We start from the raw sequence: 57671 nt of genomic DNA, 5'->3' as shown, positions 1-57671 counted from the left end.
ATAACCCATGGCGATTTTGAAGCATATCCCACAGTAGAGCTCCTTACATGTATGCCAGAACAGCAATATTTACGCCACCTATAAGTGCAACCACCCATGCCGATTTCAGCATAAACTGCCACTTCACACGAGCGAAATTATTGTCAATTAATATTTCAATGAAATAAACCACTAAAGCAACTGCTATAGCAATTAGAACAGACCACCACGTACCCCAGATGAAAAATACACCAACCCATCCGAGGAAAAGCACATTTTCACACCAGTGAAGTATTTCAACTAAAGCCAACGTAGGACCGCTCATTTCGGTAGTAATGCCCCGAACAATTTCTTGATGAGCATGGTGCGACATTGATAAATCGAACGGAGATTTACGCAGTTTAATTGTCAATATAAATAACAATCCAATGAATACCGGCCATACATAAGTTATAACCGGAACATTCAGCATGAATGCTGAAGATACATTGAAAGACCCCAAACCATCTAGCGGCAAAATTAAAGCTGTAGCCATATAAAACGCAACGGCAAATATAAGCACCATCGGCTCATACGACATGACTTGTAAAGTTTCGCGCGATGCTCCAACCTCAGAATATGGCGACCTGCTAGACCATGCAGCCATTATTAAAAACAGACTAGAAAGCGTAATAACAAATACGCACATTAGTAGGTTGCCGCCTGAAAAGAAAATTCCACCCGCTAAACATGCAAATATAAAAGCGCACACAACATAGGCACCTTGCACAGTATTAACAGACACCTTTTCTTTACCCATTAGCTTGCGCACATCATAGTAAGGCTGCAGAAGCGGTGGTCCAACTCTACCCTGCATACGTGCAGAAATTACGCGATCAACACCGGCGAGTAAACACCCTACAACAGGAGCAATAATAGCAAACACCACGCTTGCTGCAATTGTTATGATAAGTCCTTCAAAGAATTCCATGAAAGCCTCCTAAATAAGCGTGATGCCAACAAGGGCAAGCACAATGGCGCAACACATTATCACGCTGTTGAATATGACTCCCACAGGCGCTATGCGCGCTTCTCCGAATATATCGTTCATATACCAATTCCGAGCTGTTGCTACTGTTTGCCCAGAAAGTGAATTCTGGAATTCGCGCTTTTCGTTATCTTTGCTAACGCCAGCCAAGTAAATATCTACCTGACGTGCCTTTGAGCGCCCAAGACCAGCAAACAGAGCAATCACAACTACAACAACACAGATACTTGCAATGAACAAATTATCAAATGAAATGTCTTGTCCTAAGAAGCCGTAAACCTCTACCACATAAGGTTCAACCATATATGCAGATATAACAGGCAAAGCTACGCATGCGAAAACTAATAAGATAGCCATAAGCATAATAGCTATCCATTCGCTTACATGCACATCTAGTTCAACATTTTTAGGTTGCCCAGCAACTCCAGCCAACTTTCCAAGCCATTTTGCCCAGAACATAAACGTTGCAGCTGAACCGAAAGCTAGAATCAAAATAAGCGCCACTTGGTCCATATTCACAAACGAAACCAATGCTGCCCACTTTGCTACCAGCATACCGAATGGAGCGATAAACATGCACATTATGCCAAGCATCATTAAACGAGCTAGACGCGGCATGCGCTCAAAGAGCAAATCCATGTCTTCAATATCGCGGCTACCGATGTGATGTTCTGCCGTGCCAACACAAAGAAATAGCAAACTTTTCGCTATTGCATGGAAAACAATTAAGAAAATAGCCGCCCATACAGCCTCTGGCGTGCCAACACCGGCGCACATTGTTATAAGACCTAAGTTGGCAATTGTTGAATACGCCAACACACGCTTGGCATTGCTTTGCGAAATAGCCATAAATGAACAGAGCAAAAACGTAACGCCACCCACAAGCATTACCATAACTGAAGCAATTGGGTTTAAAAGGAACAGCGGAGCTAACTTCACAAGCAAAAATACGCCGGCCTTAACCATTGTGGAAGAATGCAATAGTGCGCTTGTAGGCGTAGGTGCCACCATAGCGCCAAGCAGCCATGTTTGAAATGGCATTTGAGCCGCTTTTGTTATTCCCGCAAATGCTAAGAAAGTAATTGGTATAGCTACAATTTGCGGATTGTTTATACCAATCGATAGGAAATCGGCAAAAGAAAGCGTGCCTACCTGTGCGGCGCAAAACCAGAGAGCCACAATGAAACCTATGCCGCCAGCTAGGTTCATTATGATCTGGCGAAATGCATTGCGTATAGCTTCTTCTGTTTTGGTATAACCGATTAGCAAGAATGAGCAAAGTGTTGTTACTTCCCAAGCGGTGAACATCCAAGACATGTTGTTCGAAAGAACTATCGCAAACATCGCAGATAGGAATATGAACATTATTGCAAAGAAAGTCGGTCTGCGATCTTTGGCTGTTTCGGGCTCGTGCGCTTGGAAGTCTTCCATATAGCCTATCGCGTAAACGCAGATGCCTGAACCAATTATTCCAATTATGAGAGACATTATTACGGAAAGAGAATCTACATACAGCCCAAATTCCACTTCCATCTGGCTTGCAAATGAGAATTCAACATACAGTACAACGACCATTTGTATTAAAGCCAATATTGCAGCAAAGACATTCTTATACTTAACCGCAAATGCCACAATAATAACAACACATATACAGCTGACAGCAGTACATAAATAATCAACAATCTCAGATGCAAACTCGAAATAGACAGCTTGTGCGCCCATATATGTAGCTGCTAAAACTATTGATCCGCACGCTATGGCTGCTCCAGATATATAGACTATAACGTTGCGCGCTGTATTTTGCCTTATAAGCAAAAGCGCCAAAGCAGCTATCAACGGGAAGATTATCAGAAAACCGATGATTTGCATCCGCTATGTTCCCTTCTTGTTTTCCTAAACTAGGAATGACCGACAGTTATTCAGAGGTATAGAATAACGTTTTCCTTATACGACTTTACTATTTAAGACTTCGCTGAAAGTGTTCACGGGAAACATAGCAGTCATTTGTTCGGCGAGGGGTTTGTTGGATCAAAACTGTCAAATATGAGCGGCGTAATAACAAGCGCGAATGGCAGAACACCCTCTTCTTCAATACGTAATTTGCAAATAGCACTAAAAAACCTGAACCGGAAATTCGGTTCAGGTTTTTAAATTTAATGGTCGGGACGACAGGATTTGAACCTGCGACCCCTTGACCCCCAGTCAAGTGCGCTACCAAACTGCGCCACGTCCCGTAAATTACTGCGAAAAAGCAGCTTGTCTATTCTAGCGTAAAATCATATCGTTTCAAGAGGAATGTGATAACAAGTTGCATGCTTTATTGATTATATGGCGGGCAAGTTCTATCTTAGGCATCATCTCTAGTTCTTCAACACCAGCGCGCGTAACTAACATAGCTTTGTTATTATCGGTTCCAAATGCAATGCCTGCACCCACTTCATTTGCAACAATCATATCGGCATTTTTCAATTTAAGTTTACTAAGTGCATTTTCGCGAATATTGCTGGTTTCAGCAGCAAAACCTATTATTACTTGACTGTCTTTTTTAGATTCTGCCAGAGTTTTTAGTATATCTGGATTGCGCACCATGCGTAACTCACACAGCGCCGCATCATCTATACCCTTTTTCAACTTTCCTTCCATTTGTTCAGCCGGTCTAAAATCTGCCACAGCAGCTGCACAAATAACAATATCTGCATCATGCGATGCGTTTTCAGTCGTATAAAGCATTTGCTGTGCAGTTTCCACCGAAACAACTTTTGCCTCTCGCGGATAAACTGCAGAAACCGGTCCGCTAACAACCTCAACATTTGCGCCCGCCTCTAAAGCAGCCAATGCCAAAGCTGCACCCATTTTGCCACTGGAACGATTTGAAATAAAACGCACTGAATCTATCGGTTCAATAGTTGGACCAGATGTTATTAATACTTTTCGCCCATTCAATAGTTTGGTATTTTTAACAGACTTCTCCAGTATGGAAATAGTCGCATCGGCAATGTCTTGCGGATCGGGCAACTTTCCCAACCCTACATCTCCGCATGCAAGATAACCGCTACTAGGATCTAACACATAAAAGCCGCGTGCCTTTAACTTTTTAATATTTTCTTGCGTTGCCACGTTTTCATACATATGCACATTCATAGCTGGTGCCACAATAATAGGTGACACACATGCAAGCGCTGTCGATGTAAGTAAATCATCTGCAATACCACACGCAAGTTTTGCCAAAATATTGGCTGTACACGGAGCTATTAAAAAAGCATCACATTCTTTGGCTAGTCTAATATGCACAATAGCATCGTCCAAGTTGCCAAATGTATTCAGCGCAACTGAATGCCCCGAAAGTGCGGCAAATGTCTGCTCTCCTACAAACGAAGTAGCAGCTTTTGTCATAACAACCGACACATCTGCACCGGCTTTTTGAAGCGCACGCAATATTTCGCAAGATTTGTAAGCCGCTATACAACCTGTAACTCCCAGAAGAATCTTCATTGCGTACATCTCCTTTTACTGCTAGCCCTACTCAATTAAATTACATCAGCGAAACCGTGAAGGCAAAGTGAAGGCTGCACGACTTCTGAACGCAGCCTTCCCGGTCTTAAATAGCCTATTGCACAATATCGGCAAGCTCGCGCCCCGCATCGGTAACACCAAGCGATCTTTCTCGAATCGCTTCCAAAGCATCCATTAAATCGGTCGGAATATGATCGCGGAAAGACATGCTCTTAGCTGTAATGGGATGATTGAACGCTATGCAACAGGAATGCAAAAATTGCCTAGACAAACCAAGCTGGGCACGTCTATCTCGCGGCATACCTGTTGTATATGTCTGATCGCCCACTACAGGATGCCCGGCATATTGCATATGTACGCGTATTTGATGTGTTCTGCCCGTGAATAATTTACATTCCACCAATGTATAACCGTTATCATGCGCGTTGCCCGAAAAACGTTCTAACACTCTAATAGTAGTTATAGCATCACGCGCTTTTGGAGAATCTATTACTGCCATTTGCGTGCGTTCACTGGGATGACGCGCAATAGGAGCATCTATCATGGCTGTATCATGTGGAATTATTCCATGCACCAACGCAACATAGCGTCTATCAACTTCACGTGTTCGTATGGCTTCCATTAACACTTCGCCAGCAACGTTGCTTTTCGCTGCCAGCATAAGACCACTGGTGTCTCCATCAAGTCTGTGCACTATACCGGGTCTATCATTATCACCCTGAACATTACACAAATTTTGCGAACCACAGTGATTGATAAGAGCATTCACCAGTGTTGCTGTGTTGTGATCGGCAGAGGGATGCGTAAGCATTCCTGCTGGTTTGCTTAGCACAATCATGTCGTCATCTTCAAAACGAATATCTAAAGGAATAGGCTCACCAATAATTGAAAACTGAGAGACTTCTTCATCTAGCTCACATACTATAACGTCTCCAACACATACTACATGGCTTTTCAATGCAGGTTTTCCGGAAATTAATACGCATTTTTTCGATACTGCTTTAGCGGCTGACGAGCGGCTTTTATACAAACCAAGTTCAGCCAAAAGCAAATCTATCCTTTTGCCGCAATCCGCATCTGTTGCAACATGACATACTGAACGCGCCATATTAATTAGCACCATTCGTTCGACAATCGCTGCGCGATTCAATCATTAAAGCAACTAACACAACAACAATGCCACAAGTAACGCCCATGTCAGCCACATTGAATACTGGAAAATCTATGAACAATAGCTGTATAAAATCAATTACATAGCCGTTCACAATACGGTCTATCAAATTCCCCACCCCGCCCGCAAAAACAAGCGCTAAACCTACAGCCATCATCGCGGATGAAGAAGGAGCAATTACAAACAAATACAAAACAATAACCGCACACATAATAAATGAGAAAATAGCCAGCGCTTGCGTCATACCGCCAAATATTCCCCACGCGCCGCCTGTGTTATGGATAAGTTTTAGACCCAAAACACCGGGAATTGGCTCTGCGATAACCTGCCCCGGGGTATACACATTAAATATGGTCTTACTAAGCTGGTCGGTAATAAAAAGCAATGCGGCTACAACAATAAATATAACCGCATTGCGACCACGTTTAGCGGACACTTCTTTATCTGCTTCATTATTACTTAAGCTAAAAGAGCTCATACACATCTATTAGCTTTCCATTTTCTCTAACACATCTTCACAACGCTTACATACATCAGAGTGGTTAGCATTCTTGTCAAGCTCGCGATAATTCCAGCATCTCTCACACATTGGAAGGCTAGTATGGCTAACTTTTGCTACTAGTTCATCTGATTTCTGGAACTCAATAGTTGCCACAATTAACATCTCTTGGAACATTTGCTCTGTGTATTTCGAAGCAACATCAATCACTTCTTGTGGTGCGCTGACCACAACATCAGCTTCTTGACTCTTTTTTATTTCGCCATCGTTGCGTGCCGCTTCCAAAGCTTTTGTTACTGCATCGCGTATTTCTAAAAGCACATCGAAATCTGATTGTATTGCAGCTTTTGCGCCTTCTGGCATTTGCGGTACAAAGTCGCAAGATTGAGGCCACCCGGCAAGTTGCACGCTTTCAACGCGACCTTGCTTATTACGAATTGCCGGCGGATAGCACTCCCACACTTCATCTGCCGTAAACGAAAGAATAGGCGCTAATATTCGCACTAGTACCTCTAGCACGTTCATTAAAACGGTTTGGGCTGCCCTGCGGCGCAGCGAATTAATCGCTTCCGAATACAGCCTGTCTTTGACAGCATCCATATAAACCGCAGAAAGATCGTTTACAATAAAATCGTAGATGGCGCGATAAACATAGTGGAACTTATATTCTTCATAAGCGCTAGTAACGTCTTGCAGCAACTGTAATGTACGCACATGCATCCATTTATCTAAAGGTTCAAGTTCATCCCAAGTGCGCACAGCGTTGTTTTCATCGTCAAAATCATCCAAACTTCCCAAGAGGAAGCGGAATGTATTGCGAATGCGCCTGTATGCATCGGATGTGCGCTGCAAAATTTCATCGGAAATACTTACGTCCTGAGAATAGTCTACGCTGGCAACCCACAGGCGCAGTACATCGGCACCAGATTTTTTCATTATGTCAGCAGGGTCAATTCCATTTCCAAGCGACTTTGACATCTTCCTGCCCTCGGCATCTACTGTAAACCCACAGTGCATAACCGATTTATAAGGCGCAACTCCATATGCTCCCATACTAGTTAGAAGAGACGACTGGAACCAACCACGGTGCTGGTCAGAACCTTCAAGATACATGTCAGCCGGGAAACGCAGTCCTTCATCACAGCGATGCTTCAATACACTGGTATGAGACACTCCAGATTCCCACCAAACATCCAAAATGTCTTTTTCGGGAACTACATCAGCGCAACCGCACTTTTCGCATTTTGTCCCACGAGGTAAGTACTCTTTCGGATCTTTAGTAAACCACGCATCCGAACCCTCGGTACGGAAAAGCTCTATAACAGCATCAAATGTTGCTTCGTTAGCAATAGTAGAGCCGCATTTTCCACACTTAAATACAGGAATTGGCACACCCCAAGAACGCTGACGCGAAATGCACCAATCGGGGCGATCGGACACCATAGCACCTATGCGTCGCGAAGCCCATTCAGGAATCCAACGCACTTCATTGTTTATTACATTTAGCGCATTTTCCCGCAGCGAATTTTTATCCATAGAAACAAACCACTGATCTGTAGCGCGGAAAATAACAGGTTCGTGACAACGCCAACAATGTGGATAGGAGTGACTTATTGTCTGCTCGGCAACAAGGGTGCCCTGCTCGCGCAACCACTCAATAATTTTCGGGTTTGCATCGTTAACATTCAAACCAGAAAATGGTCCAGCCTCATCTGTTAACACTCCGTTATCATCAACGGGCATAAGCAGCGGTATATCAAATTCAAGCGCAACCAAATAGTCATCTTGACCATGCCCCGGAGCTGTATGAACAGCGCCTGTACCAGTATCTAAAGTAACATGATCGCCATAAATAACGCTACCTTTTAAGTCGTTTCGTACAGGGCACGTATACGAAACCCCACAAAGTTGTTTCCCCGGTATTCGCACAGGTTCACCCGATGCATCTGCCACAAGCGAATAATCTTGCCAATCGGCTGCTTGAGCAACTTGCTCTACAAGTTCTTCAGCCATTATCATATTTGAACCTGCAACCTGCACCATAACATACGCCGCATCGGGCGCTAAAGATACAGCTGTGTTAGCGGGAAGAGTCCATGGTGTAGTTGTCCATATAAGCATGTATGCATCGCCATCGGCACCTGCAGCTTCGAAGACACCGGGCATAGCATCTAGCTTAAATTTCACATATATAGAAGGTGAACTTTCATCACCGTACTCAATTTCAGCCTCAGCCAAAGCAGTATGACAGCGCATGCACCAATGTATTGGCTTACGTCCGCGATAAATAGACCCATCCAGATACATTTTCTTAAAAAGCTCTACGTTGCCAGCTTCGTAATCGGGAGTGTATGTTAAGTAAGGATTATCCCAATCGGCATTTACGCCCAAGCGCTTAAATCCTTCGCGCTGAATGCTTACATATTCAGTTGCCCAGTCGCGGCATTTTTGTCGAAGTTCTGGCTGAGAAGTTTCAGCCATTTTCTTCGCGCCAAGAGTCTTCTCCACCATATGTTCAATCGGCTGTCCATGACAATCCCACCCGGGAACATACGGCGTGAAATAGCCACGCTGCGCATGGCTTTTCACAACAAAATCTTTCAATATCTTATTGAAAGCATGACCAATATGAATAGGTCCGTTTGCATATGGTGGACCATCGTGCAGCACAAAAGGTTTTCCATCGCGATTTTTCTCAAGGATCTTCCTATAAAGATCCATCTCCTGCCACTTCTCCAAGCGCTTCGGCTCGTTCGTGGGAAGATTGCCCCTCATAGGGAAATCGGTCTTTGGCAAGATCATGGTGTCTTTATAATCAGCCATCTTGTAGAGCCTTTCTTTACAATTCATCAAACTAAAAGATTATATTAAAAGCCACACGCTTGTTCCACCAACCAAGGAGTAGAATTACATGAACTCAGGTACTACTAGATAGGAGCAAACATGAGCTTCGATATTATCACTGATTCTAGCTGTAACCTACCCGAAGATATGATAGAAGATTTCGGACTTCATATTTTACCTCTTACTTTTATGGTAGACGGCACACAGTATCAAAGTTATTTAAAGGGTGAAAAAACTGATTTGAAGCAGTTTTATACCATGATGCGCGAAGGCAAAATTATAACGACCAGCCTTCCAAATTTAACTGATGCTGAAGAAACAATGCGCCAAGTATTAGATGCAGGGCAAGATATTCTCTACATCGGCTTTTCAAGTGGGCTTTCAGGAACATACGAAGCGGTAGATCTTCTTAGCCGCGCCCTTGCTCCTGACTACCCTGATAGAAAGATATACACAGTAGATACGCTTGCAGCATCATGTGGTGAAGGTTTGCTAGTTTGGTATGCCGTACAGCTTAGACGACAAGGGAAATCTATCGATGAGGTGCGCGACTGGTTAGAGGAAAACAAACTTCATTTAGCACATTGGTTTACTGTGGATGATTTAATGTTTCTTTTCCGCGGCGGGCGCGTCTCGAGAACTAGCGCTTGGGCAGGAACGCTATTGAATATAAAACCTGTCATGCATATGGATAACGAAGGTCACTTAATTCCTCTCGAAAAAGTTCGCGGACGGCGCAAGTCTTTAAACGCCTTAGTAGATCATATGGAGCAAACAGCCAACCATCCGATAGAAGATCAGAAAGTATTTATTACGCATGGAGACTGCATAGAAGATGCAGAGTATGTAGCAAATCTTGTACGTGAGCGCTTCGGCGTTACCGACATAACAATAAATTACGTTGACCCAGTTATTGGCGCACACTCTGGTCCGGGAACTTTGGCTCTCTTTTTCTTAGCTTGTGAGCGCTAAAGAGCAGATAGATTCAGGCTTACTTCCCGAATGGAAAGCCCCAGCAATCCTGCTGGTAGACTTAGATGCCTTTTTTGCCAGCGTCGAGCAGTTAGATCACCCCGAATGGCGAGGCAAGCCTGTAATAGTTGGTGGCAAAGCATCATCACGCGGTGTGGTTTCCACGTGCTCTTACGAAGCCCGAGCGTATGGGGTACGCAGCGCAATGCCCGCCGCCATAGCAGAAAGATTATGCCCTGATGCCATATGGACACACGGTCATTTCGACAGATATAAAAAACTGTCCAGTCAAGTAATGGCCATCCTGCGCGATGAAACGCTTTTAGTTCAGCAAGTATCTATAGATGAAGCGTTTATGGATGTGTCGCCTACAAGAGTAAACAAGGAGCATCCAGTTAATATAGCCAAGCGAATAATAAAGCGAGTAGATGCACTCGGCATTACCTGTTCTATTGGTGTAGGCACTTCAAAATCGATAGCCAAGATTGCATCCGATATGGACAAACCGCACGGTTTAACTGTAGTTTATCCCGGAAGCGAACGTATATTTTTAGATCCGCTACCAATACGCACTATGAGCGGTATAGGACCATCTGCTGAAAAAAGACTAAAAGCTGCCGGGGTAAACACGCTGAAAGATTTTGCTGAAGCCAGCGAGGTGCTATTAACAAGTATATTTGGCAAAAATGCCGAAATGATGCGCATGCGCGCGCTTGGCTTAAACGATTCTGATATTGATACGCACGATGAAGTTAAATCGATTTCTAAAGAAATAACTTTTGCCGAAGATATAAGTACATACACCGAACTTAAATCGGCATTATCTACTCTTACAACGCAAGTCGCTCGCAGACTGCGCCTTAAAAACTTACGCGGACGCACTATCACATTGCGAATTCGCTTCAGCAACATGGAAACACATACGATACAAACTCAACTTACACACCCAACCGACAATGATGCGGTATTAATCCCGGTATTGCTAGATCTTTTGAAAAGCGTTTGGGAAGAGGGAATGCATGTACGCCTCGTTGGTGTTGGAATATCAAAATTCAACGAAAACGAAGTTGTGCAAGATTCTCTCTTTCCGGAAGAAAATGAATCCGACAAAAGCCTATACGAAAAACATCGCAGCCTTTCCAATGCTACAGATAATCTAAAAAACAGGTTCGGCGAAAAAGCTGTACGGTTCGGGCATGAAATACTCAACGAAGAGAAAACCACCGGTACGTCTTCAAAAAATCCCGCCGACTATAAGTAGCCTAGTCAAATCAATTAAAGTGGAATATACGCTGAGCTAAATGGTATCCACCAAGACCAACTTTTCTACCCAATTCCGTTGGAATGTTTGTACCAAGATTTAGCACATTGCTACGTATACGCCTGTACAGAGACTGGTCTTTCCGTTTTAGGTATTCCCAAATATCGGCTAGCTTCCTATCGTCTTCTTGTGTATTGCGCATTCGCAAAAAAACAGACGCAATACACATCATCATAGAGAGATAGCTTTCCATATACTTGCGAAGTCGCCTAGGTTCAAGCGACATTACATCTACATCGTCAATCATTTCACGTACAACACGCAAATGCTGATCTATGCGATTCATCATTACAGATTCATTGACCGACTGACCTTCTCGACCTATGAAATATCGATACATTGGCGTATCTATGTAATACATACTGCGAACATGCGGTAGTGGTACATACACGAAAATATTGTCAACATAAAAACAATGCTCGGGAAGTTGTAAATTTATATCAAGAAGAAGATCTGTTCTGTAGATTACAGAATGCATAAGTAAATACTGCGAGTGATTAAATGAGCCCACATCAGACCAAGTAAATACGCGATTCTCTGGAAATACATTGTTGTAGCGGATCTCTGTCCGAGTGTTCTCAAACACTTTCTCGTATACATAATTTGCTATAACCAAATCGGTTGGGGTGGCAACTTCGCTTTGTTTGCGAAGGTAGGTCATTATGTCGCCCATAGATTTAGCATCTAGCCAATCATCAGAATCTACGACCTTGTAATATAGCCCCTTAGCATTTGCAAGACCAGTATTAACCGCCGAGCCATGCCCACCGTTCTCTTTGTGTATAGCGCGAATAATATCGGGGTATTTCTGATGCCACGCATCAGCTTTTTCAGCTGTATTATCAGTTGAACCATCATTTACTATGATGATCTCTATATCTTCGCCACAATCTAAAAGAGACTCTATACACTTGTCCATATACTCCGCAGAGTTATAGCACGGTACCGCAAAGGTAATCGTCCTCATCAGACAGATTCCTTTGCATTAAAGTCGCCATTGTCCATTTTTGCAGCAATTTCTTCGGAAAGCTCTAATGCAAGTCCTATGATTTTATCCATGTTGTAGTACCGATATTCTGCCAAGCGCCCAAGCGGGAAAAAGTTCGAAAGACTTTCGGTCATTTTGCGATAGCGCTGATAGTGAGCATTATTCTCTTCATTAATAATTGCATAATAAGGAATTTGCGTTTCCGGATCGGTATATTCGCAAGAATACTCTTTCATTATTGTTGTATTCGGAGCCGTTTGACCCGTTAGATGCTTAAACTCGGTTATGCGGGTGTAGTCTTGCGAAACCGTATAGTTAACAGTTCCACAGGGAAACTTGTATTCCTCATCAAAAGTTTCATACACAAAATTGAGACTTCTGTATGGAAGACGACCAAAGCGCCCCAAGAAAAGTTCATCTAGAGGGCCAGAATATACTATTGGACCTGTAAATACCTCGTCTTTAACTTTGATAGCTGATAAGGCTGAATCCTCTTCTCCACCCTGAAACACTAATTCGAAAACACTGGTAGCGTCAGTATTTAAGCAAATGTCTATCCCCTCAAAATCCAGCATTTTTTCGAAAAGATCGGTGTATCCAGAAGCTGGCATTCCTTGGTAAGTATCTTGGAAGTATCTGTTATCTCTCGATATAAAAACCGGAACACGCGCAGTAACAGATGGGTCTACCTGATCGGGTGTTTGACCCCATTGTTTTTGCGTGTAATAAAGAAAAACGTTTTTGTATACAAAATCGGCTATCTCGACTAAATCCTGATCGCGCTGCTCACGAAGTTCGTTTATGGTTACTTTACGCTCGTCTCCAAATACATCGATAAGTTTTTGGATTAATTCCGCAGCACGCTCTTCTCCAAAAACTGTTTCCATTGAATTTTTATTAAATGGTACCGGAATATATGTGCCATACCAGTCGGCTAACACATGATGCTGGTATCCAATCCAACCCGTAAATTGACGCAAGTAGTTAAACACTTTCGAGTCGTTTGTGTGAAAAATATGCGGACCATAGCGATGAACAAGAATTCCCGCATCATCATATTCGTCATACATATTGCCGCCAATATGACTACGCTTTTCTAAAACCAATACTTTGCAATTACATTTTTCAGCCAACTGGCGCGCACTGACCGCGCCGGCAAAACCGCTACCAACAACTATTGCTTTATATTTCGAAATATCTACGTCTTTGAAATCGATGTACGAAACGCTCACGGGCTGTTTCCTTTCATGCAATTTATAGATAGTTATATTTTAGCGAAATGAACCATTAGGCGCATTACTTATTAAAATTCCCGCCCAAAGTAGATATAGGGCACATCACACAACCTCAAACAACCCGAACAGCAAACAGCAGTTAGAATTTCGTAAGAATCGAATTTAAGGAGTAGACATGAGCACATTTTTAGACGAAATGGTAAGTCGTGCCAAATCGCGCAAACAAACTATTGTTCTTGCAGAGGGAAACGACGAACGCACTCTTAAAGCAGCCGAGCAACTCCTTAATCAGAATGTTGCCGATCTTATAATACTTGGCAATGCAGATGAAATAGCCAATAGCAAATACAACCTTACAGGCGCAAATCTAATCGATCCGCAAACATCGCAATTGCGAGAAGAGTTAGCCAATGAACTGTTTGAACTTCGCAAACACAAGGGCATGACAATAGAAGAAGCGCAAACGCTGATATGCGATGTATTGTATTTCGGTGTAATGCTTGTAAAAACCAATCGCGCAAACGGTATGGTTGCCGGAGCCTGCCATTCTACAGGAGATGTACTGCGCCCTTCCCTACAGATTCTAAAGACTGCACCCGGGACAAAATTGGTTAGTTCGTTTTTTGTCATGGTTGTTCCCGATTGTAATTACGGCAATAACGGAACGTTTGTATTTGCCGATTGCGGCTTAGAGGTTCAGCCGGACTCTGAGCGTCTAGCTCATATTGCTGTGAATTCTGCTAAATCTTTCAGAACGCTTATTGGAGCAAAACCATATGTGGCAATGCTTTCACATTCAACATACGGATCGGCCAAAAACGACGATGCAACTAAAGTGGTAGAAGCTACTCGCATAGCGAAAGAACTTGCGCCAGATGAAGCTATCGATGGAGAACTGCAATTAGATGCTGCGCTTTGCCCTGATGTAGCGTCTGCAAAATGCCCTGCATCGCAGGTTGCAGGGAAAGCAAATGTACTTGTTTTCCCAGACCTAGACGCTGGCAATATTGGCTACAAACTGGTACAAAGATTAGCCAAAGCAGAAGCGTATGGTCCTATAACACAGGGAATTGCTGCACCCGTTAACGATTTATCCAGAGGATGCAGCGCAGAAGACATATTTGGCGTAGCTGCCATTACTTGCGTACAAGCACAAAATATTAACTAGCCGAAAAAGCCCGAAAAAGCCCGCGTTAAATACATTCGTGTACGATATCGAATGTATCGCGGGCAATCATATATTCTTCATCAGTGGGGATAACTAGAATATCTACCGCAGAATCATCAGAAGATATTCTGCGTTCTCCACCACGCAACTTGTTTTTCTCTAAATCGAGCACTATTCCCAAAGGTTGAAGACCTGCGAAAATGAGACGACGCATCTTGTCGCAATTTTCACCGACACCGGCACTAAGCACGATAATATCAACACCGCCCATTACAGCAATATATTGCCCAATATACTTCTTAACCGAATTAGAGTACATCTCATAAGCTAGTTGTGCGCGCTCATTGCCTTCTTCCGATGCTGTACGAACAGAACGAAGGTCGTTTGAGATACCAGATATACCTAAAAGACCTGATTTTTTATTCAACAGATCGTTCATTTCGGCAGCAGTTAGATTTTCGTGCTCCATGATGAAAGTAACAATTGCTGGGTCAATTGCACCTGAACGAGTGCCCATCATAAGACCATCTAAGGGAGTAAGACCCATAGAAGTATCTATAGCCACGCCGTGGTCAATAGCTGAAACAGAACACCCATTTCCAAGATGACATGTAATAAGCTTCAGATCGACCAACGGCTCGTCTACTAATGCTGCAGCTCGCTCGGCAAGATAACGATGCGATGTGCCATGAGCTCCATATTTTCTGATAGCGTATTTCTCATAAAGCTCGTATGGAATTGGATACATATAAGTTTTTGGCTGCAATGTTTGAAAATAAGATGTATCAAAAACAGCAACCATAGGTTTATCAGGCATATGATTGCGACACGCCTCTATTCCCATCAAAGCAGCTTTATTATGAAGTGGAGCCAGCTCGGCTAATTCGTCAATTTTCTCAATAACGTAATCGTCAATTAGAACTGATCTGTCAAAATATTTTCCACCCTGTACAACTCGATGCCCTATTGCATCAATCTCATCAAGCGAATTTACAGCCTTATTAGGACCGGTGGTCAAAGCTTCCAGAACAAGCGACATTGCCTGATCGTGGTCAGCCATTTCAGTATCTATAACAACTTCGTTATCGTCTATCCCATGTTTATGGAATGCCTCTTTAGAGCCAACCCGTTCACATATCCCTTTTGCAAGAACAGTTCTGGTTTCAAGATTCACTAACTGATATTTCAGTGAAGATGAACCTGCATTAAGAACGAGAACATTCAAAACAATGCCTCCGTATGTGCGGTTTACTTAGTCCAACAATAATATAGCGATACCAAGAATCATGCCCTCTAACTGGTATTTCTTTCGGCGAGTGGGCTCTTAAAGCGATGGATCTCCGTCATTCATCTTCCCTCCACCTAATACGTGCACATGTATATGATGAACGGATTGGCAAGCGTCGTCGTTCGTGTTAACAATTACCCGGAAACCGCTTTCGCGTATACCTTTTATATCTGCAATCTTGCCTACTGTTTGCATTATATGAGCCATAGTCTCGTCAGGAATATTATCGGCTATATTGTCATAATGATCTTTAGGAATTATCAGCGTATGTACAGGCATCATAGGATTCAAATCCTCAAATGCCACAATATGTTCGTCTTCGTACACCTTATTCGATTCAATTTCTCCAGATACAATTTTGCAAAAAATGCAATCGTCTTTAACCACAATCAGTCCTTTCTTTAGGCTTTTAGAAGTGTTGTGTCTTGAACATCGTCGGAGGGAGCCTCAGCCAATTCTCCCATAAGTACTTCAATTTTCTGTTCGGCATCGTTTAATCTATCTTGCAAATTCGCAAGAAGCGCCACACCTCGAGAATATTTTTCAAGACTTTGTTCAAGTTCCAATGTTCCTGTTTCTAAGACACCAACTATACCTTCCAATTCAGTCATCGCCTCATTGAAAGTAAGGTCATTTATAGATGAATCTGACATAAGTTTATCCTTTCAAATTCTCTAAAGATAATGCTACTTCCCTAGTTTTATCTATTGAACAATTTATATATCCATCACTTACCATTACTTCCAACTTATCGCCGGAATCTATCTGCTTGACAGATGTAACAAGCGCGCCGTTACAATTTATGGCTATGGAATATCCTCTAGCAACAACAGAAAGAGGTGAAAGATCGTTCAATCTAGCCGCAGATAAAGCCATATCTTCATAAAAGCCGTCCAAGATGTGATGCCCTACTCTTTGCAAATTTGCCGCAGATGTTGCCAGATCGCGGCGCGGTATTGCGGATACGCGCTTCAAATTGTTAAGAAGCGAGTAGCGCATTAATATCAACTTGGACTGCATACTGGCAATATAAGACGGTAAGGCTCCTTCCAATTTTGACGAAATCTCATCTAAAGATCTGGCGTAAGGCTCAAGTATTCTCATAGGATCAGCAATAGGCAACCTTAAACTACAAGAATCTAAAGCAGATTGAAGATATCCTATTTTTCTTTCCATGACATGATGCATGCGATACGACATTGAATCTAGGCTAGATCTTATTGCATCAGCAGACGCAGATACCGCCTCTGCAGCAGCTGTAGGAGTAGATGCTCGTAAATCTGCAGCCATGTCAGCAATTGAAGTATCGGGTTCGTGTCCTATACCAGTCACAATGGGAACATCTAAAGAAGCTATGGTTCGAACAAGCATTTCATCATTAAAAGGCATTAAATCTTCAAATGAACCACCGCCTCTAACCAGCAATATAACATCTACGTGCCTATCAGCGATTAGCTTCAATGCGCAAGCTATTTCACTTGGAGCAGTATTTCCCTCAACAGGAACACCGGCAAATAATACTTTTGAAAGCGGTAGGCGTCTTCTAAGGGTTCGCAACACATCGTGAACCGCCGCACCTCTAGGTGACGTAACAAGACCTATTCGCTCGGGAATTGCTGGAATAACCTTCTTGCGGCTAGAATCAAAAAGACCTTCTGCCTTTAGTCGTGCCGCTAAATTTGCAACTTGCATCCGAAGCATACCTTCACCAGCTAAAGATATGCTAAATACATCAAAGTTCATTCGACCTTTAGCTGCATACAGAGTAAATCTTCCCGATAGTTCAACCATGGCTCCAACATTAAGCTGAACACCTGATGCAGAATAGCGATTATTCCACATCATGCACGGAAGCGAAGATTTCTCATCTTTTATAGTGAAATAAACCGCTTTGTATCTGGCGTTAATTGAAACTTCGGATACTTCACCAAGGATATTTATTACAACGCCTTCTAAAGCGCTTTTAGCAAGCCCCATAGCAGCCGATACACTTAGCGCATTTGATTTACCTTCGTTTTGCTCCATAATTCTTGCGCCAATTGACTATTCGCGATTTTGACCCAACAGCCAAAGTAACTGCAAAATAGATGTTAATGCAGCAGCTAAATATGTTAGAGCACATGCACGCAAAACATCAAAAGCACCTTTTTGCTCTGCCGCAGGCAAACCGATAGTGCCCATATAAACCATGGCGCGTCTGGAAGCATTAAATTCTACTGGCAAAGTTACAAGCTGAAATAAAACTACCACGGCATACATTATGATTGCCACCCAAACAAGACCGACAATATTCAAAAAGATACCTAATATAAGTATAAATATCCAAGCATTAGACGCTAAGTTAACAGCTGGCACAATAGATGTTCTAACCTTCATGGGAGTGTAATCTGCGGCATATTGGCACGCATGCCCAACCTCATGACATGCAGTTGCGGTAGCTGTAACACTACTGCCAGAATATGCCTCTGGCGACAGAGTAACCGAATTGGTTCTGGGATCAAAAAAGTCTTGACCTGCTCCACCTTGGCGCACTTCGACTCCCTGTATTCCGTAATAACTAAGCATCTGACGTGCCGCCTGAGCCCCTGTTAAGCCGTTCTGAACACGAACTTTAGAATACTGGCGCAATTTGGAATTTACATAAGCCTGAGCCCCAAGCCCGATAGCCAAAGTAACCACTATCAGCATTAAATAACTATAGTCCATTACTACTTATCCCTTCTCTAGTTTTGAAAAGATATTAACATACAAAAGTTCGATATCAATATTGCAAACTTAGACTTTAAGAAACGGTTACTTAATCAACTTCCAATTCGCTTGATTTGTCTACAACAAGTTCTCCGTTGCAAAGACGCATAGACATCTTTCCATCTAATAGCGCTATAAGCTCATCCCCCACAAGTTCGCGCCTCCACCCTTTCATAACTTCAGAATGCTCTGTGTGCCCTCGGGCAACAAGCGACAAATCGCTATGTGAGGCAAGCGTCTGCATAGCTATTTCATTTTCCTTCGCACGAAGTCTTACCAGTGCCTGCATCAAGTCTAGCGCAGCATCTACATTTGGTTCGTTGTGCTGAGAAGCGTACAGTTGGGGCAGTTCGTCTTCTGGAATTTTCATCGCTTTATTTATGCACGCAACAACATCTCTCGCATCGCGCGTAGATACGTGTTGCTTAACGCCGCGCACCATGAAAAGTTCGTTAATATTAGTAGCTTCACGCTTGCAAGCTTCTACAATCTCTTCATCGCCCATAACCCATTTTCTTGGAATGTTACGTTTCCTAGCTGTTATCTCGCGCCAAGCAGCAACCTCTCTGGCAGCTGCAAGCTGCGTTCCTGAAAGTTGGTTTACTCTTTTTAATCGGATATAGCGCGCATACGGGTCTACTTTGTATTTTTCTGGGTCGGCAAGTTCTTGAAAATCGGCATCTAACCAATGTAGTCTACCCTTTTCTTCCAACAAAGCGCGCATGCTTTCATATAGGCGCGGAAGATACGCAACATCATCAGCTGCATAACGTATTTGAGAATCGGTTAATGGGCGCTTCGCCCAGTCGGTATAAGAATCTCGCTTTTTAAGCCTAACCCCACACATTGTATGCACAAGAGAACCAAAACCAACCTGATGCGACTGCCCCAACAGCGCAGCCGCAATTTGCGTATCGAATAAAGGCCACGGCGAGCATCCTACCTCGCGCAGTAGTATTTCAATATCTTGGCTGCCAGCATGAAAAAGCTTCATAATGTCTTCATTGCTTAATAGCGGTTTGAGTACGCTAAGTTCTCCGCATGTAAATGGGTCTACTATTGCTATTTCGCTATCTGTCGCCAATTGCATCAGGCAAAGTTTCGGATAATAAGATTTTTCGCGCATAAATTCTGTATCTATTGCAAGAACGCTAGATTTAGACGCTCTTTCCGCAAAATCAATTAGCTGTTTTTGGTTAGAAATATAGAGCAAAACAAACCTTTCGCTTAATGCATTAATGTACTATGTGTTAGTAACATCTTATCAAGAAGGGAAATTGAAGTGAAATTACTCGTTGTTAACAATACGGCATCGGGCTTAGGAGACTTATCAGTTTTCGATTTTTGCCGCGCATTTGCCGAAGATGGCGACGAGATTATCATTAGAACAACAAACGGAACGAGCGATTTGCGCACGTTTCTAGGAGATGCTGATAAGTTCGACTGCGTTGTAGCTGCAGGAGGCGACGGCACTGTTTCTTCAGTAGCTTACATGTTGGCTAATACAGGCATCCCAATTCTTCCTTATCCGGCAGGAACAGCCAACTTACTTGCCATGAATCTAGCATCGCCAAGCGATATTCACGAGTTTGTAAAAATGGCACGCCAAATGAATACTATGGAATTTGACTTTGGTGAAATTGAACTTAGCGACGGTCAGCGTTTCGGTTTCGCGCTAATAGCCGGTGCCGGATATGATGCCACCATAATGAAATCTGCTGAATTCGGCAAAAAACTCTTAGGTCCTGTGGCATATTTCACATCCGCTTTTGCAAACGCAACTCCCCAGTATTCGCAGTTTGAACTTACCATTGACAATGAAATTATTCACACAAGCGGCGTTGGTGTGCTTATCATCAACTTCTCAAAAATACAATTTGACATATCTTTAGTACATCAAAACGAACCGCGCGATGGCGCTTTTGACGTAGTGGTCTTTCATACAAAAGATGCGTTTGGCTTAATCCCGGCTTTATTTGCCGCAATCTTAGATCGCAATGGCGAATTTCCAGAGCGCACAGACGCTTTAGAAGTTTACAGAGGTACCACGATAGAGGTAAAAGCCGATCCGTCTTTACTCGTGCAGTATGATGGAGAAGTTACCAGCACAAATACGCCATTTAAAGTTCGAATGATGCCAGCTGCAGCTACGTTTGTAGTATCAGATGAATGCTTGAAGCTTTATTCCTGATTCGCAGCAGAATTGTCCTTGCACTGCTGTAGTCTGTAGGCGCGCACATTAGAGTTATAGCGCATTTGAATAAGTTCCAAAACAATTGCAAATACCATTGCAAAATAAACCATCAGTTTCTCTAAGTGCATGTCAAGCACTTCTATTCCCGTGGTAATTCCGCAGGAATCTAGCACCAGCAACACACCAATAGCCGCTATAAATACAAGTGCCAGTATCTTCATTTCCACATTCTTATTAATGAAATCAGATATTGGATCAATAAAGACCATCATTACTACAATCGCAATAATGACTGCCAAAATCATTACTATAAGATGCTCAGCTAAACCTACCGCAGTAATAACAGAGTCTATAGAAAAGACAATGTCCATAATCATTATCGTTCCTATTGCCTGCGGCAATGATATGAGATGAGCTTGCTTGTGTTCTTTAGATGTTTGCGCCTTTAACTCGGTCAATTGCAACATATCTAGAAGTTCCCGAATACCTTTATATATTAAGTAAGCGCCACCAGCCAACATAACAATATCGCGTATTGTAAATTCGTGCACAAACGCACCAATGTTAACTGTAAACAGCCCATATGTCATATGAACAAGCCAGCTAGCGAAGCATAAAAACAGCACGCGCATAATTAACGCACCGGCAAGCCCCAACTTCCTGCCAATGTGGCGCTTTTCAGGAGCTAGACGGTTCGTCGTTATAGAAATGAAGACAATATTATCTACACCTAGTACGATTTCTAGGAAAGTCAGCGTAAGAAGACTGATCCATGCTTCGGGGGTTGTAAATATGCTTAAATCCATGATGCTTAGGCTAACAGAGTGAGACTTTCTGCGCAATGGTATAATCTGCCTTCGATACCCAATTGTTTAGGAGCGTAGGAGCGCGTATGCCTAGCGGGCCAGAAACCGACATGCCAAATCATAAATCCAGCATAACGGAAGATACTACTCAACTACCAGATACGTTTATCCCCACAAATCGAGCGCCTAAGATTACGAACAGTTACAAAGCTCCAAATAAAAATATTTCTGATGATGGAAAAATTTACTATCTAAGTGGCGAGGCTCTTGAAAGACCAATTTTGCCGCCTAAAAAAATTGTAAGAGCATCGTTAATTTTGATTATTATCGCTGCTGTGATTGGCGGTATATTTCTCTTCATTTATCTGGATGGAGTATTTAACGCTCCTTTGCGCGAACAACAAAAGCTAGAAGAAAATATTCAAAAAGAAGTTGACTTAGGTTTGCCGAATCTACAAACGCTCGTTTCGCTAGATGATGCTTCAATTCTTGCAAAACTCCAAGAAAGCGGCGCAACACTATATGAAAAAGTACCCGTTGGTTCAGAAAAACCTTTTGAAGTTATCAAACTTCCAGCTGATGTAGCACTTGCCGATGCCGCAGCGTTATATCTTCAGGGAATATCATCGCTGTCGGCATCTGAAGCAGCACTTCTTTTAAACGGTTCATGGGATCTAACAGTGAACCGCGAAAAAGGTATAAACATGGGAATTCATTATGCCGATTTCAAGTCTGGAACCATTGAGCAGGCTATAAGTGAAGCTGCCCACAGTCAAGAGTTTGACACTAATGGAAATATTGATTCCGGCGAAGACTCGTCAGGAAACACATATATATCCGGTGCTACAGACATAGACGGCAAGTCTTACTCGTGGCGTGTATCAGCCGTGCCGCTTTCAGCAGTTTACAGTCAATCGGGGCTACCCGAAAATGCAATTTATGTAGGAATTAGGATTTACTCGTAATTGGAGGCGACGCCCGGATTCGAACCGGGGATGAAGGCTTTGCAGGCCTCTGCCTTACCACTTGGCCACGTCGCCAATTCAGTCTTTAGAAAAAGGGCCGGCCATTCTCTGACCGGCCTCGTGTTTCTAATGGAGCGGACAACGGGGTTCGAACCCGCGACCCCCACCTTGGCAAGGTGGTGCTCTACCAGCTGAGCCATGTCCGCATCGCAAGCGTAAATGATACTAAAACGCTTCATTGCATGCAAGAGGTAAATGGTGGGCGGTACAAGATTTGAACTTGTGACCCCTACCGTGTCAAGGTAGTGCTCTCCCCCTGAGCTAACCGCCCGTCTAAGTGCCTCTGACGTGCAACGGTTCGATATATTAACAGATGATTTGCCTATGCGAAAGAAAAAATTTGTATCGGCTTAGAAACTAGCGTCTATAACACGTCATCGTCATATCCATATGGTTCTACGTGTACAAGAACCTCAACTAAACTAGGAAAAGCATCTTTCAATTTGCTTTCTAGCTTGTCGCCTAATCTGTGCGCTTCTAATACAGTCATTTGCGGATCTACCAAAAGATGCAAATCGCAATAAACTTCCGCCTCTGTCCCTCGCGATCTGACAGCATGCACATCTACTACGCCGGGGATGCCTTTTGCCATTTCCAAAATGCGTTCCTTTGGAATTTGCGAATGATCGGAAAGCGGTCGAAGAGAACTGCGAAATACACTTATTGCTGAAATAACTATAAATACGGTGACAACAAGAGCCATTATAGGATCGGCTATAGGAAACCCAGCCTGTACCAAAACAAGCCCGACAATTACTCCAATAGACGTTAAAACATCCGATAAAGTATGCATAGCATCAGCTGCCAAAATTGAACTAGAGAAACGCTTTGCACACTTTCGCTCATATGTGGTGACACACAAATTTACAACTAGTGTTATTCCCATTACCGTATACGACATAGGAGTTATTGTTGCGACATACACACCTGAAAATATACGTTCTATGGCACCTGAACCTACTTCAAAAGCGGCAATAATCAAAAAACATCCTATAACAAGCGAAGCAAACAATTCGAATTTGGAATGCCCATATGGATGCGTGCTGTCAGCCGGACGCCCAGCAATAAAAATACCTATTAATCCAACAACGTTGCCTAAAGAATCTATAAGTGAGTGCATGCCGTCAGCGCTCATAGACATAGATTGAGACATAATGCCCCACAATAGTTTCGCTAACGCTACAACAACATTTAAAACAAAAACAACAGCAAGCACTCGAGCCACAGAACGTGCATGTGAATTTGTATGCAATAAGTTCGTCTGCAACATTCGTCCCAATCTTCAAAACCTGCATATATAAAAAAGCCACCCGAAGGCGGCTTGAAATTTCTTGGTGTCGGAGGCGGGATTTGAACCCGCACACCCGATATGTGGGCACCAGCACCTCAAGCTGGCGTGTCTGCCATTCCACCACTCCGACACGTATTCCGCGAATGCTTGACTATTCTAGCAGATGCACGGACGCGGACAACCGGCAACTGCGCGAAAAACTATCCTTGGCTTATAGTGCCGTGAGGAAAGATAATCATAAGCACCAGAAGAGACAGCATAAAAACTATTGCACATATAATAGTTATGCGGTCTAAGTTCTTTTCTATGATGCTGGTACCCGTCTGGGTTGAATACATAGAACTTGCAATAGCATCCGATATGCCAGTTCCCTTTCCTGAATGCATAAGAATAAATATGACTAAGCCTACTCCGGAGAGTACGAGCAAAATCAAAAATATGATTACCAATGGAGTCAAAACGTCACGTCCTTTTTGTTTACGTTTCTAGTACGCAAAACTGAAATTATAGCGATTGATATCCTATCAAGCAAGCAAATTCGATCCTGTCATCACAGACGGCACAGCAAGCCCTATAGCAGACAGCAAAGTAGGGGCTATATCTGCCAGCTTTCCTTCTTTTTTTTGAAGGTCTAAGTTAGAACCCGTCTCATCGACCAATATAAAAGGAACAGGAGCCGTAGTATGTGCCGTGTGAGGAGAGCCATCCTTAGCTATCATAACATCGGCATTGCCATGATCTGCAGTGACAAAGGCTATACCGCCTTTGCGCCCTATAGCATCAAGCACCTTTCCAACCCCGCCGTCAACCGCCTCAACTGCAGCTATCGCAGCAGGTATAACGCCTGTATGTCCGACCATATCGCAATTTGCAAAGTTTACAATGTAAACATCAGCTAAATCGGAGTTAATAGCGTCCACAAGTTTATTTGTAACCTCTGGTTCACTCATTTCTGGCTGCAAATCATATGTTGCCACTTTTGGACTGTTCACCAAAATGCGTTCCTCTGCGCACTTAGGCTCTTCTTTTCCCCCGTTAAGGAAGAAAGTAACATGCGCATATTTTTCAGTTTCTGCAATGTGTAGCTGCTTTAATCCTAAATCGGCTAGAACATCAGCGAGAACATTTTCTGGGAACGTCTTTGGGAAAGCGACAGGAGCCGCTATATCAGGATCGTATTCCGTAAGACAAACAAACTCTACATTTGGATTGCAAGCCCTATCAAATCCGGAAAAATCTTCATCTACAATGGCGCGAGTAATTTGGCGTGCCCTGTCGGGTCGGAAATTGAAGAAAATAACAGAATCTCCATCGCGCATGCCGCGATCGTTTAAAGCAACTGGCACTACAAATTCATCGGTAACAGAATTTGCATACGAGCGCTCTACCACTTCAACAGGATCAATACTTTCTGCATCTGCTGCACATACAATTGCATTGTAGGCTTTCTCTATGCGCTCCCAACGATTATCTCTGTCCATTGCATAGTATCGCCCCTCAATACTTGCTATGCGCATTTCACATGCACCGTCGTATTCAAGCGCTAGTTCGTCAATTTTGCTTTGCAATTTGCGAACATAGCCAGATCCGCTTTCCGGGGGCACATCTCTGCCATCAAGAAAACAGTGGATAAAAACACGCGGCACTCCGAATTCCGCAGCTGCTTTCAACAATGAGTAAAGATGCGAATTTGAAGAATGTACTCCCCCGTCGCTTAAAAGACCCATCATATGAACGACACCATTGTTGTTTTTTGCACCTGCAAAAGCATTTTGAATAACAGAATTAGATGCCAGCGAACCGTCTTCGCAAGCGTTATCAATGCGAGTAAGTTCTTGGTGAACTATGCGTCCCGCACCAATGTTTAGATGCCCTACTTCTGAATTACCCATCTGACCAGCAGGAAGCCCAACTGCATTTCCAGAGGCTTGAAGAGTAGTCCATGGACGGCTGGCAAAAAGGCTATCTAAAACCGGAGTATTGGCAAGCGAGATAGCGTTACCGTCTCCCTCAGCAGATAGCCCAAAGCCATCCATTATTATCAAACACGCCGGTAAGCGCAAATTTTCCCTACTAATAGAACATGTCATTTACAGCGCTTCTTTCACGATAGATATAAACGATTTCGCCTTCAAAGAAGCACCGCCTATAAGACCGCCGTCTATGTCGGGCTGCGCCAACAACAGATTTGCGTTGCCTTCATTCATAGAGCCACCGTAAAGAATTCGCATGCCTTGCGCACACTCGTCTGTAAACATGTCACTTAATGTTGATCTAATGGCTGCGCAAACTTCCTGAGCCTGCTCAGGCGTGGCTGTTCTGCCACTACCAATAGCCCAAACAGGCTCATAAGCAACTACAGCATTTTTAACATCGCTTTGGTTAAGCCCCGCAAAAGCAGCTTTCACCTGTGCGGTAATAAATTCAATATATGTGCCTTCATCGCGCACAGCTAGCGATTCGCCTACGCACACTATAGGGTTAATAGGGTCAACGTGCTCGCCTATCAAAGCCTTAACTTTTGCATTGACATCTTCATTTGTTTCGCCAAGTAAATTCCTACGCTCCGAATGACCAACGATGCAATATTTGCAGCCAATCTCACGCAACATATTTACCGATATTTCACCAGTATATGCGCCACTGGGCTCCCAATAAACATTTTGCGCACCAACTGCAACCTTAAGACGATCAAACTCAAAAACCGTAAGAACTGGTTTTAAGTCTATATAAGGAGGACAAACCGCAACATCTACATTGTCAAGCCAGTCTCTGTCGAATTCGTTTGAAATCTCCTGAGCAAGCACTACGGCTTCACTAATAGTATTATTCATCTTCCAATTTCCGGCAATGAGCGGTTTGCGTGTCATTTTGACTCCTATCGTCTAAGGGCTTCTACGCCCGGTAAAGCCTCTCCTTGTACTAATTCCATAGAAGCGCCGCCACCTGTAGATATAAACGTCATTTTATCTGCCAAGTTAAATTTGTTTACAGCAGCCACAGAATCGCCGCCGCCAATTATTGTATCTGCCAAAGCATTGTCAGCAACCGCTTGCGCTACAGCTTTTGTTCCCGCAGCAAAGGGTTCCATTTCAAAAACACCCATTGGACCATTCCAAAATACGCTACTTGCTTGTGCTATGGCTTCAGAATACACACGAGATGTAACAGGTCCTATATCTAGTCCCATCATATCGCTTGGAATATCATCCACTGAAACAACTTCACACTCAGCATTCTCATCAATTGCACCTGCAGCAACTACATCTTGCGGAAGAAGAAGCTTCACGCCATTGGTTTTGGCTTTTTCTATCATCTGAGCGGCTCGGTCTACCCAATCATCTTCTTTAAGAGAGGAACCAACATCTTTGCCCTGAGCAAGCAAGAACGTAAAGCACATCGCGCCGCCAATTATTAAAGTATCGGCTTTGTCTAAAAGCGAATCTATAACTTTTATCTTGTCGGATACTTTAGAGCCTCCAAGTATCGCCACAAAGGGACGTTTGGGAGCATCTAACATACCAGTTATGGTTTCCACTTCCTTCTGCATAAGATAACCAGCGTATGCAGGAAGCAATTTTGCAACACCTGCTGTGGAAGCATGTGCTCTGTGCGCAGTACCAAATGCATCATTTACATACACATCAGCCAAATTGGCAAGTTCTCTACAAAAATCGGCATCGTTGCTTTTTTCTCTAGAATCAAAGCGTAAGTTCTCAAGAACTAACACGTTGCCATCTTTTAGAGCAGCCGCTTTTTCTTTAGCATCGCCACCCACGGTGTCGCTAGCAAACACAACCGGCATAGCCAAAATTTCAGACAAGCGCTGCGCAGCTGGCTTCAAAGAAAAATCAGCCTCAAAGCCTTTACCCTTCGGTCTGCCCAGATGACTTACTAAAATAACACGAGCGCGACTATCAATAAGTTTTTGTATAGTGGGAAGCGCAGCACGAATTCTCGTGTCGTCAGTCACTTCGCCATTTTTTAGCGGAACGTTAAAGTCAACGCGCACAAGAACCTTTTTACCCGCCAAATCAGCATCATCAATGCTTTTAATATCAGCCATATTAACCTTTCATCTATTTTGCAAGACTGGCTTCACACCGCAAGTTATTACAGCATTATTTTGGCTAAGTCTTTTACGCGGTTGGAATAACCCCATTCATTATCGTACCAGCTGATGCACTTGACGAAATTGCCTTTCCCACCAAGCACCATCGTAAGCTTAGAATCGAATATAGATGAGGAAGAATTTCCAACTATATCAATAGAAACAATCGGATCTTCCATGTACTCCAAAATGCCCTTCATAGGACCTTCTGCTGCAGCTTTCATAGCGGCGTTTATTTCGTCGATAGTAACTTCACGCTCTAGCTCTACTGTTAAATCTACCATTGAGCCATCAGGCGTTGGAACGCGGGTAGCAAAACCATCCAACTTGCCTTTAAGCTGCGGAAGAACCAACGCTACCGCGCGTGCGGCTCCTGTAGTAGTAGGAATCATCGACATAGACGCTGCGCGGGCACGACGCAAATCTTTGTGAGGAAGATCCAAAATTTTCTGGTCGTTGGTATATGCGTGTATCGTGTTCATAAAACCGCGCTTAATTCCAAAATTATCAACTAGTACCTTTGCGAAAGGTGCTAAGCAATTTGTTGTGCATGAAGCATTTGAAACGATGTTGTGCGCAGCTTTATCGTAGGTATCATCGTTTACGCCCATAACTATTGTGGCATCCACATTTTTGCCGGGCGCTGAAATAATAACCTTCTTAGCACCGGCTTCAAGGTGAGCCTTGGCTTTTTCACCATCGGTAAAGAAACCAGTTGACTCAACTACGATTTCTACACCCAATTCACCCCATGGCAAGTCTGCTGGATTGCGCTCGGAAAGAACCTTAACTTTGTTGCCATCGGCAATAAAGCCATCTTCTACTACCTCAACATTGTCAAAAAAACGACGGTGCACCGAGTCGTATTTCAGCAAGTGTGCCATTGTAGGAATGTCACCAAGGTCGTTCACCGCCACAACCTCTAGATCGGGATCGTTTGCCATTGCGCGAAATACGAGACGCCCGATTCTACCGAAGCCATTGATGCCGACTTTCGTTGCCATGTTTGTTCTCCTTTACGACTTTTGCGGCTTAATGCCACATACGAACATGTAAAAGATATTACCACGCTGTTTTTGTTAACCATACCTTTATTGGCAAACAGTTGGGAATGCGGCTATCTTAATCTTCTAGTTCTTTAGCCATTTGCTCAATACGGCGCATCCTATGATTTATCGCCGATTTTGAAAGAGGTGGGTTTGCAAAAGCCCCAAGTTCTTTCATGGAAGAATCTGGATGACGAACGCGAAGTTTAATAAATTCCTGTAAAGCAGGTGGAAGCGATTTCATACCATAGTGCTCAACAACACGAGCTATACTCATCAGCTGCCCCACAGCCGCACTAGATGCTTTCTGCTGGTTCGCCAATTCGGCATTTATTTGCCTATTTACATCGTTGCGCACGGATTTAACCACCCGCTCTTGCTCAAGGCTTAGCGCCGCATGATGAGCGCCTGTAAATGCAAGAAATTCTAGAATTGCACTTCCGCTTTTCAAGTACACCATATACGAGCTGCGACGCTGCATTATGCGAGCTTTTATACCCTTTTCACCCATAATGCGCACAAGACCTTTTGCAAGATCTTCGCTTTCTACAATAATTTCAAAATGGAAATCACTTTTAGGGTTTGATATGAAGCCAGAACCCAAAAACGCACCTCGCAGATAAGCTGCTGCGCAGCATTGTTTTGCTATAAGAGAAGAGTTTATTCCTAACTGCAAACCGCCATCATCTGATATAACACCCATATCCTTAAGAGCTGCTGCCAATCCAGCCTGAGCGGGTATTTCTATCAAGTAATTTGGAGTTTTATGCAAAACAGAGCGCCGCACTGTCAATTCGGTACGCAGTTTGTATATGTTATGAATTAGGCGGATTACCAAACGTGCCACCGATGGAGCATCAGTGGCAATTTCCACACGATATCTACCGGGACCGCTTACAAAAAGAGTGCCCTCTATACGCACCAAGGCAGCTAATGTTGCTTTATCGCAATGAGAACATACGGGCTCTATGTGCGCTAATTCGTCGCGTACATCTGAAGTAAACGACATTTATAACGTCTTTCTCGCATGCATTAGGCGCAAAACTTGCAAGAATGCGTCCCTAAGTGCCGAAGGCGAATGCCATGTAGGGTGCTCAAAATCGGCTAAATCGCGCGCTATTACTATCGGACCAAGCGATTGTATTTCTTGCATATCGTGATACGTTATGTGTACCGGACGTACAAGACCATGGCGGGTTTTTGCTTTTAAGTTGCTTCGGTCTTCAAATTGCTCGCTGGATACAACGCCTAATGTATCCTGCGTCTTTGGTGGCTCTAGCGGACGCGGCGTATGGACTAACACATAGTCAAGCAAGCCACCCATTCCATGATCTAGCAACGATGCAACATGTTCATAAGCTGTTAATCCCCAAGTTTCTCCCTGCATATCAGCCAATGAACACACAAAAAGAGTGCTGCCTTTTGAACGACGTATAGCATCGGTTATTCCGGGAACAAGCAAATTTGGAATAATGGAGGTGAATAAAGAACCCGGCCCTAAAACTATTAAGTCAGCATTTTCTATTGCCTGAAGCGCCGGAGTATATGCGCAAATTTCACAGCCATTCTGACCGTGGATATTAACTTTTTCAAGAGCGGTACGTGAATGGCACGCAACCGCCTGCCCATCAAGACGGCGGCCATCGCGCGTTACGGCAGACAAAGTTACATGATCTAAAGTTGATGGATACACATGCCCTTGCGCACCCACCAAAGTTTCACATATAGATATAGCATCCGGAAACGACCCGCACGCATCTTCAAGCGCAGCTAAGATTAAGTTTCCCAAAGCGTGATCGTCGGCAATGCTTAACCTATATTTGAACGCTCGAACAAATGGATCTAGCGGATTACCGGCAAAAGCTGTAATACATTTCCGAATATCTCCGGGAGGCGTTACATCAGCCTTTTCCCGCAGCAAGCCGGTAGAGCCACCGTCATCCGCCATTGCAACTACAGCACTAGTGTCTATCCCCATAGAAAGAAGCGTGCGAATAGACATTGGCGCACCTGTACCACCGCCTATAACAACAGCCTTTACAGGTCTTTCTAGCATCTCGGTAACATCTAGCGTCTCAAAGTCGCCACGAAGATTAAATGCGGATGTAGCTGATGGATCTATGTTGAAAGGTTTTTTCAATATATCACCTTTAGTTTTGTCTACACAGCAGCGTGCACATCAGGAGTTTCAGTGGAATAATCAACTCTACCGCCACGCTCTGCCAGTTTCAAATCTCGGTGCGCAACAGATACCCTATATCCCTTCGACTTCAGATAATCGCCAGTAGATTCAGCAAGCGCAACAGAGCGATGCTGACCTCCAGTACAACCTACCCCAATAGCTAACTGTTGCTTTCCCTCAGCAACATATCCGGGCATCAATACGTCTAACAAACTGTGCCAGCGCTTCTTAAATTCTATTGTTTCATCGCGAAGCATAACAAAATCGCGCACAGGTTCATCTAGGCCAGTTAACCCTCGCAAATCTGGATCGTAATACGGATTCGGAAGGAAACGTACATCCATCACTACATCGGCATCGACTGGAGCTCCGTGCTTAAAGCCAAACGAATAAACAGTAACAGCTAAACCTCTACGTTCGTCGCCCTTCGCAAAAAGCTGTCTTATTGTATCGCGCAAAGCAGATGGCATCATATCCGTTGTATTAATAACAGTATCGGACATGCTGCGCAACCTCATAAGAAGGGTGCGCTCTAGCTGAATACCTTGAGCTATTGTTGTGCCATCGCTACACAGCGGATGACGACGGCGACTTGATTTATATCTAGCAACTAACTTTTCATCATCAGCATCTAAAAATATAACGTGTAAATTGATACCCTTGTTCTTCAGGGCAATCAGTTCATCTGTTAGCGATCCGAAATAATCTCCATTACGAGCGTCGCAAACAACTGCTAAGCGATTAGGTCCATCATCGGAATTACAGCGCATATCAACTAAATTTTCTATAAGACTAGACGGCAAGTTGTCAACGCAGAAAAAACCTAAGTCTTCAAAAACATGCATCGCTTCGGTGCGTCCAGCACCGCTCATCCCTGTTACAACAACAAGCTCTGGCATGAGTTCTAAGTCTAGGATCTCATTCTTGTCACTCATTTTTACTCCTAAGCTCACATACCTCAAGACTGAACATTATACTGCGTCAGCACCAAATAGAGTTCTTCTGCCACTTCACCGGGAAGCACTCCCGCCTCTTTAATATCTTCCAAAGAAGCGCTTCTAAGATTACGAAAAGACTTAAAATGCTTCAATAGCGCTTTCTTACGAACAGGACCTAATCCTGCCACATCATCTAATATCGATGCTGTCATTCCTTTACCGCGAAGTTCACGGTGAAATGTGATTGCAAATCTGTGAGCCTCATCACGTACCTGTTTCACAAGATAAAGAGAAGCTGAACCCCCCGGAAGAACTACAGGACCGCTATCTTGCCACGGCACAAAAAGCTCTTCGTCGCGCTTGGCAAGACCGACTAACGGTATATCGTCTATTCCCATTTCTTCAAACATTTGAATAGCAGCACTTAACTGCGGTTTGCCACCATCCAAAATTACCAGATCGGGCTTACTGCCAAATCGTTTGTCAGCCATACGACGCGCAGAATAACGGCGGCTCATAACTTCTTGCATGCTTAAAAAATCGTTCGCTTCATCTAGCGGAGTTTTTATTTTAAAGCGCCTGTACTGGTTTTTGTCAGGCTTACCACCAGTAAACACCACCATTGAAGCTACCGTATATGAACCATGAATTGTAGAAATGTCGAAGCATTCTATGCGCATAGGTGGCGCATCTAGGGCAAGCGCACTTTCCAGTTGCAAAAGTGCTGTATTTATGCGCTTATCATCATAGTTTGTACGAACTTTATATCGCATAAGCGTATGCTTGGCGTTAGTTTCCGCCATTTCAATTAGCGCTAATTTTTCGCCACGTTTAGGACTAAAAAAGTGAACCTTAGCACCATGCGCAGATGCAAGTTTTTCACTAAGCCAACCCTCCATGACATCTGAATCTTCTGGCATATCCCTAAGTATTACCTCATGCGGAATAGACTCCGTAGCATCGTAGTAGCGCAAAAGGAAATTGTGCTGAAGGTCTGAATCGAACACATCGCTGCCGCGGTTTAAGATGAACTCGTTTGAGTTAATTATGCGCCCTTCTCGAACAATTAAAGCGTGTACACCAGCTATTGTTTCCTCACGATAAAAGCCAAATACATCGGCATCTAAGTTATGCGAAGACACAGCATGCTGTTTGTCATTCAAAGAGCGTATTGTGTCAATTCTATCTTTTGTGCGTGCAGCACGCTCAAAGTCAAGATCGGCAGCCGCCTCGCGCATTTCGCTTTCTAAATTATCGATAAATTCAGTCCTCTGACCCGCCAAAAAGCGCTCAATTGCATGCACGTTTTCCCTGTATTTTTCAGGCGTTATATGCCCGCAGCAAGCGCCCGGTCCAAGCCCCACGTGCGCATCGAAACAAGGACGCGCATCTGCTGTTGATGCAAGAAACTCCTCGTATTGCGTTTCGCAGACATCTTCTGACACCTTAGTTTTTTTGTCTAAGAATTTATGCAGTCTTCTGTTCAAAGATCGCCATTCGGCACATGAAGCACTACATAAAGGAACCACGCGTCTGGAAATGTCTACCAACCTGCGCGCCGCCCGACTATCGGTATAGGGTCCAAAATATCGCGTGTCGTTTCTATGTTTTTCTCTGGTGTATTTGATAGCAGGAAATACATCACCTTTGGTTATGGCAATAAACGGATAGCTTTTATCGTCTTTGAAATCGGCGTTATAGAAAGGTTCATGCTCGTTTATTAAGTTCTTCTCCAGAACAAGAGATTCATGTTCATTTGAAACTACAATATATTCAAACGAATCTATCTGCTCTACCAAAAGTGGAATTTTTGCACGTTCATCTTGGAAATTAACATATTGACGCATACGAGCGCGAAGCTGCTTCGCCTTACCAACATATAAAACTTCGCCCTCTTTGTTCTTCCACAAATAAACACCCGGAAGCGCAGGAACATTACAAAGCTCTCGCTTAATGCGCGCAAGCTTTTCTTCTTGTGTTTCAAATGTGTTGTCACTCATAAAATGATGTTATCACAGGCTTATGCATAAGGGGTATATCGTTTAACCTAACCTAGACCGCAAACTTATTGAACATCTTTTTGTGCATGAATAAGAACATTTTCAATAGCCGGCAAGTCAGCTTTATTGAATCGATATGAGACAATCTGCGGCTGAGAAATGTCTGCTATATCGCTTTGCTCCACACGTATAAAATCGGCAGAAACTTCACTATAGCCAGAGCTAAGCAACGCAAAGGCATAACATTGCGCTTGCAAGAGATGCTTCTCATGCAAATGCGCAGATGATTCATCCGCCATACCGCCGGTTTTGTAATCTATCAAATGTGCATATTCATCCGAATGCGCTAGTCCATCTATTTCGCCTACTAAGTAAAACTTTTCTTCCCCGCTGCCTACAGCAACGCAAAACGGAACTTCGGCAGCAATGTTTTCATACGAGAAAAATTCACTGGCTTTTTTACTTTTAAGCCATCGAGAAATAGATGACTCCAATCTAGTTTTTTGAGCATCGGAGAGGTTGCATATTCTTTCTTGAGCGCAAATATCGCTAGCTTCTGGAAAAACTGGTGCCAAATTATGCGAAGCAGAAGCGCGCTCTATAGACTGCTGTGCCAACCTATGAAAAGCCGTCCCCAAATCTGTTGCTTTATCAGCATCAACTACGCAAGTGCGAGCATCCTTATCAGTCTCGCACAAATCCGATGAAGTGGTTTCTTTAAGCGCGTCGGCATGCAACGCGCTAGAAAGCGATGTATACGAATACATCCCAGATCGAGAATTACCAGAAGATAGCCGAGGTGCAGGATATTCCAAATTGCGTATAGGAATTTCAAATGCTGCTTCAGCGCATTTATCAAGCGCAGAATCTTCTTCAAAAGAATTGTTGTTTTCAGCATCTTCCTCAGAGGTAGACGCATTACTAGAAGGCAAATACGTAAATGAAACTTTTGCAGGTGTGCTGCCGCCAAAATCGACCATAGAAACGGAATCTGCACAATCTAGCTGCCACGAAAAAGCGCGATATAACCCTCTAGCTAAAACATTGTTATCGTAGCCATTCTTCGGATCTCCCTGCATCTTCAAAGATAAAAATATTGACTTGACAGCGCGCGTAAGCCCAACATAAAGCAACCGCTTCGATTCAGATTCAACCTGCTCAGTCATATATCCACTAAGGGCTGCAAATATGTCTTGTATGGTCATATTTTCAAACGAACGTCTACTATCTGGCGCTGGACGGAACTTTTTCAAAGCTTTTATTCTAGTTGCCGCATCTCCCCAAGATTTTGCTTTACCGCAGACATACGTATTGTCTTCTATGTTTTCCACCACAAAAGCTGCTTCAGAAATTCTGCGATTGTTAAGCTCTGCCACAGCGACATGTGGAAATTCAAGACCTTTCGAACCATGAATCGTCATTATGGTTACATAGTTGCCATCAATAGGTGCTAAAAGACCGGGTGTTTCTTTCTCTAACCTAAGATGTTCAATATAGCGCCGCGACACTTCCGCAATTCCGCACGATTCTTTTTGAAGTATCTCAATTAATCGACAAGCCTTTTCAAAATTACCCGCTGCGGCAAGACCTTCTACACCTTCGCGTTGCAATCTGTCTAACAACCCACAACTAAGCAACAATCTGCGCATAGCATATGACACATTTCCGCTTTGTGCCTCTTCCATGAATTCTTTCAGACAGCACCTAGCGCAATTCAGCGCTGTTAAATCGCTTTCAGAAAGCAAATTTGATAATTCTTTATCCGGCGCTATAAATCCAGACGCAATTGAGTTTTTCTTTATAGCGCCATCATCTAAGCGAGAAGCCAAAGCTAACAACACATCATCGGTAATGGCAAACATTGAAGACATTAATATATGCAGCAGCGCTTCTTCGTCATAAATATTGCGTGCTACTCTTAAAAGATCTGCCACCAACTGCGCCTCTTGTGCAAGTTGAAATATTGATCCGGCAACTATTTGCGCCTCTAAACCAACTTCGCGAAGCGCTTCAGCATAAGTCTGTGCATTAGACATGCCACCCAAAAGTAAAGCCATATCGCTTGCCGGTGCACCGTTTTCGTGCAGCTTCGCAAAATGAGCCGCAATATTTTTTGCAGCTATCTGAAGCGCATCAGCCGATGTAGCGCTTGGACCATTCTGCTTGCGCTGGTAGTGAACCACATCAATGTTCACTCTTGGAATATTGGCAAATACAGCATCTTCTACATTATTGATAGCGCCGCGGGCTTCCAAGTGCAAGAAATTACTACCAAACATATCCTCAGAAGCAAATATTGCATCAACCATCTTCAATATGTCGCCATGGCTTCTGAAGTTGTCAGGCAATTCCACCATTACAGCTTCGCTATTTGTACGCTTCAGATTTTTTTTGTAATCCAGAAACACATTTACATCAGCACCGCGAAATCTATAGATGCTCTGCTGCGCATCTCCCACAGTACAAACATTGCTTAAGTCGGGCTTTGCCAATGCAGAGACTATAGCGGTCTGCAGTTTATCGGTATCTTGAAACTCGTCAATCATTATTAATTTGAAGCGATCTCTGTACGACTCTGCAATATACGAGTCATTTATAAGCGCCTCGTGGCATTTACGTAGTAAATCGTCGTTATCTAATCTGGATTTCCCCTTCAAATTAGAAAACGTCTTATCCACCATCTTCGCTAAGTCTATTACAGCTTGCACACGATCTATTCCAAGCGTGCATTCAGCTTCTTCTGAAAGTTTTGCATAGCACGCTCTATATTCGTTGTAACACTCCATAAAAGCAGCGTTATTTTTGTTAGAGCGATATTTAGAAGAGTGCGGAAATGCGTACAGCATCTCTCTGAATAAATCAGCATCGTTGCTTTCAGCATACGAAGACGCATTCGATACAGCATCTGAAAGCATCTCTAGAAACTGTATGTCTTTTGAAGACTGCTCTGACCATTCCTGCGCTGAATGCAAGAAAGTACGCCCAACCTGAATCATGTCAGACAAAATAGAGCACAAACTACGCCCACCAGTTGGCATTTTTATACCATCAAACCCATCTGGCATTGTGCGAACACGAGATAAAAGATACGCAACATCATCCATAATGCCGCGACCAAAGCTACCCTGAGCGACTAGCGGTTCTTGTTTTACTATTCGATGCAGACGTTCGTCGTCCGATTCCAACACATTTGCAGCAACTTCATCTATTGCGCGAGCAAGTAAGATGTCGCGCTCGGTTGAATCTATAATTTCAAAGCCCGGATCTATTCCTATACGTATAGCATTTTCTCGAAGTATTCGCGCTGCCATAGAATGAATTGTAGATATCCATGCGTTATCAGTCATGCGAGCTTGCGCAGGCATTCCTTCTTGCAACAGCAGCGCCTTTATGCGCGAACGTAATTCTGCGGCAGCAGCATTGGTATAAGTTATGGCGCAAATTTCCTCTATTGACGATAAAGGACCATCTTCGCCAATTGCTTCCACAATTCGCTGAGTTAATGTAAAAGTTTTACCAGAACCAGCCCCGGCGCTTACCATAAGCGGACGATCTAGGGTCTTTATAACTTTTAATTGACCAGACGTGCAAAGTTGCGTATCCATTAATGCACACCTTCGCATCCGACAAAAGAGCAATGTTCGCATATATTTTTTGAATCTGGCGAAATGCTTATATCACCTGCCACTAGATTTTCAATTTGTGTCTTAATGGACGTTTCAACATTGTCCAAAACGTCAGCCATATTACAAACTCTAGAAGATTTCGAAGCGTACTTATCAGCATTATAGAGAGACGGATCATAAGCCCCCGCCATAAGATCTGAGACTTTTTGAGCCCTATATGAAAGATACAGCGCTGCGGCGCACTTCAAATCTGGATACGTTTTCTTATATGCTTGAGCATATATTAGCGCCTGTGTTTTTTGTGGAATAAGATAAGAGCTATCTAAGCCTTGTTCGCAATTCCCCAGCGCATGACCAGCAATTGAACCCTTATAGTCAAAAATGACAAAATTGCCGTTTTCATCAACATCTACCCGGTCAATTCTTCCATTTAGTATTGCGCCTGCATATACAAGCCTCTCGTCAGCATCAATAGACATCTCAAGTGCTTCGGGAATATATGCTTGCGGTAAGTCTTTGAGAAGGTTCACAAAAAAATGCAACTGCGATTGCAATCGTTTAACCTCTATAGTCTCTGCCACACCTAGCGGAACAAATCGTCTTCCTAGACATCTCTGAAACTGACGACTTAACACCTGTTCAAATACCTCATCAAGCAAACCGTCACAGTTGTCCATTAACTCTGCACGAGCATATCCCGCCTCTTTGCCTCGCGCATAAAATTCTGCCATTACTTCGTGCACAAAAGTGCCCATTTCCAATGCGCCAAAGCCCTCATCAATGCCGCTAGGCGCTATCCGACAATCTATAAACCAAGAATACGGACAGTGAACATATTTCTCTATCGCAGATGGCGAAAGAATTGGCATTTGAGTGATTGCAGAATTTTCAGTTTTAAGAAAATCAATTAGATTAAAAGTGCGCAAGTGCCCACGCTGTGGCTGTTCCATCTTTATTATGTTGTGCGGCTTCTGGAGGCATTTTCCAACAGACAAGACAAAATCATCTTCACCAAAAACTATGTTTGAAGGATCAATAGCTAGTATTGCATCATAAACTTGATTCACATCGACCGGTTTACCGGTTAACTGCGACAATAAATCTTCAACAACAAACGATGGATATGCTGCTTTGCCATCTGCGTTACGTTTAGGAATTATGCAAGCAAAATGCGATTTCGCAGCAAGTAGAGCCGTTACAAAAGAATACTTAGCTTCATCCGATGCAGATAAACGCGGTGGAAAACCCAGCTGCATCTCTAGTGCAGCCAAACAGTTATCCTTAGAAGATAAATCTATCGCATCTTCGCTGGCATCAGCCACAATAACCGCATCAAAGGAATTAGAGGCTGCAGCATTCATAGCCTGCATATCTCGTATCACTAATGATATGGGCGACCCATCATCTATCTGCACCACATTACGTATCGATACAGATGCATTTCCCAATAACGAAGCAGCGTCAGATATATTTCCTGTAAGTGAATGTAGTTGCTCAAGTATTTCGCAATATTGCCTTAAAGCTGCAATTTCAGCAGTTTTATCAACTTGCCTAATACCCGATGCTGCCTGAATAACCGACTGAAGTTTTTCAATCGCTTCATCATTTAATAACTTACCTTTTATCAGATCTGTAAAAATCTCATACGAACAAGATGTGCTACACAATACCTGTTCTATATACTCAATATCGGTCAGCCTGTTAGATCGAAAGTTAGTATCTAGCTTAGATGCCTGTATTGAAGCAATACCAGACCATTTTGAATAAGCGAAATCAACAGCATGCTCTAATGCCATTCCGTCATTTTCTTGTATGGCACGCACAGCCAAAAGCGCCCTTCCAAATTGGGTATCCGACAAAAGCGCAGATGTTTCAAGAGTTACAGACGCTTTTAAGTTTCTAACAAAAGGAGTTATTTGCTCAAAAAGCACTTTTGGATTTTTTGCAAAAATGAGGATATCTTCACACCCGTCCAAGATTACAGCGTCAATAAGTTCAACCAATGAACTAAATATTGCAGAAGAGCCCGTAGGGGTAGCAAACAAAAATTTGGTTTCTGAAACATAGGTATTACTTTGCAAAGTTTCCACCATTGCGCGTTCAATATGAAAGAAGCGCTCAACAGCAACAGGAAGATCGAATTGACTTTCAATCTCTACGGATACAGGAATCGACATAGCAGACATGATAGATGCAGCCTCTGCGGGCTCAATTAAATTAAAGTTATGCAGAGCTTTAAGGTAGTCTTGAATCAAACGTAATACGGCGCAATTCGATGCGTCAAATTCCTCTATACAATTTAGCGCATTCGCTAATTCCACAGTTCCGCTAATTCGCTGCACAAATGAAGATATAACATCGACAGAACCCGCAGTTGCAGGAATATCTGATTGCAATGACAATAATTGGGCAATAAGAATTCTGCGTTGTATGCTGGATACGACATTTCGCCCGTCGCCCCATAATTCCCACTTCGAGGTAACAAACGATAGCGGTGTTGTGGCATCCACACCAAAACCTATACGCAAATCTGCCATATGCTTCAGAGCAAAATCAGCCTGTTCCCTGCTTCGGAATATGTATGTCTTAGAGCTTAGCGTCAAATTTGTTCCTTTTGCAATTACCGCGCTGCATCAATAAAGTTGAAAAAGCAAAGTGAAAGCTGCGAATATTTTAAACACAGCTTCTCCGGCTTTCACATCATATGCATGTCTTTATACATATTATATGTATAAAACTACAAATATCATAAGCGCCCTAAAGCAATTTGAGCCTTGGCAAGCTCTTCTGCATAATACCAAGAACCACCAGCTACACACGAATCTAGCAAATAAACTGCAGCCGTATACCACGCTTTTGCCAACTGTATATTTTTCGCGCATCCACTACCCAACTCCATACACAGCGCGATGCGTCTAGCTGCACAACCAGCATGAATTAGATTAACAGCAGACCCTTCAACAAGCGCCAAAATTGTGTTGCTATCGTGCGCAGCCTTGATGTCTGTCAATGAGCAGCATGCGGCTCTAGAAAATGACCCGATATATAAATTGTACGCCAATGCCTCATTTGCTTGACATCCTATAGCTCCGTGAACCATATCCCCCAATTGCCACTTTGCCTCCGATGAACCTCTTGCAGCAGCCCGTCGAAACGCACGTACTGCTTTTTCAATTACAGAATCGGCAGCATGTTTTGCATGCGTACTAAGCGTATCTTTCCAATAGTTTCCCTTGCACATATCAAATTTGTAGAGCACCCCTAAGCGCGTATAGGCTTCAACATTTCCTTTATTACATGCATGCATATACAAAAGTTCTGCCGCCTGAAAACAGGCTATAGAACAATCCTGTCCAAAGTGCGCTAGCCCTTCCGAGAAATACTTTTCTGCCAACTCTAAAGCGCGCATACCGCCCGCATCTCGCCCAATTGGATAGCTACATACAAATTTCCTCTTAGTGTTATTCTCGTTTTCTGCATGCAAATCAGGCTCTGAAAGCCACAACTTTGGCAAGGTTTCACCTTTTAGGGACCCTCGTCTATCTATCTGGAATACCGGAACTGAACATTTCCGGCGCTTCTGAAATTTGCTTGCTGCCTTAGCAATAGTTCCGGTTTCGCAAATGCCATTTGCACGCATAAAACTAGGTGAACCAAACAAAGTGCAGATAGATCGCGACAACATACCTACCATACTAGCCCTATTTTCCGGGAAAAACCTAAGTGGTACAACGCTTTGCAATGCAGACATATCAATCCCTCCTAATTTCGATATAGGGATAATATGCTTATAAATAGTGTTATGTGTCCCACTATTAGGACACTTGTAAATATATAAACACTATAGAGACAACCAAGTACGCCACTTATCAATTTCAGATGCGGCTTGGTCTATGCCAGCATTAAGGGAAGCTGTCAATTTCGAAATATCAGTTGTTTTATTTTCGACTTCCATAGATGACGGATAAAACACATATGCGGCACCCGTCTTTTCAAGTTCTTCTATTTCATCACAAACGCGATTATATTCGCGCCAACGTTCAATAGTTCGTTGCGCTACTAAAGGATATCGCCTAAAAACTAGCCGAAACAGCGTTCTGGAAACTGCATCGAGAGGCTTTTTTCTATATTCACGAGGCTGGGTTCTCACGATGAAAAATTTATCGAACCCATCACGTTTGGCGGCATCAATGCATATTCCCCAACTACTGCCTAATCCCCCATCCATATAGGTATTGCCATTAAATTCAGTAGGCGGCATAAACAAAGGCATTGTCGAACTGGCGCGCACAGCAAGCATCATTTCTAGCATAGTGGGCATATCTTCTTTTTCAAAGCTGACAGTTTCGCCTGTTTCGCGATTGAAAGCCTCAATGTGTATCTGCGCTGGATTTTTTGTAAACATCTCAAAATCGAACGCCATAGGCTTATCGGTACCGTCTAGCTCTTCAGCCACTCCCTCGTAAAGGTATTTCGAATTGAAGTAGCCTCGTCCGTTCACAACGCCCATCTTATCTACAGCGCGAGGATCAACCACATGGCGGGTAAAAGAATGGTACGCACGCGGCACGTCACGTGATAGGTAATTTGCGCAATGGCTAGAGCCAGCAGATATCCCATATACTTTCGAAAAATTAATATCTGATTCTATAAGCGCACCAACTACACCTGCTGTATAACTAGCGCGCATACCGCCACCTTCAAATATAAGGGCTGTATCTCTAACATTGATTGCCGGTATATCTTTATCTGTTCTTGCGTACTTCATATCAACAGTCTAACTCACATTTCACCGCACGACGAGCAATGTTTTTAATCCGTTGCATACCAGACAGCGTTTACGAACATAACCTTTCTGATTGTACGCATCTAATAGATTTCCTGATAATATAAATAGATACTTCGTAATCAATCACAAAACGAAAGAGCGGTGCTGCTTGTGGGGGCTGTTATTATCGGAAGCGGAAAAGCGCTTCCACGGCTAGAGGTTGCAAATGATGAACTGAAAGCACTTGTTGATACAAACGATGAATGGATAAGTTCTAGAACCGGAATATCAACAAGACACATAGCGGTAGATGAATCTGCTCAAGAGCTTGCCTACGCAGCATCTTGCGCAGCAATGGGAATTGAAAATACAGTTTTCCCACAGACACACGGCAGCGGATGGTGCGAAAATTCAATAGACCCCAGTAGTATCGATTTGGTTTTATACGCAACCGTTAGTCCAGATGCTATTGTTCCGTCGTGCGCTGCGTTGTTGAAACGCAATTTAGGTCTAACAAATGCGGTTGCTATGGATGTTAATGCTGCATGCACAGGCTTTATTTACAACATGACTGTTGCAGAAGCCATGCTAGCAGCGTCAAATGCCTGCGATAATGTAGTTCGCGTAAATTCTTTTAAGCGTGCACTAGTTGTAGGCGTGGACAGGCTATCTCGCTTAACCGACTGGCAAGATCGCAACACATGCGTGTTGTTTGGCGATGGCGCCGGAGCAGCCGTGCTAGATTGGCAACCGGAAAAAACAGGAATAATGGCAAGCTATATACGCAACGATGACGATATTAAAAATTCTTTAACCTGTGCAAATGCTATTGAGGCTTTACAACCATTCTGTACAGATGGCGTAAATGTTGCTATGGCGGATAAACCAGATGAGTCCATCTTCAGTATCGATCAAATGCTGGGCATATCCGAAGATGTTGCAAACGGAAAAATGCGACAAGTAATAAGAATGGATGGTCGCACTATATTTAAGTTTGCAAGCAATGCAATGACAAATGCTGTTACAACGGTACTTGATAATACAGGGCTTTCTTTAGACGATATTGATTGCATAGTGCCCCATCAAGCAAATGAGCGCATTATTCGCTTCGCAGCCAAAAAACTCGGAATAGAGGAAGATAAATTCCAACTTTCAATCGATCATACCGGAAACACCAGCTCGGCAAGTGTACCTATGGCTTTAGCGGATGCATACACGAACGGACGCATTAAACGAGGAGACAAAGTAATAATAGTTGCATTTGGAGGCGGTCTTACCTCTGGTGCAGTATTGTTCGAAGCCTAAACTCTTAAATGCCCAAAAACAATTATTAGGATGCTTATGCCTTCATTCAATGATATCGGCTTGTCCAAAAATGCACTTATAGCAGTAGATAAACTTGGCTTTGAAAAGCCAACGCCTGTACAATCGAGTGCCATACCGGCAATATTGAACGGCGAAGACATCATTGCCGCCGCAAGTACAGGCACCGGCAAGACCGCCGCATTTCTACTTCCCACAATGAGTTCGCTTCCCAATAAGAAAGATAGTGGACGCGCCCCTAGAATGCTAGTTGTCACCCCTACGCGAGAACTTGCGCAACAAATTTCGAATACAGCCATGGTGATAGGACGCGCAACTGACCAGTTTGTTACAACGCTATACGGCGGAACAAAATACCAAAAGCAAATTCGAGAACTGCGTAACGGCTGCGATGTGGTAATTGCAACCCCCGGACGCTTAAACGATCTTTTAGATCGTGGAGTAGCTTGCCTATCAGATATAGAAGTTCTTGTACTTGACGAGGCAGACAGAATGTTAGATATGGGTTTTCTGCCAGATGTAACCAGAATAGTGAATGAACTGCCAGACGACAGGCAGACGCTTCTATTTTCGGCAACTATAGATAGCTCTATAAGGCGCAATCTTGGCAACTTGTTAAACAACCCCAAAACGATACAAATTGCGCAAAAAGGACAAACAGCAGCTAGCGTTGAACATTTTATCGTGCCAATAAAACAAAAGAATAAACCCGATTTGCTAATGTCGGTACTAGACGAATTTCATGGAGAAAGAATTATTGTATTTGCGCGCACAAAGACTCGCGTAGAAGATGTAACCGACTTACTAGAGCGTGCAGATGTAAAAGTAACATGTATTCATTCCGACAAAACACAAGCCGACAGAAGGCGCGCCTTGACTGAGTTTCGAAAAGGCAAGGTTCAGGTAATTGTTGCTACCGATGTCTTAGCGCGAGGAATAGATATTCCAGCTGTTGACTATGTAATTAACTACGACCTGCCCGATATGGCTGAAGATTACATACATCGTATTGGACGCACTGGGCGCGCTGGCGAGACAGGCATGGCGATATCATTTGTAAGCCAAAATTCCACGAAGGCACTAGCCAGTATAGAACGATTGCTTGGACACGATATCCCTATAAAGAAACTGTCGAAATATGAGCCCGATATACAACTACTGCAATCGCGGCGAGAAAAGCGGCAAGTATCACACTCGGATAAACGTGCAGCAAATTTTGGAAAAGTGCGTGCTGCGCGGCGAAAAAAGCACAACAAAGAAGAGCAATCCGATTACAACTACGAAGGATGGGGCAATCTTCGCAACAAAAAGAAGCAAGACTCTAATCGCCCGAATAAAAAGCGAAAAAACAGCGGCGACAAAAAAGTGCGCAATAATCGCTCAGGAAAGCCACTTTCTGGGAACAGGAACGACCGATCCAATAACCGCCGCCACAAGAAGAACGAAAACGCTCTTAAGGGGAAAACACAGAAACAAAAGAAGCGTCGCCATTAACGGTTGTCGCATCATAGTACCTAAGACACCAGCCGTACATGCGCACAAACAAAATACCGGATCGGCACCGCTTAGATAAGCGATTCCATAGCCAAGCGATATTCCGCAGAATATCATTGGAAAAAACTTACCACCGCGCCATCCCATATTCAAGCAAAACTGCAAACAAAACGGTTTGATTAGAGCGGTTGCAATTAGAACTAAAGCGCCCATCTCTAACCATATTCCGTCAAGCTCTTCAACTTGTATTTCGCCAGCAAACATCGTAAAAGGTAAAACAACACCTAAAGCGCCTAATGCAACACCAGCAACCAATGCTTTAACAACCGGCTTGTCTCCAATTTTGCAACTAATCATTTTTGCAAAAGCACCATAACAATGAAACAGCCAACCTACTAAGGCACCAGCTATAGCACACGGAATAAGAATTGCAATTTCTATCCATCCTATCTCAACATCGCTGTAATGCGGCAGACCACCCATACCGCCTAACAATAGCCCTAGCCCCATCATAGAACCTAAAGCACTTGCGATAGCCAGAAGATATATCGCAATCTTGGCAGGTTTTGGAACCTTAATTGTGTCGCCATGCAATTCACCTTCAGCATTGCCGAATATAGGAACAGCTAGACCAAAAAGCGGCGCATTGAAAACAGCAGTTATAACAGCAGCAATTCCAACTGACGATAGCTCTTTAAACTCTTTACGCAAGAATTTCAGGCGATCTCCAACCCATGTGCATAGACCAGCAATAACACCAGTAAGACCAGCCTCTGGGCCCAAGCAACCACCAAACAGCAGCGGTACCAAAGCACCTACAAACCCCACGCCAATATTTTGATATTCATATCTTCCATTTGCCTTTACCTCAGCCAAAACCTCATCCATTTCCTGAGGCTGTCCGGGCCACTTCTTTTGAAAAAGTCCAACAAGAATGCCTCCAACGGTGCAGACAACAAGCGGCATCCAAAAACCTGTTATGCCTAATGCATTAGGTAAAGTCTCCCATATTAGTTTGATTCCATTATTCATCAGGAAAAAGAATGTCCAGCATACAGCGCCAGCAACAACGCCTAATATAATTGTGACTACTACCAACAACACAAGTTTTTCGATTCTCTCGATCAACTTAGTTCCCCTCCATTAGCGGCATTTGTCTGTTCATTTTAACCTAGCTAGGTATTTCCTGATAAGCATTAGAATTTCACAGGTCTAAAACCATACTAGATATCTATTTAGCCGCAGAGCTTTCTCAATGTTTCCAACGTATTAATTATTGATTTCCAAATGGATTCGGGCAATATAATGCCAACAGTGGATAACGATCTCAAGGAGGGTCGAATTGAATTACACCGAACGTGTTATTGAAATGGTGAAAACGAAGAACCCCGAACAACCTGAATTCATACAGGCAGTTACCGAAGTTCTTCAATCTCTTGAGCCGGTCATTTCGGCACACCCCGAATATGAAAAAGCAGCTCTTCTGGAAAGACTGGTTGAACCAGAGCGCGTAATTATGTTTAGGGTTCCGTGGACCGATGATGAAGGAAACGTACAGGTAAATCGTGGTTTCCGCGTTCAGTTTAACAGCGCTATAGGTCCCTATAAAGGCGGTCTTAGACTACATCCTTCCGTAAACCTTGGAATAATTAAATTCCTTGGCTTTGAGCAAATTTTCAAAAACAGCCTAACTACACTTCCTATGGGTGGCGGCAAAGGCGGCAGCGATTTTGACCCGAAAGGTAAATCCGATATGGAGGTCATGCGTTTCTGCCAATCATTTATGACCGAACTGCAACGACACATTGGTGCCGACACCGACGTTCCCGCAGGTGATATTGGTACAGGAGCCCGCGAGGTTGGCTTCATGTTCGGGCAATACAAGCGCCTGAAAAATGTTTTTGAAGGCGTATTGACTGGCAAAGGGCTTACATTTGGTGGTTCTCTTGCGCGTACCGAAGCAACTGGCTATGGCTTAATTTATATAGTGGAAGAATATCTGCGCTGCGCGGGAGACAGTTTCGAAGGCAAAACTGTTTGCGTATCGGGTTCTGGCAATGTTGCTACTTACGCTACCCAAAAGGCACAGCAATTGGGTGCAACAGTTGTCACTCTAAGCGATTCTACTGGTTGGATACACGATCCCGCAGGAATTGACGTTGAGCTAGTTAAACAAATCAAGGAAGTAGAGCGCGGTCGTATTTCAGAATATGCAAAGCGTAAAAGCGGCGTAGAATATCATGAAGGTCGTGGCGTTTGGAGTATTCCGTGCGATATAGCACTTCCCTGCGCAACTCAAAATGAATTGTTCTTGGAAGACGCACAGAAACTTGTTGAGAATGGTGTCAAAGTTGTAGCCGAGGGCGCTAATATGCCTACAACTATTGAAGCTACTGAATTCTTGCAGGATAAAGGCGTAGTATTCTTACCCGGCAAAGCGGCAAACGCCGGTGGCGTTGCTACATCAGGGCTAGAAATGTCGCAAAATTCCGAGCGCCTATCTTGGACATTTGAAGAAGTGGATGCGAAGCTAAAGGGTATTATGGTAAGCATCTTCCACGCTGCCGACGATGCCGCAAAGCGCTATGGCTGTGAGGGCAATTATGTTGCTGGTGCCAATATTGCTGGCTTCGAAAAAGTTGCTAATGCAATGATGGCTCAAGGAGTAGTTTAATTGTAGCTAAACTTATAGCGCGTCTATAGAGCGGGCGGAGGCGATGTTGTTGCTAGAGAATAGCACCACACCGGCTTCGCCCGTTTTTGGTGCCTGAACAATAAGCGTATCTCCTTCGCGCGTGCCAGTTACAGAGTATTCTTCAGAATTATCCGTTAATATCACCACATCTATTCCTTCAAGAGACGAAAGAAGCGCCATACGTTTCGTCACGCAAATTATGACATCTGCACCCTTGTCTTTTAGCCCCGCAACTATCTTTTTTAATGCCGGCTTCGTAACGTAAGACTTTGCCCCAAATACACCAATAACTTTATTGCCGGCATGAAGAATTTGCGGTTCAGAATTTAAAATGCTTTGAGTGTCAATAGTTACAACCTCGGCATCTTTTTTCTCGTATAAGTCTCTTACATCAGAAATATACACGCCCGAATAGTCATCAGAATAAATACCGGGATAATACGACATAATCCGAAGACCCATAGTGTCAACTACTATCGGAATATCATCCTGATCTTCCTCGTTGTTTGAAGTGTTTTCAGAATCGCTTGGTTCATCTTCACTAGTAGTACCCTGATACACTACAGCGGTGTATCCGCCCATATTGCCTACAGTATCATCTACCATAGTTGCATATACAGTCCAAGTAAGACCGGTGGCAAAATACCCCAACAATATTGCGCCACCCAAAAGGATTAGCACAAAAAAGATAATCAGCCCGACTTTTTCCCGAGTACGGTTCTCCATGAGGAAAGATTATAGACCGGATTGACCCGATTTAGCTATACTATCTGCTGAACTATTGGCACCCTACAATATACGTTTAAGAAATTCACCAGTAAAGCTACCTTCAGTTTGCGCAATCTCTTCAGGAGTGCCGGCTGCAATAATCTTACCGCCTTTATAGCCACCTTCAGGACCCAAATCAACAATATGATCGGCGCATTTTATAACATCAAGATTATGCTCAATAATTAAGACTGTGTTTCCGCCATCTACTAATCTTTGCAATACAACAAGCAATTGACGCACATCCTCAAAATGTAAACCTGTAGTCGGTTCATCAAGGATGTAGAACGTTTTGCCAGTAGAGCGCTTTTGTAATTCGCTAGAAAGCTTCACGCGTTGAGCTTCGCCACCAGATAATGTAGTAGCCGGCTGCCCAAGCCTGATATAACCTAAGCCTACATCATATAAGGTTTGAAGCTTACGTTTAATTCCGGGTATATTCTGAAAAAATGCCAATGCGTCATCTACGGTCATATCTAATATATCCGATATGTTTTTCCCTCGATATGTAACCTCTAGCGTTTCTCGGTTGTATCTCTTACCATCGCAAACTTCGCAAGGAACATAAACATCCGGTAGGAAATGCATCTCAATTTTTATCTGACCATCGCCTTTACAAGCCTCGCATCTGCCCCCGCTAACATTGAATGAAAAACGTCCCGGTGAATATCCCCTAGCCTTTGCCTCTGCTGTAGACGAAAAAAGCGCGCGAATATCATCCCAAAGCCCTATGTATGTAGCCGGATTAGATCTTGGAGTTCGCCCAATAGGGCTCTGATCTATGTTGATAACTTTATCCAATTTATCTAACCCAGATATCTTCTTATACGGTCCACATTTGCGGTGCGCGCGATTCAGACGATTTGCCATAGCCGGAGCTAAAGTGTCTGTAATAAGAGAACTCTTGCCCGAACCCGATACACCTGTGATAACCGTTAAAGTACCTAGAGGAATTTCTAACGTAACATCTTGTAAATTATTTTCGCAAGCCCCTGTTATCTTCAGTGTTCCACGTTTGGGGTTACGCCTTTCCTTTGGCACATCAATAACTTTTCTACCCGATAAATAATCGGCAGTAAGCGAGTTTTTAGCCCTCATAACCTGTTTAGGCGTACCTGATGCAACAACATATCCGCCGTGTTCGCCCGCGCCCGGTCCCATATCTATCAAAAAGTCGGCTGAGCGCATGGTATCCTCGTCATGTTCAACTACGATAACGGTATTACCTAAATCGCGCAGATGGTTCAAAGTAGATATTAATCTTGCATTATCGCGCTGATGCAACCCAATGGAAGGTTCATCCAAAATATAAAGAACTCCCATCAAGCCCGCACCAATCTGTGTGGCAAGGCGAATTCTTTGCGCTTCTCCACCGGAAAGTGTAGCTGTAGCACGCTCTAAAGTAAGGTAGTCTAACCCTACATCAACCAAAAATTGCAACCTTGCAACTATCTCTTTCACAATAGGTGCTGCTATCATTTCATCTTGCCCAGTAAAACTTAAACTCTTGAAAAACTTAAGCGAGTCGGCAGCAGACAAATTGGTTACATCGAAGATAGATTTATCGTTGATAGTTACAGCTAGTATTTCAGGACGTAAACGTTTTCCTTTGCATTCTTCGCACGACACAGTATCGAAATAGACTTCCAATTTTTCGCGCTTTGCATCAGTATCAGCATCGGCATAACGGCGACGTATAACTTCTAGTGCGCCCTCCCACTCTATGAACCAATATGTGTTGCGCCCATCCACCGTTACATAGTCAACACGAATCTTCTGGCTACCTAAACCATTCATTATTGCCGTCTGAGCTTTTTTGGGCATATCCTCCCATGGCGTATCAGGTGCTACACCCATATGATTAGCAACCGCTTTAAGTATCTGTGGATAGTAATTGCCATTTTTTAATGGAGCTACAGCACCTTCTTCCAAAGTAAGTGAAGGATCGGGCACAACTAACGACGGATCGACCTCTTCCCTATTTCCTATGCCATAACAAGCAGGACAAGCACCATATGGCGCATTAAAAGAAAAGTCGCGAGGTTGCAATTCATCCATAGAGAAACCGTGTTCTGGGCAAGCCAAAGCAAGCGAAAAAACATACTCCCCTTCTCCAAGACCACCTTTCGCACCGGAAGAAACGCTAGAATCTCGTACATCTGCGTTAATGTTTTTATCTAGCACCTGAACTAGCACTCGTCCATCAGCTAATTTTGTAGCAGTTTCTACGGCTTGAGCTATGCGACTGCGCGCTGAATCTTTTAAAGTTACTCTGTCCACCACAACATCTATGAAGTGCTTTATTTTCTTATTGAGAGTTATGGGTTCGCCTTCTAAACGTACAACTTCTCCATCAATACGCACGCGCACGAACCCTTCTTTTTGAAGGTCGGTAAAAAGTTTTGTGAATTCACCTTTGCGCCCGGTTACAACGGGAGCCATAATCATAGCGCGTGTATCATCAGAGCCTAATCCCAAAATCTCGTCTGTAACTTGATCGGTGGTTTGACGCTTTATTTCGCGCCCGCAAACAGGACAGTGAGGTATTCCTACACGCGCATAAAGCAAACGAAGATAATCATATATTTCCGTAGTGGTACCCACAGTCGATCTAGGATTACGAGATGTAGTCTTCTGGTCAATAGATACAGCAGGAGAAAGCCCGTCTATAGAATCGATATCAGGTTTGTTCATTTGACCTAAAAACATCCGCGCATAGCTGGAAAGACTTTCAACATATCTACGCTGCCCTTCGGCATACATAGTATCGAAGGCAAGACTAGATTTTCCTGAGCCGGAAAGACCGGTAATGACAACTAGTTTATCTCGCGGTATGGTTAAATCTATATTTTTAAGGTTATGCTCACGAGCGCCCTTTATAACTATTTCGCTTTGCGACATTCTTCTCGCTTCCATACAGATCAATGAATCTTACGCGAACATTCTAGCAAAAATACGAAAATTTGTTCGTTAAATCTTAAAGATCTACTTAGAGATATAGAGTTTTTGCGTCTCATATCATGCCGATGCCACCGCTTTGCGTAAGAAATGGCGCAAATGTTAAAGCTACCAGCGCGGCTGCAAATAGCATTTTTGCTTTTCTCTTGCTCATAATATCGCCCGATCGTAAGTAATTTGTCGCTAAGCCTTTTACATATCGGATGATAACGGGATAAATCGCATCCTTATAGCTCAAAGCCACATTGAGTAACTATTGGAAAATTCTTGAAAACGTATCGTTACCGCACCACTTACGCTCGCGGATGAGCCATGCTGTGAATCGACCTTAATCGTTCAGGCGAGACATGTGTATATATTTGAGTAGTGGACAAATTTGAATGACCCAACATTTCCTGCACGCTGCGCAAATCGGCACCACCTTCAAGCATATCGGTAGCAAAAGCATGTCTTAACGAATGTGGTGAATACGCACTATCTAAACCAGCGGCAGCTAAAGTACGTTTGAACATACGCCTTATACTGTCGCTAGAATAGCGATTGCCCCTAGAAGATACGAAAAAGAATTCACAATCTTTGGAACTCAACAACAGTGGACGCGCTTGATATAAATAATCATTCATAGCCTGAGCTGCTTTATCATGAATTAAAACGATGCGTTCTTTAGAGCCTTTGCCAAATACCTTTACTATTCGATTAGGTATATCTGCATCTAAAAGCCTTACTGATGAAGCCTCCGATACGCGCACACCGGAAGCATATATAAACTCCAGAATAGCTTGATCTCGCATTTCGCGCGCCATAGATATTGCATTTAAATCGTCTTGCTGCATGGCGGAGATATGCACATCCAGCAAACGCTCCACATCGGCATCTGTCATAGGCTTGGGGAGTTTATGAGGATTAGCAGGTCCTTGTATGGCAGCTGCGGGATCTTTGTCGGCAAGCTGAGATGCGCCTAGCCACTTAAAAAACGAACGCAACGCAGAAAGATGCCTGTTAATTGTGGTACGTTCATAGGCGGCAGCGTCTAAATCGGCTAAATATCTTCGCAATTGCCTGTGTTTTACAGATAGAGGATCTATCTGCATACGTTGTGCCCATCTCAAATATCCTAAAAGATCGGCTTTGTAATTGCGGACGGTATGCGAAGAGGCACCCCTCTCAAACAAAATAGCTTCACAAAATGCCTCTACTAAAGCATACCCATGCAAATCCTCGTCGTTGATACAATCTATATCTTTCAAATTGTGATTCGCCATTTTTAATCACATCAATAGCGCTTAGGAAAAAGATCTAGTCGCTTCAGACAGTCTATATATTCCTCTAAAGCACATTTCCCTCTTTGCGCATAGGCAGCATAACGTTCACTTTTATTCCTAATTGGCACTTGCAATGGCTCCATTATCCCGAAATTAACATGCATGGGTTGATAATTTTTTGTAGAAGGATTAGTTGCATATTCTATGAGCGCTCCGAAAACCGTATGAACGGAAACCTTAGGCGGTTGCACGTTTTTGAGTTGCGCCGAAATAGATATAGCTGCATTTATGCCCGAACGCATCGCCTCGCAATACCCTTCAGTCCCAGCAAGCTGCCCTGCAATATATACGGGTATTTCCAAAACATTTGATACATTACCCATCATTTGACCAGTAGAGCGCAGAACTCGAGGTGCATCAACATACGTGTTTCTGTGCATAACGCCATATCGCGCAAATTCAGCGTTTTCCAAACCGGGTATCATGCGAAAAACGCGCTTTTGTTCAGGAAAAGTTAAATTGGTCTGAAAGCCCACAAGATTAAAACTAGAACCATGAGCATTTTCAGCGCGTAACTGCACCGCCGCCCACGGACGTTTACCCGTAACCGGGTCTGTAAGACCAACTGGTTTCATCGCTCCAAATCGTGGAGCGTCAACCCCTTTTCTAGCTATTTCTTCTATAGGCTGACACGCCTGAAATAAATCGCTAGTTTCAAAATCGCGTTTAACTACTCTATCTGCGCCTATTAAAGCATCGATAAATTCATCGTATTCACTTTTTGTAAATGGGCAGTTCAAATAATCGCCCTGACCATGCTCTTCAACATACCTACTCTGCCTAAATACACGACTATTATCTATAGAGTCAGCCATTACTATAGGAGCCGCAGCATCGTAAAAAGCCAAATGTTCAGAACCGGTTAAAAACTTCAACTTATCAGCCAACGAATCAGACGTTAAAGGTCCGGTAGCAACAAGTAGCGCGTCGCATTCGTGCGCCACATCCTCTAATGATGTAACCTCTTGATGCTTTATGTCTATGCGTGCATTGCTTTCCAACATATTTGTAACTAAGTCGGAAAACATATCTCTATCAACCGCTAAAGCGCCGCCAGCATCAATTTTCGTCTCTAAAGCACAGGCGAATAATCTTGACCCAAGCATATCTAATTCGGTTTTCAGCATTCCAGCTGCTGTATCACTTTTAAAAGACTTGAGCGAATTCGAACATACAAGCTCAGCCATTTTGCCCGTGCGATGTACTGCTGTAGAAACATGCGGACGCATTTCGTATAACTCAACATTTACGCCCATGTCTGCCAGCCATAAAGCAGCCTCACTTCCAGCAAGACCGCCACCAATTATGCGAACTAATCTATTCATGTACATAAATATATCATTGCATACGCCAATGCATAGACAATAAGCACTAACAACTTGTTGCCGGACCATACCTACCATCAAAATACTGAGCTATTAATCCGTTTCGTGAACATTCGGTAAGCCACAGCATTAATTCAGGCATACTAATATTGTCTCCTGCCTCTCTTGCAACTTGAATCATTTCATCTAAGCTCATTGCCTTAGATTGAACAGAATCCAATAAATATTTTAAAGAACCTTGCGATTCACTGTCTTTAGAGACGTCTACTTCATCTTGTTTCAAGCAACCAAATATAGTAAACAGCTGGTCGTAAAACGTATCATCATCCACTATTGGTGTTGCGCCTTGATATATTAATCTATTTGCTCCCAACGATTGCCTAGAGGTAATAGAACCCGGAACTACAAGTACTTCTCTATTTGCCGCCAATGCTTCATCTGCCGTAGAAAATGTTCCAGACGGAAGTCCTGCCTCCACAATTAAAGTAGCCTTGGCAAGACCAGCTATTAACCTATTTCTTTCTCGAAAAGTCCACGGCTGGGGAATAAAAGTCCAATCTTGTTCCGATACAACAGCACCACCGCCATCAACAACGCGCTGAAACAAATCGAAGTTCTCGGGAGGATATACGCAGTCGCAACCACCTCCAAGAAATACAACTGTCTTGCCACCACATTGCAAAGCAGCTTCATGCGAAAAAGTATCACATCCTCTAGCACCGCCAGATATTATTGATATTCCACGCTCTGATGCCAACTTAGCAAAACGAGTGGCGCATGTCTTTCCATATGGGGTTGCTTTTCTAGCACCAACTATGGCTAGACCCTCCGATAAAGCATCAACAGACCCCACAATAAAAAGTTGCTTAGGGGGTTTTGGTATATTACATAAAGCCTCAGGAAATGCCTTATCTCCTAAATGCAATACGTTTCTCTCCCCTGTAAGTTTACGCCTCGCCGCTTCCATACATCATCTACTCCTAACCCGAAATCCAAAAGCTTCGGCTAGATGTTCACATTTAACGCTTTCGCTTTGCTCTAAATCGGCAATGGTTCTAGATACTTTTAAGCAACTAATCAGCGCCCTACCACTCATAGAATTTGCCTCAGATACCGCCTCAATGAAACTTTTCTCTTCATCTCTCAGACAGCACGACGCTATAACTTCTTGTGGACTGAGCGAGACATTCGCCCCACAGCGCTCGATACCTTCACGCGATTTTCTCCACGATGCAAACTCTTGAGCCTGCATAACGCCCTCACGCAGAGAAGCAGAATCGCTACCTTCACTTGTTTCAAAAATGCTCTTAGATGGAATACGACGCACATCTAGTTGTATATCTATTCGATCTAATAGCGGTCCGCCAATCCTCGCTTGATAAGATCTAATTTGCGGAATTGTACATGTGCATTCACGAGAATCATCACCAAAATAGCCACATGGACACGGATTTGCAGCAGCAATCAGCATGAAGTTAGCAGGGAATTGCACATTGCCATCGGCACGTGTTATGCAAACCTTCCCCGATTCTATCGGCTGACGCAAACCCTGCAAAACAGAAGGCTTAAACTCTGGAAGTTCGTCTAAAAACAGCGTGCCACAATGCGCAAGTGACACTTCGCCGGGTCGTATAGGGCTTCCACCCCCCAGCAATCCCGCCATAGTAGCTGAATGATGCGGCTGCCTAAACGGTCGCCTACCCCGAAGAATTGCATCAATACTTTCCTCTGCTACAGAATGTATTGCCGCAGCTTGCAACATTTCTTCCTCCGATAAGGGAGGCATTATTGTAGATATTCTGCTTGCTATCATGGTTTTGCCCGAACCGGGCGGACCGCTCATTAGCAGACCGTGTTTGCCCGCCACAGCTATCTGCGCTGCACGCTTTGCTGCTTCATGACCCGCTACATCCTTAAAATCTAAACTGGTATCACCAATGTAGTTCTGGCCTAGCTTTATATAGTGCGACAAACGAAATGGATCACTTTTTGTAAGTTCCCATAGTCCATCAATGTTGTATTGATTCAAATTATCAATAGGCACAATTTCATCTGCGCTACCTACTAAATCGAGTCCTTCTTTATTTGCGCATATACCAAACGCCAACATACCGGCGACTTTTCGCACGCTTCCATCTAAAGAAAGCTCACCAACAAATAGCTTATCGCGCAATATTTCCTTATCTATTTGACCACTAGCAGCCAAAATACCTATTGCTATAGGAAGATCGAAACCCGAGCCATTCTTCTTGATGTTGCCGGGTGCCAAGTTGACAACTATTTTTGCGCTAGGCATCGCAAAACCACAAGCCTTTATAGCGCCCCTTACTCGTTCTCTAGCTTCCTGAACTGAAGTATCCGCCATTCCGACAATGCTTATTCCCACAACGCCAGAGCCAACCGATACCTCTACGCATACCGGTATTGCCTCTACGCCACGCAGTACAGCGCTATGTAAAAAACAATGCGAATTCATCATATGCCTGCAAATGCGTTTATGTGATGCCTTATAAGCGCTCTATCTGGAGCAATAGCTACAATAGCTACAACATCAAATCGCACTGATACATCTATATCGGCGTAATTAGCCAAATATGTCATAGCAATTCGCTCATAACGATTGCGTTTCTTTTCATCAATCGCTTCTGAGGGAAATCCATGTTCTAAACCTGACCGCGTTTTAACTTCTACAAATACAATCGTATTCCCATCACGAGCAATTATGTCGGCCTCTCCAAACTTGCATTTCCAATTACGCTCTACTATTTCGTATCCGCGCTTATATAAGAATTTGCTTGCCGCATTTTCGCCGCGCTTGCCAAGCTCTTTATTATGACAATTCGATTTTCGACTCTTACTTTTTGACGCCTCTCTATGCGTAGATTTCTGAATTGGTTCTTGTTCTAACAAAGCTTGTTGCACTGCTATCGCCTCCTTAATTTCGGTAGAGGAAACGATAGTTTTCATATCTAGCATCTACGTATCAAAAATGCGATATTCATCTACATTGAAAATGCACATGAATAAAACTGCAAGTATGGTTCTG

General features: G+C 43.4%; 46 protein-coding genes and 5 tRNA genes (1 of these 51 only partly in view). 8 read left to right on the top strand and 43 right to left on the bottom strand.

Annotation, left to right across the window (positions count from 1 at the left end; all coding sequences use genetic code 11):
- The 8 genes from nuoB to ileS all read right to left on the bottom strand — a co-directional run.
- Nucleotides 1-32 carry the 5' portion of an NADH-quinone oxidoreductase subunit NuoB gene (gene nuoB, locus G7Y46_RS02750; RefSeq protein ID WP_165060124.1) on the bottom strand. 412 nt of this gene lie to the left of the window's left edge, so 32 of the gene's 444 nt are visible here — the first part of the coding sequence; the start codon lies at nucleotides 30-32; the stop codon falls past the left edge of the window.
- Nucleotides 33-43: 11 nt separating this feature from the next.
- Nucleotides 44-949: a complex I subunit 1 family protein gene (locus tag G7Y46_RS02745; protein ID WP_165252284.1), complete on the bottom strand. Its 906-nt coding sequence runs from the start codon at nucleotides 947-949 to the stop codon at nucleotides 44-46.
- Between the two features lie 9 nt (nucleotides 950-958).
- Nucleotides 959-2875: an NADH-quinone oxidoreductase subunit L gene (locus tag G7Y46_RS02740; RefSeq protein ID WP_165252282.1), complete on the bottom strand. Its 1917-nt coding sequence runs from the start codon at nucleotides 2873-2875 to the stop codon at nucleotides 959-961.
- A gap of 288 nt (nucleotides 2876-3163) precedes the next feature.
- A tRNA-Pro gene (locus tag G7Y46_RS02735) sits at nucleotides 3164-3240 on the bottom strand.
- 52 nt (nucleotides 3241-3292) lie between these two features.
- Nucleotides 3293-4498 (bottom strand): bifunctional phosphopantothenoylcysteine decarboxylase/phosphopantothenate--cysteine ligase CoaBC, encoded by a 1206-nt coding sequence (gene coaBC, locus G7Y46_RS02730; protein ID WP_241157022.1) that lies wholly within the window; start codon nucleotides 4496-4498, stop codon nucleotides 3293-3295.
- 115 nt (nucleotides 4499-4613) lie between these two features.
- Complete coding sequence (locus G7Y46_RS02725) at nucleotides 4614-5627, bottom strand: RluA family pseudouridine synthase (RefSeq protein ID WP_165060116.1); 1014 nt, start codon at nucleotides 5625-5627, stop codon at nucleotides 4614-4616.
- 1 nt (nucleotide 5628) lies between these two features.
- Complete coding sequence (gene lspA / locus G7Y46_RS02720) at nucleotides 5629-6174, bottom strand: signal peptidase II (RefSeq protein ID WP_165252278.1); 546 nt, start codon at nucleotides 6172-6174, stop codon at nucleotides 5629-5631.
- A gap of 3 nt (nucleotides 6175-6177) precedes the next feature.
- Nucleotides 6178-9012, bottom strand: a complete 2835-nt coding sequence (gene ileS / locus G7Y46_RS02715) for an isoleucine--tRNA ligase (RefSeq protein ID WP_165252276.1) — start codon at nucleotides 9010-9012, stop codon at nucleotides 6178-6180.
- Nucleotides 9013-9132: 120 nt separating this feature from the next.
- Between ileS and G7Y46_RS02710 the strand changes: the two genes are divergently transcribed.
- Together G7Y46_RS02710 and dinB are read left to right on the top strand one after the other, a co-directional pair.
- Nucleotides 9133-10005, top strand: coding sequence for a DegV family protein (locus G7Y46_RS02710; protein ID WP_165252274.1), 873 nt, complete (start codon nucleotides 9133-9135; stop codon nucleotides 10003-10005).
- Nucleotides 9995-11266, top strand: coding sequence for a DNA polymerase IV (gene dinB / locus G7Y46_RS02705; RefSeq protein WP_241157021.1), 1272 nt, complete (start codon nucleotides 9995-9997; stop codon nucleotides 11264-11266). The genes G7Y46_RS02710 and dinB overlap by 11 nt, the downstream gene beginning before the upstream one ends.
- Before the next feature lie 10 nt (nucleotides 11267-11276).
- Here dinB and G7Y46_RS02700 read toward each other — a convergent pair whose 3' ends face one another.
- Together G7Y46_RS02700 and glf are read right to left on the bottom strand one after the other, a co-directional pair.
- Entirely contained in the window at nucleotides 11277-12293 is a 1017-nt protein-coding gene (locus G7Y46_RS02700) for a glycosyltransferase (RefSeq protein WP_165252272.1), read from the bottom strand.
- Entirely contained in the window at nucleotides 12293-13546 is a 1254-nt protein-coding gene (glf, locus tag G7Y46_RS02695) for a UDP-galactopyranose mutase (protein ID WP_165252270.1), read from the bottom strand. Before glf ends, G7Y46_RS02700 begins: the two co-directional genes overlap by 1 nt.
- 178 nt (nucleotides 13547-13724) lie before the next feature.
- On the opposite strand from glf, the gene pta reads away from it, so the two are divergent.
- On the top strand, nucleotides 13725-14717 hold the full coding sequence (gene pta / locus G7Y46_RS02690) for a phosphate acetyltransferase (RefSeq protein ID WP_165252268.1): 993 nt from the start codon (nucleotides 13725-13727) through the stop codon (nucleotides 14715-14717).
- Between the two features lie 25 nt (nucleotides 14718-14742).
- On the opposite strand, the gene G7Y46_RS02685 is transcribed toward pta, so the two are convergent.
- The 6 genes from G7Y46_RS02685 to rnd all read right to left on the bottom strand — a co-directional run bounded on the left by G7Y46_RS02685 (nucleotide 14743) and on the right by rnd (nucleotide 19966).
- Entirely contained in the window at nucleotides 14743-15942 is a 1200-nt protein-coding gene (locus G7Y46_RS02685) for an acetate kinase (RefSeq protein WP_165060092.1), read from the bottom strand.
- A 99-nt stretch (nucleotides 15943-16041) separates the two neighbouring features.
- Entirely contained in the window at nucleotides 16042-16392 is a 351-nt protein-coding gene (locus G7Y46_RS02680; protein ID WP_165252266.1) for a histidine triad nucleotide-binding protein, read from the bottom strand.
- A 14-nt stretch (nucleotides 16393-16406) separates the two neighbouring features.
- A complete protein-coding gene (gene xseB / locus G7Y46_RS02675; protein ID WP_165060085.1) occupies nucleotides 16407-16658 on the bottom strand; it encodes an exodeoxyribonuclease VII small subunit in 252 nt (83 codons plus the stop codon).
- Between the two features lie 4 nt (nucleotides 16659-16662).
- Nucleotides 16663-18030, bottom strand: a complete 1368-nt coding sequence (gene xseA, locus G7Y46_RS02670) for an exodeoxyribonuclease VII large subunit (protein ID WP_165252264.1) — start codon at nucleotides 18028-18030, stop codon at nucleotides 16663-16665.
- A gap of 18 nt (nucleotides 18031-18048) precedes the next feature.
- On the bottom strand, nucleotides 18049-18711 hold the full coding sequence (locus G7Y46_RS02665; RefSeq protein WP_165060079.1) for a zinc metallopeptidase: 663 nt from the start codon (nucleotides 18709-18711) through the stop codon (nucleotides 18049-18051).
- Between the two features lie 91 nt (nucleotides 18712-18802).
- On the bottom strand, nucleotides 18803-19966 hold the full coding sequence (rnd, locus tag G7Y46_RS02660; protein ID WP_165252262.1) for a ribonuclease D: 1164 nt from the start codon (nucleotides 19964-19966) through the stop codon (nucleotides 18803-18805).
- Nucleotides 19967-20035: 69 nt separating this feature from the next.
- On the opposite strand from rnd, the gene G7Y46_RS02655 reads away from it, so the two are divergent.
- Nucleotides 20036-20944, top strand: a complete 909-nt coding sequence (locus tag G7Y46_RS02655; RefSeq protein WP_165252260.1) for a diacylglycerol kinase family protein — start codon at nucleotides 20036-20038, stop codon at nucleotides 20942-20944.
- On the opposite strand, the gene G7Y46_RS02650 is transcribed toward G7Y46_RS02655, so the two are convergent.
- Nucleotides 20935-21753, bottom strand: coding sequence for a TerC family protein (locus G7Y46_RS02650; protein WP_165060070.1), 819 nt, complete (start codon nucleotides 21751-21753; stop codon nucleotides 20935-20937). The two genes, G7Y46_RS02655 and G7Y46_RS02650, sit on opposite strands and share 10 nt — an antisense overlap.
- 86 nt (nucleotides 21754-21839) lie before the next feature.
- Between G7Y46_RS02650 and G7Y46_RS02645 the strand changes: the two genes are divergently transcribed.
- On the top strand, nucleotides 21840-22718 hold the full coding sequence (locus tag G7Y46_RS02645; protein ID WP_165252258.1) for a teichoic acid transporter: 879 nt from the start codon (nucleotides 21840-21842) through the stop codon (nucleotides 22716-22718).
- A gap of 1 nt (nucleotide 22719) precedes the next feature.
- On the opposite strand, the gene G7Y46_RS02640 is transcribed toward G7Y46_RS02645, so the two are convergent.
- The 18 genes from G7Y46_RS02640 to G7Y46_RS02555 all read right to left on the bottom strand — a co-directional run bounded on the left by G7Y46_RS02640 (nucleotide 22720) and on the right by G7Y46_RS02555 (nucleotide 42740).
- A tRNA-Cys gene (locus tag G7Y46_RS02640) sits at nucleotides 22720-22793 on the bottom strand.
- Nucleotides 22794-22848: 55 nt separating this feature from the next.
- Nucleotides 22849-22924 (bottom strand) — tRNA-Gly (locus tag G7Y46_RS02635).
- A 50-nt stretch (nucleotides 22925-22974) separates the two neighbouring features.
- Nucleotides 22975-23049: transfer RNA gene (locus G7Y46_RS02630), tRNA-Val, on the bottom strand.
- A gap of 93 nt (nucleotides 23050-23142) precedes the next feature.
- Nucleotides 23143-24048 carry a cation diffusion facilitator family transporter gene (locus tag G7Y46_RS02625; protein WP_165252256.1) on the bottom strand — a complete coding sequence of 302 codons (906 nt, stop codon included), beginning with the start codon at nucleotides 24046-24048 and terminating at the stop codon, nucleotides 23143-23145.
- A gap of 62 nt (nucleotides 24049-24110) precedes the next feature.
- A tRNA-Leu gene (locus G7Y46_RS02620) sits at nucleotides 24111-24199 on the bottom strand.
- A 70-nt stretch (nucleotides 24200-24269) separates the two neighbouring features.
- Complete coding sequence (gene secG, locus G7Y46_RS02615) at nucleotides 24270-24527, bottom strand: preprotein translocase subunit SecG (RefSeq protein ID WP_165060062.1); 258 nt, start codon at nucleotides 24525-24527, stop codon at nucleotides 24270-24272.
- Between the two features lie 66 nt (nucleotides 24528-24593).
- Nucleotides 24594-26159, bottom strand: a complete 1566-nt coding sequence (gpmI, locus tag G7Y46_RS02610; RefSeq protein ID WP_165252254.1) for a 2,3-bisphosphoglycerate-independent phosphoglycerate mutase — start codon at nucleotides 26157-26159, stop codon at nucleotides 24594-24596.
- Nucleotides 26160-26939 carry a triose-phosphate isomerase gene (gene tpiA, locus G7Y46_RS02605; protein ID WP_165060056.1) on the bottom strand — a complete coding sequence of 260 codons (780 nt, stop codon included), beginning with the start codon at nucleotides 26937-26939 and terminating at the stop codon, nucleotides 26160-26162.
- An 8-nt stretch (nucleotides 26940-26947) separates the two neighbouring features.
- Nucleotides 26948-28135 (bottom strand): phosphoglycerate kinase, encoded by a 1188-nt coding sequence (locus G7Y46_RS02600; RefSeq protein ID WP_165252252.1) that lies wholly within the window; start codon nucleotides 28133-28135, stop codon nucleotides 26948-26950.
- Nucleotides 28136-28182: 47 nt separating this feature from the next.
- Complete coding sequence (gene gap, locus G7Y46_RS02595; RefSeq protein WP_165252250.1) at nucleotides 28183-29184, bottom strand: type I glyceraldehyde-3-phosphate dehydrogenase; 1002 nt, start codon at nucleotides 29182-29184, stop codon at nucleotides 28183-28185.
- A 118-nt stretch (nucleotides 29185-29302) separates the two neighbouring features.
- A complete protein-coding gene (whiA, locus tag G7Y46_RS02590) occupies nucleotides 29303-30235 on the bottom strand; it encodes a DNA-binding protein WhiA (protein WP_165060048.1) in 933 nt (310 codons plus the stop codon).
- A complete protein-coding gene (locus G7Y46_RS02585) occupies nucleotides 30236-31366 on the bottom strand; it encodes a gluconeogenesis factor YvcK family protein (protein ID WP_346773611.1) in 1131 nt (376 codons plus the stop codon).
- Between the two features lie 20 nt (nucleotides 31367-31386).
- The gene (rapZ, locus tag G7Y46_RS02580; RefSeq protein ID WP_165252248.1) at nucleotides 31387-32343 is read right to left on the bottom strand and encodes an RNase adapter RapZ; all 957 of its coding nucleotides are present in this window, start codon (nucleotides 32341-32343) and stop codon (nucleotides 31387-31389) included.
- A gap of 23 nt (nucleotides 32344-32366) precedes the next feature.
- Complete coding sequence (gene uvrC / locus G7Y46_RS02575) at nucleotides 32367-34346, bottom strand: excinuclease ABC subunit UvrC (protein ID WP_165252246.1); 1980 nt, start codon at nucleotides 34344-34346, stop codon at nucleotides 32367-32369.
- Nucleotides 34347-34411: 65 nt separating this feature from the next.
- Nucleotides 34412-37951 (bottom strand): UvrD-helicase domain-containing protein, encoded by a 3540-nt coding sequence (locus tag G7Y46_RS02570; RefSeq protein ID WP_165252244.1) that lies wholly within the window; start codon nucleotides 37949-37951, stop codon nucleotides 34412-34414.
- Nucleotides 37951-40575 carry a PD-(D/E)XK nuclease family protein gene (locus G7Y46_RS02565; RefSeq protein ID WP_165252242.1) on the bottom strand — a complete coding sequence of 875 codons (2625 nt, stop codon included), beginning with the start codon at nucleotides 40573-40575 and terminating at the stop codon, nucleotides 37951-37953. Before G7Y46_RS02565 ends, G7Y46_RS02570 begins: the two co-directional genes overlap by 1 nt.
- A 143-nt stretch (nucleotides 40576-40718) precedes the next feature.
- Nucleotides 40719-41723, bottom strand: coding sequence for a hypothetical protein (locus G7Y46_RS02560; RefSeq protein WP_165252240.1), 1005 nt, complete (start codon nucleotides 41721-41723; stop codon nucleotides 40719-40721).
- Between the two features lie 90 nt (nucleotides 41724-41813).
- Complete coding sequence (locus tag G7Y46_RS02555) at nucleotides 41814-42740, bottom strand: patatin family protein (RefSeq protein ID WP_165252238.1); 927 nt, start codon at nucleotides 42738-42740, stop codon at nucleotides 41814-41816.
- 171 nt (nucleotides 42741-42911) lie between these two features.
- Between G7Y46_RS02555 and G7Y46_RS02550 the strand changes: the two genes are divergently transcribed.
- Both G7Y46_RS02550 and G7Y46_RS02545 read left to right on the top strand, forming a co-directional pair.
- Complete coding sequence (locus G7Y46_RS02550; protein ID WP_165060451.1) at nucleotides 42912-44045, top strand: beta-ketoacyl-ACP synthase III; 1134 nt, start codon at nucleotides 42912-42914, stop codon at nucleotides 44043-44045.
- 36 nt (nucleotides 44046-44081) lie between these two features.
- Nucleotides 44082-45557 carry a DEAD/DEAH box helicase gene (locus G7Y46_RS02545; protein WP_165252236.1) on the top strand — a complete coding sequence of 492 codons (1476 nt, stop codon included), beginning with the start codon at nucleotides 44082-44084 and terminating at the stop codon, nucleotides 45555-45557.
- Here G7Y46_RS02545 and G7Y46_RS02540 read toward each other — a convergent pair.
- Complete coding sequence (locus G7Y46_RS02540; protein WP_241157020.1) at nucleotides 45444-46685, bottom strand: chloride channel protein; 1242 nt, start codon at nucleotides 46683-46685, stop codon at nucleotides 45444-45446. The genes G7Y46_RS02545 and G7Y46_RS02540 overlap by 114 nt on opposite strands.
- A 214-nt stretch (nucleotides 46686-46899) precedes the next feature.
- Here G7Y46_RS02540 and gdhA point away from each other — a divergent pair, with 214 nt between their 5' ends.
- A complete protein-coding gene (gene gdhA / locus G7Y46_RS02535; protein WP_165060023.1) occupies nucleotides 46900-48231 on the top strand; it encodes an NADP-specific glutamate dehydrogenase in 1332 nt (443 codons plus the stop codon).
- 12 nt (nucleotides 48232-48243) lie between these two features.
- Here gdhA and G7Y46_RS02530 read toward each other — a convergent pair whose 3' ends face one another.
- The 7 genes from G7Y46_RS02530 to G7Y46_RS02500 form a co-directional block, all read right to left on the bottom strand.
- Nucleotides 48244-48906 (bottom strand): hypothetical protein, encoded by a 663-nt coding sequence (locus tag G7Y46_RS02530; protein ID WP_165060020.1) that lies wholly within the window; start codon nucleotides 48904-48906, stop codon nucleotides 48244-48246.
- Between the two features lie 135 nt (nucleotides 48907-49041).
- On the bottom strand, nucleotides 49042-51921 hold the full coding sequence (gene uvrA / locus G7Y46_RS02525; RefSeq protein WP_165252234.1) for an excinuclease ABC subunit UvrA: 2880 nt from the start codon (nucleotides 51919-51921) through the stop codon (nucleotides 49042-49044).
- A 350-nt stretch (nucleotides 51922-52271) separates the two neighbouring features.
- The gene (locus tag G7Y46_RS02520; RefSeq protein WP_241157019.1) at nucleotides 52272-53225 is read right to left on the bottom strand and encodes a tyrosine recombinase XerC; all 954 of its coding nucleotides are present in this window, start codon (nucleotides 53223-53225) and stop codon (nucleotides 52272-52274) included.
- A 26-nt stretch (nucleotides 53226-53251) separates the two neighbouring features.
- Entirely contained in the window at nucleotides 53252-54625 is a 1374-nt protein-coding gene (gene trmFO, locus G7Y46_RS02515) for a methylenetetrahydrofolate--tRNA-(uracil(54)-C(5))-methyltransferase (FADH(2)-oxidizing) TrmFO (RefSeq protein ID WP_165252230.1), read from the bottom strand.
- A gap of 46 nt (nucleotides 54626-54671) precedes the next feature.
- Nucleotides 54672-55592 (bottom strand): DNA-processing protein DprA, encoded by a 921-nt coding sequence (dprA, locus tag G7Y46_RS02510; protein WP_165252228.1) that lies wholly within the window; start codon nucleotides 55590-55592, stop codon nucleotides 54672-54674.
- Nucleotides 55593-55595: 3 nt separating this feature from the next.
- On the bottom strand, nucleotides 55596-57104 hold the full coding sequence (locus G7Y46_RS02505) for a YifB family Mg chelatase-like AAA ATPase (protein ID WP_346773610.1): 1509 nt from the start codon (nucleotides 57102-57104) through the stop codon (nucleotides 55596-55598).
- Entirely contained in the window at nucleotides 57101-57592 is a 492-nt protein-coding gene (locus G7Y46_RS02500) for a YraN family protein (RefSeq protein WP_241157018.1), read from the bottom strand. Before G7Y46_RS02500 ends, G7Y46_RS02505 begins: the two co-directional genes overlap by 4 nt.
- Nucleotides 57593-57671 lie beyond the last annotated feature (79 nt).

It is taken from the genome of Adlercreutzia sp. ZJ304, assembly GCF_011039075.1.
Classification (GTDB): domain Bacteria; phylum Actinomycetota; class Coriobacteriia; order Coriobacteriales; family Eggerthellaceae; genus Adlercreutzia_A.
Note: the sequence above shows the minus strand (reverse complement) of the source record. Positions and strands in the feature narration are given on the sequence as shown.

Bases quoted from the DNA above. Each gene is read 5' to 3' on its own strand.
- G7Y46_RS02745 (WP_165252284.1), bottom strand. From the start codon at position 949: ATGGAATTCTTTGAAGGACTTATCATAACAATTGCAGCAAGCGTGGTG.
- G7Y46_RS02740 (WP_165252282.1), bottom strand. From the start codon at position 2,875: ATGCAAATCATCGGTTTTCTGATAATCTTCCCGTTGATAGCTGCTTTG.
- coaBC (WP_241157022.1), bottom strand. From the start codon at position 4,498: ATGAAGATTCTTCTGGGAGTTACAGGTTGTATAGCGGCTTACAAATCT.
- G7Y46_RS02725 (WP_165060116.1), bottom strand. From the start codon at position 5,627: ATGGCGCGTTCAGTATGTCATGTTGCAACAGATGCGGATTGCGGCAAA.
- lspA (WP_165252278.1), bottom strand. From the start codon at position 6,174: ATGTGTATGAGCTCTTTTAGCTTAAGTAATAATGAAGCAGATAAAGAA.
- ileS (WP_165252276.1), bottom strand. From the start codon at position 9,012: ATGGCTGATTATAAAGACACCATGATCTTGCCAAAGACCGATTTCCCT.
- G7Y46_RS02710 (WP_165252274.1), top strand. From the start codon at position 9,133: ATGAGCTTCGATATTATCACTGATTCTAGCTGTAACCTACCCGAAGAT.
- G7Y46_RS02700 (WP_165252272.1), bottom strand. From the start codon at position 12,293: ATGAGGACGATTACCTTTGCGGTACCGTGCTATAACTCTGCGGAGTAT.
- pta (WP_165252268.1), top strand. From the start codon at position 13,725: ATGAGCACATTTTTAGACGAAATGGTAAGTCGTGCCAAATCGCGCAAA.
- xseB (WP_165060085.1), bottom strand. From the start codon at position 16,658: ATGTCAGATTCATCTATAAATGACCTTACTTTCAATGAGGCGATGACT.
- xseA (WP_165252264.1), bottom strand. From the start codon at position 18,030: ATGGAGCAAAACGAAGGTAAATCAAATGCGCTAAGTGTATCGGCTGCT.
- G7Y46_RS02665 (WP_165060079.1), bottom strand. From the start codon at position 18,711: ATGGACTATAGTTATTTAATGCTGATAGTGGTTACTTTGGCTATCGGG.
- G7Y46_RS02650 (WP_165060070.1), bottom strand. From the start codon at position 21,753: ATGGATTTAAGCATATTTACAACCCCCGAAGCATGGATCAGTCTTCTT.
- G7Y46_RS02645 (WP_165252258.1), top strand. From the start codon at position 21,840: ATGCCTAGCGGGCCAGAAACCGACATGCCAAATCATAAATCCAGCATA.
- G7Y46_RS02625 (WP_165252256.1), bottom strand. From the start codon at position 24,048: ATGTTGCAGACGAACTTATTGCATACAAATTCACATGCACGTTCTGTG.
- gpmI (WP_165252254.1), bottom strand. From the start codon at position 26,159: ATGACATGTTCTATTAGTAGGGAAAATTTGCGCTTACCGGCGTGTTTG.
- tpiA (WP_165060056.1), bottom strand. From the start codon at position 26,939: ATGACACGCAAACCGCTCATTGCCGGAAATTGGAAGATGAATAATACT.
- G7Y46_RS02600 (WP_165252252.1), bottom strand. From the start codon at position 28,135: ATGGCTGATATTAAAAGCATTGATGATGCTGATTTGGCGGGTAAAAAG.
- gap (WP_165252250.1), bottom strand. From the start codon at position 29,184: ATGGCAACGAAAGTCGGCATCAATGGCTTCGGTAGAATCGGGCGTCTC.
- whiA (WP_165060048.1), bottom strand. From the start codon at position 30,235: ATGTCGTTTACTTCAGATGTACGCGACGAATTAGCGCACATAGAGCCC.
- rapZ (WP_165252248.1), bottom strand. From the start codon at position 32,343: ATGAGTGACAAGAATGAGATCCTAGACTTAGAACTCATGCCAGAGCTT.
- uvrC (WP_165252246.1), bottom strand. From the start codon at position 34,346: ATGAGTGACAACACATTTGAAACACAAGAAGAAAAGCTTGCGCGCATT.
- G7Y46_RS02570 (WP_165252244.1), bottom strand. From the start codon at position 37,951: ATGGATACGCAACTTTGCACGTCTGGTCAATTAAAAGTTATAAAGACC.
- G7Y46_RS02560 (WP_165252240.1), bottom strand. From the start codon at position 41,723: ATGTCTGCATTGCAAAGCGTTGTACCACTTAGGTTTTTCCCGGAAAAT.
- G7Y46_RS02555 (WP_165252238.1), bottom strand. From the start codon at position 42,740: ATGAAGTACGCAAGAACAGATAAAGATATACCGGCAATCAATGTTAGA.
- G7Y46_RS02545 (WP_165252236.1), top strand. From the start codon at position 44,082: ATGCCTTCATTCAATGATATCGGCTTGTCCAAAAATGCACTTATAGCA.
- uvrA (WP_165252234.1), bottom strand. From the start codon at position 51,921: ATGTCGCAAAGCGAAATAGTTATAAAGGGCGCTCGTGAGCATAACCTT.
- trmFO (WP_165252230.1), bottom strand. From the start codon at position 54,625: ATGAATAGATTAGTTCGCATAATTGGTGGCGGTCTTGCTGGAAGTGAG.
- dprA (WP_165252228.1), bottom strand. From the start codon at position 55,592: ATGGAAGCGGCGAGGCGTAAACTTACAGGGGAGAGAAACGTATTGCAT.
- G7Y46_RS02505 (WP_346773610.1), bottom strand. From the start codon at position 57,104: ATGATGAATTCGCATTGTTTTTTACATAGCGCTGTACTGCGTGGCGTA.
- G7Y46_RS02500 (WP_241157018.1), bottom strand. From the start codon at position 57,592: ATGAAAACTATCGTTTCCTCTACCGAAATTAAGGAGGCGATAGCAGTG.